Origin of the sequence: Bacillus sp. SN32 (assembly GCF_002837495.1) — a bacterium.
GTDB classification, from domain to species: Bacteria; Bacillota; Bacilli; order Bacillales; family Bacillaceae; genus Bacillus; species Bacillus subtilis.
Genome location: NZ_PJCT01000010.1, coordinates 1 through 55,364, shown reverse-complemented (window position 1 = coordinate 55,364; position 55,364 = coordinate 1). Strand labels below are relative to the sequence as shown.

The following is a 55,364-nucleotide window of genomic DNA, read 5'->3' as shown; positions in this document are numbered from 1 at the left end:
AGGGAGCAAGCTCCCATCTGTCCGCTCGACTTGCATGTATTAGGCACGCCGCCAGCGTTCGTCCTGAGCCAGGATCAAACTCTCCGATAAAGTAGTTTGACTGACTACGCACATCGCTGTGCGATTTTTAAAAACTGAATTAACAGGTACGTTTTGTCTTGTTTAGTTTTCAAAGATCATTTTGTTCACTTCGTTCAAGCGACTTTATTATTATAACTCGTTGACTCAGTGAAGTCAATAACTTTTTTTAAGTTATTTTTTCGTTATCGCCTTGTTTAGCGGCAACGAATAATAATATACCACCTAGTAAATAATAGTGCAATAGTTTTTTTGAAGAAATACTAAGGAATTTAAAAAGAGCGGCATCCTTTCCCTATGGAGGATACCGCTCTTCTTTATTAGCGTTGTCTCATTTGCGGGAATAACAGCACATCGCGAATAGAAGGGGCATTCGTCAGCAGCATAACCAGACGGTCGATACCGATGCCTAAACCTCCTGTTGGCGGCATACCGTATTCCAGAGCTTCAACAAAGTCTTCATCCATTAGATGAGCTTCATCATTACCGGCTTCACGCTCTTTTAATTGCGCTTCAAAGCGTTCTCTTTGATCAATAGGATCATTCAGCTCTGTAAACGCGTTGGCATGTTCACGGCCAACGATAAACAGCTCAAAACGGTCTGTAAAACGCGGGTCCTCAGGGTTTTTCTTAGCAAGAGGAGAAATTTCTACAGGATGCCCGTAAATAAACGTTGGCTGAATAAGCGTTTCTTCAATTTTTTGTTCGAAGAATTCGTTGATGATATGCCCTACTGTCATAGAATCTTTAATTTCTACACCATGTTCTTTTGCATATTCACGCGCCTGCTCAACAGTAACCTCTTCCCAGAAATCAACGCCGGTCGCTTCTTTGACTGCGTCAACCATATGGATTCTTTTCCACTCCGGTTTAAGGTCGATTTGCTCTTCCCCGTATTGAATCGTAGTTGTCCCAAGCACTTCTTGGGCGATATGAGCGACAAGGTTTTCAGTTAAGCTCATGATATCTTTATAGTCCGCATATGCTTCATATAACTCAATCATTGTAAATTCAGGGTTATGGCGTGTAGAGACTCCTTCGTTACGGAAAACACGGCCGATTTCATATACTTTTTCTAAACCGCCGACAATTAGACGTTTTAGGTGCAGTTCGATAGCAATACGCATATAGAGTGGAATGTCTAACGCGTTGTGGTGAGTGATAAACGGGCGTGCAGAAGCTCCCCCAGGAATGCTGTGCATTGTAGGTGTTTCTACTTCTAAGTATCCATGATCATCAAGGTATCTTCTCATAGCTTGAATGATCTTGCTTCGTGTAATGAACGTATGTTTGCTGTCTGGGTTTACGATAAGATCCAGGTAGCGCTGACGGTAGCGCTGCTCAACGTCTTTTAAACCATGGTATTTGTCAGGAAGCGGACGAAGCGCTTTTGTCAGCAATTCAAAGGAAGTTGCTTTAACAGACAATTCGCCTACATTTGTTTTGAAGACTTTTCCGGTTACGCCGATAAGATCACCGAGGTCAGAAGACTTGAAGATTTCATATTGGTCGTCACCGACACTGTCTTTTCTTACGTAGATTTGGATTTGGCCTTCTAAATCCTGAAGATGGGCAAAGCCGGCTTTTCCTTTGCCGCGTTTTGTCATCATGCGGCCTGCGATTGTAACTTCAATCGCTTTTTCTTCTAACTCTTCTTTGGTTAGATCTTGATATGCCGAAATAACTTCTTGAGACTGATGAGTTCTTTCAAAACGTGCGCCGAATGGATCGATGCCGTTATCTCTCAGCTGATTCATTTTATCGCGTCTGACTTGCAGCTGATCATTCAATTCTTCATGGTTATGCTCTTCTTGACTCATTGTTATCACTCCATTACAGATATTGTTTCATGAAAAAAGCAGAAAAACTGCCAGCGTAAAACTAGCAGTGAGCAGCAAATAGAGGTGAGTATTATCCTACTTTTGCATTTTGAAGCTCTTTTGCCTCAACTTCAACCGTAAACGCATCTAAAAGCTGTACAAACTCTTCTCTCGTCTCGCAATGATTGATTTCATTACGAACGTTCGCATTGCCTTTCACGCCTTTCAGATACCATGCAGCATGCTTTCTCATTTCTCTTACCGCTACGTTTTCACCTTTTAAGTCAATCAGGCGGTCAAGATGCAGTTTGCATACGGCCATTTTTTCGCGTACTTGCGGCTCTTCTTTTAATTCACCTGTTTCAAGATACTGAACCGTACGGTAAATCATCCACGGATTGCCCAATGCAGCGCGTCCGATCATGACCCCGTCTACTCCTGTCTCATCGAGCATACGCTTAGCATCCTGCGGTGTCTTAACATCGCCGTTTCCGATAACCGGAATCGATACTGATTGTTTTACTTCTTTGATGATATCCCAGTTTGCCGTTCCTTCGTACATCTGCACTCTCGTACGGCCGTGAAGTGCAACTGCTTTACCGCCCGCACGTTCTACAGCCTGTGCATTTTTCACTGCGAAAATGTGGTCTTCATCCCAGCCCATTCTCATTTTCACTGTAACTGGCTTATTAACAGCATCCACTACTGCAGAAACCATTTCGTAAATCTTATCAGGGTCGAGAAGCCATTTGGCTCCCGCATCGCATTTTGTAATCTTCGGCACGGGACATCCCATGTTAATATCAATGATATCAGCAGTTGTGTTTTGGTCTACAAACTTCGCCGCTTCCACAAGGGTTTCCTTTTTTCCTCCGAAAATTTGAAGGCTCAGTGGTTTCTCACGTTCATCAATATAAAGCATACCCATTGTTCTTGCATTGTTGTAAAGGATCGCTTTGTCACTGACCATTTCAGCGCATACCAATCCGGCTCCGAATTCCTTTACAGTCAATCTGAACGCAGAGTTGCAGACACCAGCCATAGGTGCGAGCACAACCCGGTTTTTCAATTGAATATCTCCGATTTTGAACAATTTTTCTCCTCCTTTCATTTGTTCTATTTTTCTGGCGGCGCCAATTCGTCCGCACTTATATTTAAAACATCTGCTGCATCTTGAATGATGGCAGCTGACGGCAATCGGTTTCCGCGTTCAATTTCGCCGAGAATAGAAACTGATATACCTAATGCTTTTGCAAATCCTTCTTGAGTATAACCTTTCAGCTTTCTGAATGCACGAATTCGTCTACCCCAGATTTCTGCTTCCATACTCTTACACCTTCTTGGTCTGTTTCGGCGCTTGTAGCCTCTTTTTCAACCTGCTGGCAAATTTCCGCAAGCGGCGCAAGGACAAACAAACGCTCATACATTCTCGGATGCGGAACAATTAGTTGCTCTGTTTCAATATTTTCACGATTAAATAACAAAATGTCAAGGTCTGCCGTCCGCGGCCCCCATCTTACTTCCCTTGTTCTGCCTAATTCATTTTCTATCTGCTGCGTCAGTTCAAGGAGTTCAAAAGGGTTCAGTGATGTCTTGATTTCAACAGCCATATTCAAAAATTCAGCTTGATCTTCGTATCCGACCGGTTCAGTTTCGTAAATAGACGACACTTTAGTGACTGTCACCGCAGCATGCTGATGCAGTAAAGCCACTGCTTGCCTTAAATACGTTTCTCTATCTCCAATATTAGATCCAAGTGCAATATAAGCTATGTTGTTCATGACTTTTTTCTCGTGATTTCAATTGCTACTGATTTATAGTGTCCGGGAATTGGCGGGTCTGGCTTAATCACTTTCACCGTACATTGCTGAACCGGCTGAAATTTTTCGAGAACAGTGTCAGCAATACGTTCTGCCAGCGTTTCCACCAATTTTACAGGCTCCCCTTCCACGATATCTTTACATACGTGATAGAGCTCAGCATAGTTGATTGTTTGTTCAAGGTCGTCTGTTTGTCCGGCCTTGCTTAAATCCAGCTCAGCGGTTAAATCGACTTTAAACCGCTGGCCAAGTTTGTTTTCTTCTTTGAACACACCGTGATATCCGTAAAACTCCATACCTTCTACATAAACTTTATCCATGGTGCACCCCTCCCTTATTCAGCATCGCGTCCATCATTTTCGCCATTCTGGCAATTTGTTTTACATCATGGACCCTGACAATGTCACAGCCTTTTTGAATGCCGAGACACACAGTCGCGCCTGTGCCCTCAGCCCGCTCCTCAGGCGGAAGATCCAGAACACGTCCGATGAATCTTTTTCGGGAGGTTGCCAGAAGAACCGGATATCCCAGCCCGCTGAAAATCTCTAGTTTGTTCATCACTGCCAAGTTATCGTGATAGGTTTTCGCGAAACCGATACCGGGATCAAGAATAATGTTCTTCTCGTCTACTCCGGCCTCAACAGCAATTTTTACACTCTCCATTAAGTCCGTCAGCATATCCGGCAATAAGTCATTGTAGTTTCTTTCAGGGCGGTTATGCATGAGAACAATTGGAACATTATGTTCAGCTGCAACGGAAGCCATCTTCGGATCATGTTTGGCTCCCCAAATATCATTGATAATGGATGCGCCGGCTTTCACTGCTTCATCTGCGACAGAAGCCTTGTACGTGTCTACAGAAATAGGAACACCAAGCTCTTTCGTAATCCGCTCAATCACCGGAATGACTCTGGACATCTCCTCATCCTCAGATACGCACTCAGCGCCAGGCCTTGTCGATTCCCCTCCGATATCAATGATATGGGCACCATCATCGATCATCTCTTTCGCGTGCAGCAGCGCCTTGTCCAAGCTGTCATATTTCCCACCGTCCGAGAAAGAGTCAGGCGTTACGTTTAAAATTCCCATCACCAGCGTCTTCTCTTTATATGATAAAGCGCTGGGCTTAGTGTGGATTACTTGTGTTTGATCTATTGTGTGCTGCGCCATGCTCTTCCTCCCTTTTCATACATCATGTTCTTTATTTCTTTTTTGTATAACAATTGAAGAGCGGAGGTTGCTTCTCCGCTTTGGCTTCCATAGTTTACTTCTTCTATTTTAGTAAACGGGATGATTTCAAGAACCGAGTTCGTCATCCACGCTTCGTCAGCTGTCAAGAGAGCTTCTAGCTCATATCGGCCCGTTTTGAGCTCCAGGCCGATATTCTTTGCATTTTCTATGATAAAACGTCTCGTGACGCCGTCCAGAATACCGGTATCAAGCGATGGCGTATAGATACAGCGAGCTTTTCTCCAGAAGACATTAGATATGATACCCTCTGCAACAGCTCCATCCTCCGTTAAGAAAATTCCCTCGACACGCGGATCATTTCCAATTTCCCGTTTCGCATACATATTATTTAGATAATGATGAGATTTTAACCGGAACGATCCCTCTGGAGTGTTTCTCCGTATCGATAAAACCTTTCCTTCTTTTTGCAAAGGAAGACTTTCTGGTTTCAGCTGATTCACAAAGCATAAAACGGTCGGCTTATCGTACGTCTGGGCGACAAAGCCTTTATCGCTGATTCCCGCTGATATGTTCAGTCTGACGCGGGCATTGCCATCCTTGATATCATTTAGCTTAAGCAGCTTGTCCAGCATCTCAAGGATCTCATGCTTTGAAACAGTATATTCGATTTGCAGATCCTTAAGCGCGCGTTCAAGCCTTTCTATATGCCAATCAAGCAAAAACGGGCAGCCTTCGTAGAGCCTGAAGGTTTCGAAAACACCGATCCCATATAAAAACCCATGGTCAAAAGGAGAAAGAACTGCATCTTTCTCCTCCATATACCGGCCGTTCACATATATCATCACGCAATAACTTCCTTGCGATATGTCTCAATAAAATTTCTGAGCATTTCTTTCCCAAAGGAGGTCATAATAGACTCTGGGTGAAATTGCACGCCCTCTATCGGGAGGTCATTGTGGCGAATAGCCATGATTTCTCCTTCTTTCGTTTGTGCTGTTACTGTAAAACAGTTTGGCAGCGTCTCAGGTTTTACGATCAGCGAGTGGTATCGCGTCGCAACAAGGGGGTTTTTCAACCCTTCAAAAATGGTTTTGCCGTCATGCTCGATATCCGAGGTTTTCCCGTGCATAAGCCGTTCTGCCCTAACAACATCACCACCGAACACTTGTGCGATGGACTGATGTCCGAGACATACACCGAAAATAGGAATTTTCCCTGCGAAATGTTTAATTGCTTCGAGGCTGATTCCCGCCTCATCAGGGCTGCACGGTCCGGGAGATATCATCAGAAAGTCCGGAGACAGTTCTTCAATTTCTTCGATTGTGATGCTATCATTGCGTTTCACAACCAGCTCTTCCCCAAGCTCGCCCAAATACTGTACCAAGTTGTACGTGAATGAATCGTAGTTATCAATCATTAAAATCATTTCTCCGCTCACCTCATCTAATTTTTGTCTCTTCTTTGCTCAGCTCTAATGCTCTTTGCATCGCAAAAGCTTTTTTGAATGATTCCTTGTATTCGTGCTTCGGAACAGAATCAATCACAACTCCTGCGCCGGACTGCATAAATGCCTGCCCTCCGGTTGCATAAATGGTTCGAATGACGATATTAAACTGCAGATCGTGATTATATCCAAACCATCCTATAGATCCAGTATAAAGCCCTCGGCGTGTCGGCTCAAGTTCTTCTATAATTTCCATCGTTCTTACTTTCGGTGCACCAGTAATGGTTCCTCCGGGAAACACAGCATGAATAATATCTACAGCATCATACCCATCCTGAAGTTCACCTTGGACATTAGACACAATGTGCATCACATGCGAGTATTTTTCAATTGCCATGAATTCATTTACGCGCACAGACCCGTAACGTGATACTCTTCCCAGATCATTTCGCTCAAGATCAACCAGCATGACATGTTCCGCGCGTTCTTTTTCATTGTGTATCAATTCGTTTGCAAGCGCCTCGTCTTCTTCATTTGTTTTCCCTCTGGAACGGGTGCCCGCAATCGGTCTTGTCTCTAATAGCTTGCCCTTTTTGCTGACAAGCAGTTCAGGCGATCCGCAAATGATTTGGAAATCAGGTGTTTCTAAATACGCCATATAAGGAGAAGGATTTACTTCTCTCAAGGTTTTGTAAATTTGATATGGGTGGGCAGACAGTGACTGTGACTGCCTTATTGATAGATTGACTTGAAACACATCTCCGCTGGCAATGTATTGTTTGATTTTCTCTACAGCTTGTGAGAACCCATCCTCGGTAAATGGCGCCGCGAAAGAACCATCTGTTTCAGGGTTCATCTCTCGCGAAGAGACAGCGGGAAGCTCAGTCAGCCACATCTGCTCTAACTCAGATAGCTTCACATCCGCTGTTTCCTGATCAGAACCATTAACATGAGTAATCAGCCATAGAGACTCTTCTTGATGGTCATAAACTGCTATATCATCAAAAACAAGAAAATAAATATCTGGTGTTTCTAGATCATCTAATGAGAGCATTTTAAAATTTTCAATGTACCGTGCGTAATCATAGCTGAGAAACCCGATTGCCCCGCCTTGAAAGTCAGGGAACTCATGATTCGTTTCTGTTTCCAGTGTTTTAAACCAGCTGTGGAAGGCCCGTAATGGATCACCTTCTTTAAACAGCATCTCATCACCATGCTTAATTGTAGTTATTCCGTCTTTTCCTTTCACAGTCGCAATTGGATCAAGACCGGCTATACTATATCTGCCGCCTCTTGCACTTTCGAGAAGTACATGATGTTTCCGGGATTGCGCAAGTTTCTCAAATTGTTGTAAGAATGAGTCTTTTTGATAAGGTATTTTTTTGCCTGCCGGTCTGCGTTGTGCCATTTGTATCATTCCTCTATTTTCTTTTTTACTTGTTTTTAATTGTAAAGCAATGTTGTTAGTGAAAAAAGTGAATTTCTCTTCCAAGAATAACATTCGTCGCAGACATGGCATATTTGATGCACGAAATATAAAAAAACTCCCGGCGAACCGGGAGTTTTGGCTTTTTTTAATCGAATTGGTACAGCGGCGTGCTTAGATAACGTTCGCCGTTACTTGGAATGATGGCCAATACTTTTTTGCCTTTTCCGAGTTTTTTTGCTACTTGAAGAGCAGCATAAATTGCCGCACCTGATGAGATGCCTCCGAGAATTCCTTCTTCACGTGCAGCTCTGCGGGCATATTCGAATGCTTCTTCATTCTTCACAGGGAAGATTTCATCATATACTTCAGTGTTTAAGATGTCCGGCACGAATCCCGCTCCGATTCCCTGAATTTTGTGGGGGCCTGGTTTTCCTCCTGAAAGCACTGGGGAATCTGACGGTTCAACAGCATAAATCTTGATGGAAGGGTATGCTTCCTTCAGCACTTCGCCCGCTCCCGTAATCGTTCCGCCCGTTCCGATTCCGGCTACAAATGCGTCAAGCTGATCATCACCGAATTGCTCAACGATTTCTTTACCCGTTGTTTGGCGGTGAATTTCTGGGTTAGAAGGGTTGTTAAACTGCTGCGGCACAAAGTATCCGTGCTTTTCAGCAAGCTCTTCAGCTTTCTTAATGGCACCTTTCATGCCTTCCGCACCAGGAGTCAGCACAAGCTCAGCACCGTATGCGCGAAGAAGGTTGCGGCGCTCCATGCTCATTGTATCAGGCATAACCAAAATGGCTTTTAATCCTTTAGCAGCAGCAACCATTGCAAGCCCGATTCCAGTATTTCCGCTTGTCGGTTCAATGATTGTATCACCGGCTTTTAATTTTCCTTCTTTTTCAGCCGCTTCAATCATGGCTAAACCGATACGGTCTTTTACACTGCTTCCAGGGTTCATGTATTCAAGTTTTAGATATACATCCGCACTGTTTTCATCTGCAAGGCGATTTAATTTAACGATTGGCGTATTCCCAATTAATTCAGTAATGGAGTTTGCTACACGTACCATTCTCGACACCTCAATTTCCGACTATTTGTATTGGTATTATGTATATAATCTATCAATTTCAAAATTTTTTGTCAATCACTTAGTACTTTTTTCCCCATAAAACCAAGATACATCGGCTTCTTTCCAAAGTGTCTTAACTGTCGCTTTATCGCCTAGCTGATCCATTGCGATTTGCCGTCTGATCTGGTCCTTTACTTCATCAAATGAGAACGTTCTTGCCTTTAGTTTTTCTTTCAGCTGGATAATGGCATATCCGTTGCTGACCTTTATTGGTTCCTGAGACCATTCATCCTCTTTGAGTGTTTTCGCCTCTTCAATGTATGCTGATGGAATGTTGTCTGATGCCTCTGTGACAAAACCTAAATCTCCGCCGTATGGTGATGTATATCTGTCTGTAGATCTTTCGGCAGCGACAGCTTCAAAGCTTGATCCGCCTTTCAGTTCTTTTAGGACTTCTCTCGCTTCTTCTTCATCTTTTACAACAATGTGCCGAATTCGATACGAATCATCAAACTGATATAGTTCCTTATTTTTATTATAGAATGATTCCAATTCTTTGTTTGAGATATCGATATCCCTTGTTAACAATTCCTCAAGGAGGATATTATAACGAATTTGGTCTTTCCACTCTTTCTCCGTCGTATGTTCATCTTCGTAAAAGGAATTATTGACCGCTTTAATCAGCAAAAACTCACGATCAACTTCGCTTTTGGATATTTTAAGGTTGTTCTTTTTAGCCAGCTGCTCAACAACTCGGACATTGATCATATCTTCAAGCGTTGACTTACCATACTGATCTTCCATTTCTTTCAGCCATTCTTCTCTTGTCACACTCTTGCCTCCGATAGTCGCAATAGACTCACCGGATGACGATGCGCCAGCTTGGGATTTCGTCAGCGTATATGCAACAGCAATACAGCAAACCAACAGCGCCCCTAAAATAATGGTCCAGATTGTTCTTGATTTCAAACCTGCTTTCAGCCCCTTTTCTCAAATTAAAAACCCGCTAAAGAGCTTAGCGGGTAGTTTGGTCACGAAGCCCTTCCAGCTCTTCTTTTGTAAATAAGTACTTTTCATTACAAAAATGGCATACTGCTTCGGCTTGTCCATCTTCTTCTATCATATCTTGAATTTCTTTTTTGCCTAGTCCTAAAATGGCTGTTTCGAACCGTTCTTTTGAACAAGGGCAATGGAATCTGACAGGCATCGTTTCCAAAATCTCAGGTTTCTCGCCTAGGACTTCTTCTAAAATTTCTTCTGGTGTCAGCCCTTTTTGGATGAGCTTAGAAATCGGCTCTACTTGAGATAGACGCTGTTCAATTTTTGTGATTGTTTCATCATCTGTTCCCGGCATCAGCTGAATAATAAAGCCCCCTGCCGCAAGAATGGTATTGTCAGGATTTACGAGCACACCTACGCCCACTGATGAAGGAACCTGCTCAGATGACACAAGATAGTAAGTGAAATCATCGCCTAATTCTCCTGAAACGATTTCTACTTGTCCTGTGAAGAACTCGCGCAAACCTAAATCTTTTACGACACTTAACGTTCCGTTTGTTCCAACCGCACGTCTGACATCAAGCTTGCCTTGTTCATTTAAATCAAAATGAACTTGCGGGTTAGAGACATAGGCTCTGACTTCTCCTTTGGCATTGGCATCAGCTACAATAGCTCCGATCGGACCTCCGCCCTCGATTTTCACGGTCAGCTTATCATCGCCCTTCAGCATAGCGCCGAGCATAAGTGAAGCTGTCATTGTGCGGCCCAATGCAGCGGATGCTGTCGGCCACGTACCATGGCGTCTCTGCCCCTCATTTACCATATCAGTCGTTCTCGCTGCATAAGCCCGAACTTTTCCGTCATACGCAAGTGCTTTTACTAAATAATCCATTACTAAACCTCCTATACACTTCCTACGCGGTTTCTTTCATAAATCAATTCCAGCCCTTTTAGGGTTAAGAATGGATCAACGATGTCTATACAATCTGATTCGTTCGCAATGAGCGGCGCCAGGCCTCCTGTCGCAATGACCTTTGGTTCCTGTTTTGCCTGCCATTTCATTCGCTTAACGATTCCTTCCACTTGGCCGACATAGCCAAATAAAATTCCAGATTGCATCGCGCTAACAGTGTTTTTTCCGATAATATTGTCGGGTCGGGTGATTTCGATACGCGGAAGCTTTGCTGCACGCGAGTAAAGCGCCTCTGTCGAAATTGTAATCCCAGGGGCAATCGCCCCGCCCATGTATTGTTTGTTTTCATCAATATAGCAGTACGTTGTGGCGGTTCCGAAATCGACAACAATTAATGGATTGCCGTATAAGTGTATCGCAGCGACAGCATTTACGATTCTGTCTGCCCCCACTTCTTTCGGATTGTCATATTTTATATTTAAACCGGTTTTCATACCCGGACCAACAATTTGCGGCTCGATATGAAAGTATTTTGTGCACATTCTTTCTAACGCAAACATGATTGGCGGCACTACTGATGAAATAATAATGCCATCTATCTGTTCAAACATAAGCCCGGAGTGATCAAATAAGGAGCGCAAAATCATCCCAAACTCATCTTCTGTTTTATGCCTGCTTGTTTCTATACGCCAGTGATATTCTAATTTTCCATCATGATATACACCAAGTACAGTATTGGTGTTCCCCACATCGATAACCAGTAACAACCTCTATCACCACTTTTGAATAGTTTCTCTACTTTACTTTTTACAAACATTCTACAATACCATACACGATCAGCGGCTCATTTGTAAACAAATCGATACCAGAATTGGATGATTGTAAAAGCCGCACCTGAGCCCATAATTTACATAAAAAAACTGCCAGCGTCAGCCGGCAGTTTTTTTAGAAAGAAAGCGAATTACTCTTTCGTATCGTCTTTCTTTTCTTCTGTTTTTGTCAGAATGTTTACTTTCACATCATCGTTCTTTTCATCATCTGAGAAATTACGCTCAGGTAATGTTCCATGATCGATAAGGTGTTTGATCTGTTCAGCGTCAAGCGTTTCAACTTTCAGAAGCGTTTGGGCAATCAATTCAAGCTTGTCACGATTTTCAGTCAGGATTTGTTTCGCACGCTCATAACATTCTTTGATGATGCGCTGAATTTCCTGATCAATTTCGTAAGCGATTTGATCACTGTAGTTCTGTTCGTTGTTGAAATCACGGCCTAAGAATACCTGACCGCCCTGAGACTGTCCAAATTGCAACGGTCCCAGTTTTTCTGACATACCGAATTCCGTAACCATTCGTCTTGCAATATTCGTCGCACGCTGGAAGTCATTGTGCGCCCCTGTGCTGACTTCACCGAAGATAATCTCTTCAGCAACACGTCCGCCCAAGAGGCCGACAATTTTATCAAGCAGCTCCGGCTTTGTTTGGAAATAACGGTCTTCTCTTGGCAGCATAACAGCATAACCGCCAGCCTGGCCCCGAGGAACAATCGTTACTTTATGAACCATATCTGCCTCATCTAAAACGAGTCCGATAACGGTGTGTCCGCCTTCGTGATAAGCCACGATATTGCGTTCTTTCTTGGAGATAACGCGGCTCTTCTTAGCAGGTCCGGCAATTACACGGTCCGTCGCTTCGTCAATATCACGCGCATCGATTTTTTTCTTGTTTTGACGAGCCGCCACAAGTGCAGCTTCATTCAAGAGATTTTCTAAGTCAGCGCCTGAGAAGCCTGGTGTTCTCATGGCAATTGATTTTAGGTTAACCGTTTCATCCAGCGGTTTGTTTCTCGCATGGACTTTCAATACAGCTTCACGGCCAATGACATCTGGGCGGTCCACTGTGATTTGACGGTCAAAACGTCCCGGACGAAGTAAGGCTGGGTCCAAGATGTCCGCACGGTTCGTCGCAGCAATGATGATAATTCCTTCATTAGCGCTGAATCCGTCCATTTCAACAAGCAATTGGTTTAGCGTCTGTTCACGTTCATCGTGTCCACCGCCGAGACCAGCGCCACGCTGGCGTCCGACTGCGTCAATTTCATCAATGAAGATCAAACAAGGCGCATTCTTTTTCGCATTTTCAAACAAGTCACGCACACGGGAAGCACCGACCCCTACAAACATTTCAACGAAATCAGATCCGCTGATGCTGAAGAAAGGTACGCCGGCTTCACCTGCACAAGCCTTGGCAAGCAATGTTTTACCGGTACCCGGAGGTCCGACTAAAAGCACGCCTTTCGGTATTCTGGCGCCAAGCTCGGCAAACTTGCGGGGATCTTTCAGAAACTCAACAACTTCAACAAGTTCTTGCTTTTCTTCGTCAGCCCCTGCAACGTCTTTAAATTTGACGCGTTTCTTTTCCTCTGTATACAGCTTCGCTTTACTCTTGCCAAAGTTCATCACACGGCTGCCGCCGCCTTGAGCCTGATTGAGCAGGAAGAAAAACAGAATAAAGATAATGACAAATGGGATAATGGTCGTCAGGAACGTCACCCATCCGCTTGTTTCTTGAGCGGGCTCAACCTTTACGTCTGTCTTTTTCAAAGCGTTAAATATCTGGTCTGCTCCCTTTCCTTCAGGAACATGAGTCAAAAAGTATTGATCTTTGTCGTAGTTTTTCAGCTGCCCTTTTACCTCATAAACACCTCTGACAGGCTGAACCGATACGCTATCAACTTTCCCGTCATCCAGGTTTTTGATGAACGTACTGTACGACATATTTTCTGTTTTCGGATTTGAGGTCTGGAAGTAGCTCACAACCCCGATTACTACTAATAAAATAAGTAAATAAAAAATGGTATTACGGAAGACCCGATTCATTCCTTACCTCCTCCCACAGTAAGCACAACTATGTTCAATAGTACCATAGAAAATCATTCCAATACAAACAATAACCATCTCGGAAGCAGGCTGCCGATCAGCTTTCATAAACTGCCGGTTTTAACACTCCGATATAAGGCAGATTGCGATAGCGCTCAGCATAATCAAGTCCGTAACCCACTACAAACGCGTCAGGAACTTCAAAACCGACAAAGTCTGCTTTGATGTCCGCTTTTCTTCCGCTCGGTTTATCCAAAAGGGTAACAATCTTAATTGATTTTGCTTTACGGTATCGGAAGAGCTCTACGAGATAACTTAAGGTTAACCCACTGTCGATGATATCTTCAATAATTAAGATGTCCCGGCCCTCTACAGATGTATCCAAATCTTTAATGATTTTTACTTCTCCAGAAGAAACCGTAGAATTTCCGTAGCTTGATACATCCATGAAATCCATTTCCAAATATGTATCAATATGCTTGATAAGATCCGCCATAAAAGGAAGTGCTCCTTTTAACACACCGATTGCCAACGGAAATGTATCTTGATACTCGCTCGTTAATTCTGCACCTAACTCTTTTACTTTCTTTTGTATCTCTTCCTCTGAGATCAGTACTTTCTCGATATCATGTTTCATCATGATTTTGCTTGCCCCCTACACTTTTCATGCTGTCTATATTGTAATACAATGCGGTCGCTGTTTGGAATCACAAGATCTTCAAAAATTGATTTTTTCAAGCCAGGTATCCAGATAATTTCACCGCTTGCGTCCGTCACAATCGGCCAGTTGTCTCTTTCTTGGAGAGGCAGTTTCTTATCAATAAATATATCCTTTACCTTTTTTGAGCCGTTCATCCCTTTTAGTTTGATCCGGTCTCCAGCTTTTCTCGTCCGGATTGTTAAGGGAAACCGCACCTTTTTTTCACTTGTGATAAAAACAGCATTCCCATGTTCTTCAGGCGAGTCCGCATAATGCTTTGCCTCTATCAGATATCCATTAGGGAGCACTGCCGTTTCATCAGCAGCTCCGCTAATTTGGTATTCAAAGGGAACATTTTTGCACTGCCATTGTTCAAATGTAAACAAACATGTCTGATATGATTTGACCACCTTCAGCCCTTTCGGAAAGTCCAGTACTCCTGAAGGACCGCCATTTTCCGCCCAATCGAGAAACTGCTGAATGTGATGGGCCGAAAAGGATGATGGAACGTTTTCATAAAGATAGTTTAATATTAGTTGAACTCCTCTTCTTTGTAAAGGCATCGGGAGGGCAAGCAATTGAGAGGAATTGATTTCAACTGATGTATTAGACTGGCTTGTGATTACTTTATTCATTTCATCTTTCGTTAATGACTGTAAGAATTGCTCATCTTCCGTCAGTGCTTCACTCACTTTCTGAAACCTTTTATGCACATCCGGAGATTCCTGCTTCAAAAACGGGAGCACTGTTTTTCTGAATCTGTTTCTTGTGTAGTCATCTTTGGCGTTGCTTTCATCCGTCCGGTAGCTCAAGCCGTTTTCACGGCAATAGTGAAGGATCTCTTCCTTTGTAATGGTTAAGAACGGCCTGATGATCCGCCCCGTGCCAAAACGTCTAACCGGCTGCATTCCCGCAAGTCCCGTTCCAAGCGTACCCTTAGCCAGTTTCATAAGCATTGTTTCAACCTGATCATCACCATGATGCGCAAGAGCCAGATAGTCCGCTTGGTGCTTCGACATGATTTCCTCAAAAAACTGGTAGCGGCAATCGCGTGCTGCAGCCTGCTTATTGAGTCCTTTTTCCTGTGCATATGCGGTTACATTGATTTGAGCCGTTTCGCACACGAGCTGTTCAGCTTTACAATAAGCTTGGACAAAACGCATGTCCTCCTCGGATTCCGCACCTCTGAACCGATGGTCAACGTGAGCTGCAATAACATTCGCTGAACGGCCGCATAACGTATGCAACGCGTGAAGAAGAGCCATTGAGTCCGGACCGCCGGAAACGCCTACAATGATTGTCGCCCCTTTTAACGTAAGATTGTGTTTGTTTAAAAAATCTTTGACACTTTTCACAATGTCCTCCTCACAATGAGCAGGTATTTTAAAGATATTCATATCCTAACACTTTCAACCCCTCCAAGCAAAGAAGAAGCATAGGCTCTGCAGTTTGCACCATTCAGATTAAGAAAAAGATAATATAGGCGAAATAAAGCGCTAAAACACTGATCACAATCAGCGTTGTTTCAAATAACCCCCCTGACTTAGCTGGTTTCTGTTTTGGGGTATATCGCGTCTTCGTTATTTTTCCTTGGCGCGGTTTTTGCTGTCTTTGTCGTGTGGCAGGCTGCGGTGATGCTTTTATAGGCTGTTTTCTTTGTGCTGCTTTTTGCCCCGCGTCTAGCATATCCTTTTTCATTTCATCTGCGGATTGATAATCTCCGTTCAAGGCTGAAAAAAGCACTTTTTTATACTTTTGAAGCAGCGGGTTTCCTTCGATGAGAGACCTAAGCTGTTCTTTGGGCTGGTTCGTTTTCTTAAATTCTTTTTTATGCACACTGTTGATCATAATCATGGCAACTGCGAACAGATCATAGGATGGCTCTGCCTTCCTTGTTCCATACCCCCAATAGCCTCTGTCATAAAACTCCGTATACTCTTTTATCGCCCGGCCTTCCTTTGTCGTGCCGCCCACATCAATGCAGCGGATCCTTGCGGGCGGACCAGTTACGATCAGATTATCAGGTTTAAGATCGCCGAATATCCATCCTTGCTGGTGAAGCACCGATAAGCTGGATAACAGCTGAATCATTAATACAGGTATCCACTCTGCTCCTTTATCACTGACATACTTCAAAAGCAGCGGCCCTTTTATGTATTCCATTGCATAAAATGAAACTTTCGTATTGGTACCGGGAATATAAGCATCATCCGTATCAAAAAAAGAAGGCCCCATCGTAACGGACTGGGCCTTTGAGAAAGATTTCAAGACATTCACTTCAGAAGTAATAGACAGGCTGTCATCACTCACCTTTAAGGCAACATGTCCATCTGATGCTTCTGCCAAATACACAATTCCATTGGCCCCTTTACCAAGCTGTTTACGCAATGTATAAGTGTTTCCATTCCACTTGCCTTTGATTGTCGTACCCGGCTTGAGGCTACATGCCAAACTCGTCAAAGCGTCGTTCATCATCTGCCAGCATGCCCCTTCTTGAGCGTATTTTTTCAAACTGCAGTGTCGCTTCACGAATTGCCGGACCTGTCGGCGTGATGCCGCCTGTCGAAAGCTTTGCAAAGAGTGTGGAAAGAGATTGCAGCTTCGGTGTCCAGTTCAGCACAAGCTCGACCTCTTGTTTTTTCCCGGGAAATATACACATCGCAAATTCGTTATTCCCGATTCGAGAATTGAGGCTTACAGACAAATCAATCAGTGCCTCTTTTACTGTTGGAAGCTTTGGCGCCATACTTGCACTTGTATCAACAAGAACCAAAACCTGAAGATGCACCGTTTCTCCAAGCTCGTCTACCACTTCCATGACTTCGCCGCGTTTTTCTGGAGAAAGCTCTTCCATTTCCACATTCTTTCCGAGAATCTGTTTCAGTTCTTGATTGACTACACCTTGTAAGGTTTGCGTCATCGCTTTTTTTGTTACCATTTGAACAGTTTGTGAAAGCTGAGATGCATAAACGACTTGGTGCACGCCTCCTCCGGCAAGTGCAATCCCTTCGACTTCCTTCATTGCCTCAGGGTCAATTTGATTTTCTTCCATTATACCAATGACATTTACCGTAATCCCCTGCTCTTTAGCAAAAGCAGCCATTGCAAGCGGGTCTTCCCCATGGTTTGAGCAGCCATCCGTTATCAGCAAAATTTGATTTAAATGTCCGTTGTTCACATTCATTCCTCCTGGAGAATACGAGGATTCTCAGATTCATATATTCCCATCTTCGCCAGAAGAAATTTGATTTATACGGAAGCGTTATGAAATTTCTTGTTTGTTTTGAAAGATTGCCGGAACAGGAATGGATGCCCACTTCGGTGTATTGTGATCAATCCGGACAACAACAACAGTCATATCGTCCTCAATTTGGCCGGATCTTGTGCGGATGACTTCTTCCATAAGCAAATCGGCAATCTCCTGCGGGTCATTTGTTTTCAACCCTTTCATTTTACGTTTCATCCATAAGTCGTGATTTTCCACATGCTTAGGCCCCTCAAAAATGCCATCACTCATCATAATTAAGAGGTCACCCGCTTTCAGCTGTTCACTCACAACCTCCACATCGAATTCATTAATAATACCGATTGGCAGATTGCTCGCTTGAACTTTCATGACCTGGTCACCCCGTTTGATAAAGCTAGGCGTCGATCCAACCTTCAAAAATTTACAGCTGGCATCTTGAAGATCGATAATAGACAGGTCAAGCGTGGAATATATTTCGTCAGTTGTCCTTAGAGACAGTATGCTGTTGATCGTTTTAATTGCTATTTTTTCATCAATTCCCGATTCAAGGATTTTTTCAAGAAGCTTGATCGTTTCATTGCTTTCAAAGTGCGCTCTTGCGCCATTGCCCATTCCGTCACTGATTGCTGCAGCATATTTTCTGGCTCCAAGCTCCATCATGCTGTAGCTGTCGCCGGAGACAAGGCCGCCGCCCTTCGCAGCGTGAGCAGCTCCCGTGGACACCCTGTATGATTTTGTTGATCCAAAGGCGACATGGCTGTATCCATTCGGATGCGGAGAGTGCTGTTCGGCTTTCACAAGAATTTGTTCTTCCAGAATGTCAGACAGCATAGGGGCAATGATTTTTTCACTTTCTCCATGTCCGCTGAACGGAATGGTCATTTCAATATCGATATTTCCTTGTTCAAGACTATAGATCTCGACATGCTGAATCTCAATTCCGAAATGCTGAAGCGCTTCTATGATTTGCTCTTCCTGCAAAAAGTGCTGTTCTCGCTCTCTTTTTATTTCCCGAGAAAAGTCGGCCATAACCTCAGAAACGCCTAAAAGCTGTTCAGCAACAAGGCGTCTGCTGTCCTGGACTTTTTTCTTGAGAGTCAAATGGGCATGGTGATGTGCGAGCTCATCCTCAATCAGCTCTTCAACCTGCTTGGATTTAGAACAATACTGTTGAAACTCTTTTTTCAGCCTTCGGTTTGATGCATATTCTTTTTCCTCTGTTTCAAGCATAACTTGTTTCATTAAATCATATGTTTTATCAAAGTTCTGTACCCAGCACCTGTTTTTCTTGTAGCACGTCTGACAGGAATGCTCCGTGATTTTGCTTAAGAACAGATCAACTTCGCTGTCATCTGTCTGTTCGTCTGACGCTTGGTAAAAGGTTGCAAAGCTTTCAGACAGCGCGTGAAATACATTGGAGAACTGGTCTACCTTCTGAGCAGTGACATCTCGGATTTTTCTAGCGTATTGCTGTTGCTCTTGAAGATGCTCGACAGTTCCCGGAATATATCTCGCCACTTTCCTTGTAATAGATTGAGGTGTGAGCAAAAACAGGCCGACTGCGATTAATGACTCATAGAGCGTTGTCATCAGACCGGCAGAGCCTTCACCATATAAAGATATAAGAAGTGATCCAACGATAAGACCGATTGCTGCACCCGCTTTTTTTCCTTCCTTCAGCAAACCGCCCAATAAACCGGAAAAAGCAAGCAGACTCATTTGATATAGGTTTCCGATATTCGCCAAGCCAAGAATCAGGCCGGTCACAACACCAACCGTACAGCCGATGCTTGCTCCGCCAATAAAGGAAAAACTCAATACAACATAACGAGCCAATATATGTTCTGCCTGCATCCCTTGGTAGGACAAGCCGGCCAGCCCCGTTAAAACAGAGGCAATAAGAATCATAAAGCAAATGATTTCCTCTATTTTTAATGATTGTTTCACTTTTTTCACAGTAAAAATCGGAAGGCTCTGAAGGAAAATCAGTGTTAAGATAAACGACAGTCCAGCCTCAACGATAGCCATTACATAATCATAGGTTGTAAATACGCCATTTTGGGCATAAACAAACCCGGCTCTTGCTGCAGCCATCGAGAAGAACACGACAATCGGGAGTGCTTTTACACGATCGTCGGTAATGAAGGCAGCCACTTTAGAAAATACAAAGAATGCCAGCAATGCCGCCAGTATGAGCAATGAGTGCTTTGGAGATATGGTCAGCGCACCTGCAAGCACAGCCAAAACCGCATAAAACGCTTTGTCTCTTCTGATGAGAAGCATCGCTCCAAAGAAAGGAAGTGCGAAAGGAAGCACCTCGGATAATATGAAAGCCCGTCCAAGCAAAAATCCGATAACAACATAAATGAATCCTTTATAGAAAAACAGTGAATGCAAATGATGAGTCACCAGCTTCGTGCCCCTGTTAAAAAACGATTGGAGTTTTTCCAAAGCTTGTCCCGCCATTGGCCCGTTCACTCTTCTTTCTGCTTTTTCCATTCCTCTCATCTCCCACCTGTTATATTCGTTGCCTGTCATTATAGCGAAAGCACAGATAGGATTTTGTCAAAAGAAGGTAACAATACCAAAGAAATCTTCGACGGTTTCTGCCTTGATATTCGTTTATGAAAAGAATTTCTGGAATGTTGTCTAAAAATGAAAAAAATCGGCTTCTGCAAGAGAAACCGATTTTTTAGGATGACCCGTACGGGATTCGAACCCGTGTTACCGCCGTGAAAGGGCGGTGTCTTAACCGCTTGACCAACGGGCCAAACAAATATGGTAGCGGCGGAGGGGATCGAACCCCCGACCTCACGGGTATGAACCGTACGCTCTAGCCAGCTGAGCTACACCGCCATATTGTTTTGTGCTTCTAAGCACAAGTTATATAATACAAAGGTTTGTCTCTTTCGTCAACAGAAACTTTAATGTTGTAATTTTCTGACTCTTAAAGAGAATGAGGATAATAAAAAAGCATCCGTCGGGATGAACGGATGCTTCATTTATTTTATAGAAAGCAGCAAGTTATCCTCTTCTTGCTCCGCGCCCTCCACGTTTTGATTCCGTATTGCGTTTTAAAGATGACAAGCGATCTTCGCTGTCTTTTAAAAACTTATTCATTTTCTGTTCAAAAGATTCTTTCGGACGGAAATCATTTCTAGGTCTGGCTTGCGGACGGTCTTTAGCTTTTTTAATAGATAAACCAATTTTCCCGTCTTTTTCAACGTTGATGACTTTCACTTCAACTTGGTCGCCGACTTTTAAGTGGTCGTTAATGTCTTTGACATAATTATCAGCTACCTCACTAATGTGAACGAGACCGGTTGAGCCTCCAGGCAATTCAACAAATGCTCCAAAATTTGTAATACCTGTAATTTTCCCTTGCAACTTGCTGCCAACTTCAATCGACATAAAAAAAGTGCTCCTCCTTAGGCTTATAAAAAGATCGTTTGCTTAATTATACCTAAATAAAAATTTAAGTGTCAACAAGGCTACTTACTCTTCTTCTCCACATTGAAGATAATTTCTCCGTCTCCAGACATGAATAAGTCCCTTCTGGCAAGCTCTGTGACGTAATCTTCATCCTTCAATTTGGATATTTCTTCTTTTAAATCCGTTTGTTTTGTCTTTAAACTTTTGAGTTCTTTTTCAAGCTGTTCTTTCTTTTCTTCTTTTGCACTAAGGGAAGATGTTTGGGACCATACAGAGCTTGCCAGCACAATTGCCGTCAGGAATACTAGGGCGCCGAATACAGTTAACCGTCTGTACAGCCCTTTGCGTCTTCGTTTCTTCAGCTGATTTTGCCGTTCTACTTGTTCTTTATAGTCGTTTTGTATTTCAGTTATCGTTCGTTCCCTGGAAAAATTCAAACCAGACGGTCCTCCTTTCATTTCTTCAAAAACCGTGTAATGGTCGTTCTTATGGTTATCAATAGTTTCTTCTTCTTTTTGAGAAATCCTGCACCTTTTTCAAAATAACGTCTAAAAGTTAGACGCATTTTCACAGGAAGAAGTTTCAAACATTGTTTCGCGATAAAACGGATCGGAAAACACAGAACCATGACTATTTTATATAGACACAGCAGGAGAAAACCTATCAGGCTGTATGTTTTCTTGAATAAAAATGCCGCCAGCCAGATGATCGCTCCGCATGTCCACACAATAGGACGAAATAACACGTGCTGAATGAGTTTTTTGAAGAATTGATAAACAGAAACAACAAGGTAAATGAAGAATTTCAGTATTTTTATATAGATTCGTTTGCAAAGGCTCTGATACGTCGCAACGCCCAGCAGAACCGCTAAAAAGATGTAAATCCTGAATTCTCCCTCATTTACATGAAGCAAGACATAAAAGAAAAGCAGCCCTTGCACAATCCAGAAAAGAATATCATGAATAAATAATAGCCATCTGGCTGTTTTGGCACGAATGACAAAGAGCCGGTATGTATCAAGCGAAGCACCAAGCCAGAGACCCATACCGGACATCGCCAGCATTGTATAGAATTGTGTCGTCAGCGTCATTTAAACAACTTGCTAAAAAACCCTTTAGCTTTATCCCCTTGTTGTTCATCTAAGTACACTAAATCAAATACCCTGCCTTTAATCGAAACAATCCCTTTTTCCACATCAAGATTTTTCATCTGCAGGTTTTGGCCTCTGACGGAGAGCATTCCCATCACCGTTTCCAGCAGGAATTCTTCGTTATCAAAACTCTCCACATGCTTAACCCCAGAAATATCTAAATGCTTCCGGCCTTTCATTGTCACATCATGCTGTTCCGGAACAGACGAAGAACCTTTTTGATCATAATATGAATTCATCTATTCAGCCCCCATATCCTCGATACTTTTAGCATTATTACTGCATTGTATGAGGAGGGGGATTTTTTTAGAACAAGCCTATTCGCCGAGTTTTTCTTCTTTTAGAATCGTGTACATGTTTGCAGCTTCTTCTTTTTTCGTCGTGTCTTTCAATTCATTAACTTGAACCGTTACAAGCTTTTGGCCGAAGCGGACCGTTAGTTCATCTCCCGGTTTTACGTCAGAGCTAGCTTTAGCTTGGTTTCCGTTAATAGAGATTCGTCCTTGGTCAGCTACTTCCTTCGCTAGTGTACGCCGTTTGATCAGCCGTGATACTTTCAAAAATTTATCTAATCTCATATCTATGATCTCCTCTCAGTTTCTTTTGCTTCATTCCACAGTTTGTCCATGTCCTCAAGGGACATATCAGCCAGCTCGACTCCCTCTTCCTTCGCTGTTTCCTCAATGTATGAGAACCGTCTCCGGAATTTGTCATTAGTCATGGCCAGCGCTTCCTCTGGCTCTATTTTGTAGAAGCGGGCTACATTCACCAGCGCGAATAAAATGTCGCCAAACTCAGCTTTAAGATTGTGTTCGTGAGGAGCTTCAGAAACCTCAGAAGAAAATTCCTTCATTTCCTCACTTACCTTTTCCCAAATATCGCTGACGTCTTCCCAGTCAAAACCGACCTTCGCTGCTTTTTTCTGCAATTTAGCAGCTTTCGAAAGAGCTGGAAGGGTTTTCGGTACGCTGTCTAGTAACGATGATTCAGATGTATTTTTTTCGGCCTTTTTTATATCTTCCCAATTGGCCAAAACATCGTTTTCATCCCGAACCTTAACATCTTTAAACACATGGGGATGTCTTCTGACCATTTTTTCACTGATTCCTTTTATGACATCATCAATTGTGAAATAACCTTCATCTTCACCAATTTGCGCGTGAAGCAAGACCTGAAGCAAAACGTCGCCAAGCTCTTCGATCATATGGTCTGTGTCTTCTTCGTCAATAGCTTCGAGAAGCTCATAACATTCTTCAATCATGTACTGCTTTAATGACTGATGCGTCTGCTTTTTATCCCACGGACATCCATTAGGTCCGCGAAGCTCTCTGATGATGCTTCGGAACGTGGAGAATTCGTGATAAAGCAGCTTCTCTTCTTTAATCGGCGGAATATACACACTTGTTAAGTTGTTCAAGGCGACATTGCGGTCCAGCTCAAATAATGGCACTGTCCTGATCTCCTCGCCACGGCTGCCTGCTGCAGTCACAATGACGACCTCATAATCATCAGGCAGCTTCTCCATCAATGTCAGCTTGACTTCAGAAGCCGTCATTTGGTCGTAAACCTGACATATGATCAGATGATGTCTGAGCTCAAGCTCATCCGCGGACAATGTGCCGGCATCCACAAATTGAAAACCTTCAATCGGGTCAATTTGCAAGGCATTGAATGTGGCATCAAGGAAACTTTGTCCCCCCGTGACTTTCACTTGAACGTTTTCCTTTTCCTGCCGCTCCGTCAGCAGCTGAACTGTTTTTTCTGCGACAAACGGATGTCCCGGCACAGCATAAACCACGTCCTCACGCCGCGCCGCTTCAAAGAGGGTATCTGCAATTTCTTCATATACCGCCTTGAACTGATCATGTTTCTCATATATATCATCAAAGAAACGGATGTTCTTCGTTTCTTTTTCAAGCTCCTCAATTAAAGGATGATCCTTGGTTCTGACATACAGCGTATCTGCCTTCGTCAGCAGCTTGTGTATACCAATTGTCAACTGGTCCATGTCTCCGGCACCAAGTCCCACGACTGTAATTTTACCCGCCATTTTGTTCTCTCCTTCTCATGAATTTGCTTAACTTGCTGCCGAATGGCACACTGTTCAGCTCTTCATCTGTAAATATTCCCAATCTCATCATACAATAAATAAACACCGCGCCACCAATGGCAACAGCAGAAAGACTCTCAATCACAGCCGCTCCTCTTCCTGTTGCAGGAAACAAGAAAGTCCAGAGACGCGTATACGCAAGCAAAACAGCTGACATCAAAAGAGCAGATCCAATAATCGGAATCAAAACGCCTCTAAGCTTATCGAGCCATTCCTTTTGCCGAAGCTGATACAAGTTAAGGCCGGCGACAGCCGCAAAGGAAGCAGCTGTCGCAAACGATGCGCCTTCAATCCCATAGCGCGGAACCAAAAGTGTGTTTAACACCCATTTCACCGCAACACCCGCGCCCACCGCTATCGCTGGAAAAACTGTGTACCCCGCTCCCTGTAAGACTGCCGCTGCCGTTACCGCCATAGATGCAAACAAAATGGAGCAGCTAAATACTTGTAACGCACCTGTCCCTTCTCCATTTTGAAACAGCATGATATTTACCGGCTTTAGAATGCAAATCAACCCAACCGATGCGCCTGTACCGAGCACAAGGCATAGTTTCAAAGATGACGTGATTTTTTCTTTCATGATCTTCAGCTCATTGTTTTTTACGGCCATAGAAATATACGGAACGAGTGACGTCGCAATGCTTACCGCGAAAATTGAACCGAGCTGCAGCAAGGGTTGTCCCCGATCATAGATCCCCTTTAGGCGTTTTGCTTCTTCGCTTGCCTCACCACCCGAAAGCAATGCATATAAATTCAAAGCATCAACAAGCTGGATAAACAAAAGCAGCAAACTGCTTACACAAATTGTAACCGAATATAAAAGCAGTTTTTTCGTCAATTCTTTTGTTGTGATGACATTTTCATTTTGCCTATCCGTTTGGTTGTCTCTATTCGTTTTAAACCAAAAAAATCCCAGTATCATCAATGCAACCAAACTTCCGGCAAGAGAGCCTGAAGCGGCTGCCGCTCCCGCGGTATAAAGCGAGGCTCCCTTTTTCACGAGCCAAAATGATAAACCCAAGAGCACTGCAACACGCAGAAACTGCTCTGTCATCTGTGATAAGGCTGAAGGGAGCATTTCGTGCCGCCCCTGAAAACCGCCTCTAAGCAACGCGACAAATGGGAAAAGCAGAAACGCATATGCGGCCACTTGAATTAACACGGCTAGATGCGAATCTCCCATAAAGAGTGCAATAGGAACAGCACCCAGATATAAACAAAGAAATAATAAAATACCGATTAAAGACAAAAACAACGCAGATATTTTTAATATGGTGTGATGATTTTTTTCACTATAATCATTCATCAGCTTTGAAATAATGACTGGAAATCCTGATGTGGACAGCATGACCGCAATACCAAGAAAGGGATATACCTGCTGATATATATAAAATCCAACATCGCCGACAATGTTTTGAAATGGGACTCTGTAAACAGCGCTTAAAATTTTTGTGATGACGCCTGCCAGAATTAAAACAAAAGCCCCCTGCCAAATCCAATGCCGTTTAACGCCTATTGAATCGTCCATCCAAAAGCTCCTTCCCAACGTCAGGGGCAATACAGTTCACGTATTACCGCGGCACAAATAAAAACGAGGTTATTATACCATATCCCAACCCTTGGATTCCTTTTTCGGCACGCATGAAAAAGAACAGCGTCCCAAGGAGAGCTGTTCTTTACATACCTATTTTCGAAGAAAGGAATAAGACCTACTGTTCCATTTGACGAGCCAAAAATCCAGCTGCTGTTTCAACGGCTTTATGCTCTACTTCACCCATTGTCTGATCTTTTGAAAAGATCACCACAGCACCTATCGGATCACCGTTCGCCACAATTGGGCCGACAGTATAAGAATTCATGTCCTCATCAATTCCATTCACAAGCTGTACTGATTTCGCATCACTCTCAAGCACGGAGCTGCGCTGATCCATTGTTCTTTCCAGCATTTCGCTGATTGACTTGTTTAAGTAATCTTTTTTGGAGCTGCCGGACACGGCAATATATACATCACGATCACAAATCAGCACTGAATGGCCGAGGCTGTCGTAAAGCGCGTCTGCATACTCCTTTGCAAAGTCTCCAAGCTCACTGATCGGAGAGTACTTTTTCAAAATCACTTCTCCATCACGATCTACAAAAATCTCAAGCGGATCGCCTTCCCTGATTCTCAGAGTTCTTCGAATTTCTTTAGGAATCACGACCCGACCTAAGTCATCAATACGACGTACGATACCGGTTGCTTTCATCTCTGGTGCCTCTCTTTCATTTGATGGTATATACATGTGGGAAAGACCTAAAGCAGTTACTTTATGTACCTTCCGCCTCGCTTGAAATTAGTATCCGTCACATCAAATGTAATATACACCAGAGAGTAACAAAATTTACGTTGATGAAATGGTTTGCTTTTTCACATCTTTTAAGCCCTTCAGCATGCCCAGCACGGTGTCGAGCCATTCATCGGCACTACGGCCTTTCGTCTGTATGGAGATTTTGAGTTTTTTCCCTTCCATTCCCAGTCCGATTTGTCTGCCATATTGATTGCCAAGCTCAAACAGCTTCTGTCCGTCAATTTCAGCACTTGCTTCTTCAGAAATCGTCAATCTGACAGCATCTTTATCCTGCTTAATCAGCTCGACACGTTCCTGTCTCGCATAGACCTTCATTTCTGCAACAGTAAACAAGTATTCGACTTCTTTTGGATAGTTTCCAAAGCGGTCGATCATTTCATCTTGAAGCTCATTCTTCTCTTCGATTGTCGCCACAGACCTGAAGCGTTTATACATATCAATTTTCTGTTTGCCGTCTTGAATATAAGTTTCCGGAATATACGCATCAAGCTCGACATCAATTTCTGTTTCAAACTGCTCTGTCTTCGCTGTGTCTCCTTTACGCTCCTCAATGGCCTCCTTCAGCATTTGTGAATAGAGGTCAAATCCGACCGAATCGATGAAGCCATGCTGCTGGGCACCAAGAAGATTCCCGGCTCCGCGAATCGTTAAGTCACGCATTGCGATTTTAAAACCGGAACCTAGCTCTGTGAATTCTTTAATAGCCTGCAGCCTTTTTTCAGCCACTTCTGTCAGCACTTTATCCCGGCGATACGTGAAGTACGCATACGCCACACGGTTAGAACGACCGACACGCCCCCGCAGCTGGTAAAGCTGAGAAAGTCCCATCTTGTCGGCGTCAAATACGATCAACGTATTGACGTTCGGGATGTCCACGCCAGTTTCGATAATGGTTGTGCTGACGAGAACGTCTGATTCTCCTTCAAGGAAACTTAGCATAACGGTTTCTAATTCATTTTCTGTCATTTTCCCATGCGCATATGCTACCTTCGCGTCAGGGACTAGCATTGAAATTTCATCCGCTTTCCGCTCAATGTCTTCTACCCGGTTGTACAAGAAATAGACCTGGCCTCCGCGTGCAAGCTCACGTTCAATCGCCTCTCTGACAAGAGCGCCGTTATATTCCACAACATACGTCTGTACGGGGAAGCGATTTTCCGGCGGAGTCTCGATGACTGAAAGATCCCTTACGCCAAGCATAGACATATGCAGCGTACGCGGAATCGGCGTTGCTGTTAACGTTAATACATCAACATTGGCTTTTATTTGCTTGATCTTTTCTTTATGGGTTACACCGAAACGCTGCTCTTCATCAATGATGAGGAGCCCTAAGTCTTTATACACGACATCCTTTGATAGCAGCCGATGCGTCCCGATGACGATATCAACCGTTCCGTTTTTCAGCCCTTTGATTGTTTCGTTTGCTTCTTTTCTCGTTCTGAACCTGCTGAGAAGGCCGATATTAATCGGATAGTCCTGGAAGCGCTCTTTTATGGTTTCATAGTGCTGCTGTGCCAAAATTGTTGTCGGAACGAGCAGAGCTACCTGCTTTCCGTCACCGATCGCCTTAAACGCGGCACGTATGGCAACCTCTGTTTTACCGTAGCCCACATCTCCGCACAGCAAGCGGTCCATCGGACGTTCTCTTTCCATGTCTTTTTTGATTTCGTGAATAGAACGGAGCTGATCCTCAGTCTCTTGATAAGGGAAAGCCGATTCGAATTCCCGCTGCATCTCATGGTCAGGAGAAAACGCATAGCCCTTGCTCGCTTCTCTTTCGGCATACAGCTTAATTAAGTCATCAGCAATATCCTGAACGGATGTTTCTACTTTTTTCTTGACCCGCTTCCATTCACTTCCGCCTAATTTATACAGCTTTGGCTCTTTTCCTTCGGAGCCGACATATTTTTGAACCTGATCAATTTGTTCTACAGGGACGTAAAGCTTGTCACTTCCCTGATAATGTATATTTAAATAGTCTTTATGAATGCCGTTGATTTCAAGAGTTTCGATCCCCAGGTATTTTCCGATCCCGTGATTAATATGAACGACATAATCTCCAATTTGAAGCTCAGAATAGCTTTTGATGCGCTCTGCATTGGTAAGCTTCTGTTTTCGCGGCTTCTTCTTTACACGGTTTTTGAACAGTTCTTCTTCCGTAATAACGGCAAGCTTCATTAACGGCAGCTCAAATCCCGATTGGAGCTCGCCTTCCATGATATAGACCTGTCCCTGAACAAGCGCTTTTTTGCTGTCTGTCACGGCGGCCTCGATATCATAATCAGCCAAAACAGATGACAATTTCTGTGTACGTTCCTTGTTTGCTCCTAAGAACACAACAGTGAAATTTGATTTTTTAAAACGCTCCATTTCGCCCGCAAGCACGTTCATTTGGCCATGGAAACTCTGCATTTGCCGACCTGACACATTGACGATATTTTGCGGGCTCGTATGGTGTACATGCCGTAAAAATAAAGAGTAGTACAGCAGAGGCCGTTTTTGCTCAGCCACTATTTTTTGGAAGCTGAATGACAAACGAATGTCATGCAAAATCTTCCCTTCCTCAAGAAGATTTGTTATAAACTCCGCTTCTTCTTTTTGAAGCTGTTCTTCCATCTCATGAATCCGACTGACTTCATCCAAAATCAGAAGTGTATTATCAGGTGTATAATCTAGTAAACTAGCAGGCTTTTCATAGAAATATGAGAGATACTTCACGAGCTCCTGGCCTGTCTGGCCTTCAGACAAGCGTTCTTTATCGTGAGAAATATTCGCATGAAGTATTTCTTTTTGTTTGTCAGCCTTTAATTTTTTCAAGCTCCCGGCAAGACCACTATCGATTTTCTCCATCGCCCGCGCTTTTTCTTCCGGTCTGATAATTAATTCCTTCGCGGGACCGATATTGATCGAGGTAAGGGTCTCAATTGACCGCTGATCATCTGAATTAAAGCTGCGGATTGAATCCACCTCGGTGTCAAAAAGTTCAATTCTCACCGGATTCTCTGAAGTCAACGGATAAATGTCAATGATTCCACCGCGAATACTGAATTCCCCGGGCGCAGAAACCATATCAGACCGCTCATACCCTACCTCTACCAGCCGTGAGGCAAGCTGGTCAGGTTCGATATCATGGCCTACTTGAATGAGCATCTGGCTGCTTTTCCACACCTCTACAGGCGGCAGCATTCTTCTGATTGCAGCTACCGGAGCAACGACAATTGGCGCTTCTCCATTCGTTAGTCTATTAATGACATCTAATCGCTGCGCCCGCAATTCAGGGCTTGCAACTGCGATTTCTGATGAAATGAGTTCATTGACGGGGTACAAAAGGACAGACCGATCCTCTAGAAGTGAAGTCAGATCATCTGTTACTTTCTGGGCTTGATATAAGTTATGGGTGATTAGAAAGATAGGCTTATTCGTTTCATTAGCCAGAGCAGAAGTAAAAACAGAACGCGCGGAACCCGACAGACCCGCGAGCAGCTGTTCCTTCAGGCCCTCGTGTAAACCGTTGATGATGGATTTAAAGTCATCGCTTTCTTTTATAAAGGTTTGAATGTTGTCCATATGGCCCCTCCTCTCTGTTTCCTGTGAGAACAGAAAAACGCTTTGGTCTAGTGACTACACCAAAGCTTTTTATTGAATAAATGTGTGATATTCGTGGTAATGCGGATTTCGGTCAAGCGCCTCTTGGCAGTCTTCACATATCGTCAAAACATGGACGTCTCCATTTTCTTTATAAGAAATCATATCGTTTCTTTCCTCATTTGTTAAGTGCTGAAATCCAAGTGAGTCTGTCGATACCATTGAAGATTCGAGACTGCCTACTTTCACTCCGCAATGACGACAATAATAATGCAAAGCCATACAAGGGACCTCCTGATGAAAAAGTCATTTTGGTGTAGTATGGACTTTGTTGTTACATTTTATACCTTTGCGTTAAATTCGTTCATGACTTCTAAAAACGGTTTACTCAAAGAAGCCTCACAAGCCTTCACAGATTTATCAACCGCTTCTTCGATCTCAGGTGCCTCCTCCTTGGTAAAGGAGCCTAACACATAATCAACGACCTTCATGCCGTTTACAGGCCGGCCGATTCCGATGCGGATACGGTCAAACTCGGATGTTCCAAGATGCTGGATCAGTGATTTAATGCCATTGTGCCCTCCGGCGCTTCCTTTCGTTCTTAAACGGATCTTGCCAGTCGGAAGGTCAAGGTCGTCGTAAATGACTGTCAAATCTTCATTATCGACATCATAGTAGTCCATTAAAGGCCGCAAACATTCTCCTGATAAATTCATATATGTAAGCGGTTTAACAAGTAGAACCTTTTTGCCGGAAACAAATCCGATTCCGTATAATCCGTTAAATTTATTTTGATTCAGCTCTATATTCCATTCCTTTGCAAGCTGATCTATCACCATAAATCCGACATTATGCCGTGTATTTTCATAGTTCTTTCCCGGGTTTCCGAGACCGGCAATCACAAGCATGGCGAATCCTCCCTTAGTCACATAACTCCCGTCTTCATAAACGGGCTATAATTCTTCTCATTCTAGCACAAAAGACGTAACCGCGGGAGGGTTACGCCTTAAGCTATTATTGTTCGTTTTCACCTTCTGGCTGAGCATCGGCAGATTCCTCTTCATCGACCTCAGCTGCTTCCTGCTGCTGCGGAGGAAGGATTGAAGCCACAACCTCATCTGACTCATGATTAAAGGAGTAGTCACCGCCAGCAGGCAAATCCGCAATCGTCAGTACTTCATTTACATCGAGGCTTGAAATATCGGCCTCGATCGTTTGCGGAATGGCTTTTGGCTTGGCCTTTACAGTAAGTGCATATAACGGCTGCTGCAGTACGCCTCCGTTTTTCACTCCAATGGCTTCTCCGGTCAGATGAATCGGAACTTCCACTTCAATGTCCTCACTCATATTAACTACTTGAAAATCAGCATGAGTGATTTCATTTTTCAACGGGTCCGTCTGCAGGTCTGTTACCATGACTGAGTGTTTTTCTCCGCTGACCTCAAGCGTAATGACTGCATTTTTGCCTTCGTCCCTCAGCGTTTTGATGAGCTCCACACTGTCTAATGACACAGGTTTGTTGCCCGTATCCTTCCCATATATGATACCTGGAACATGTCCTGAAGTACGGATATTCCGAAGAGACGAACGAGTAAAGTCCGTTCTTTCTTTTGCCGTTAAAGTTGCCATATTCAGCACCATCCTATTGTCGTTTTAGTTGTCCTATTACAAACAATACCCATAACGATAAGGATTTAAACCTCGAAAAATGGTTTAGCTGAACAGATAGCTGACTGATTGCTGCTCATGAACGCGAATAATCGCTTCGGCCAGAAGCGGTCCGACTGAAAGCTGCTTAAAGCGTTCAATTTTCTTTTCTTCAGGAAGCTTGATGCTGTTTGTCACAACAAGCTCTTTAATTGTTGAATTATTAATCCGTTCAACCGCAGGGCCTGATAGTACAGGGTGTGTACAGCATGCATATACTTCTTTCGCTCCGTTTTCAACGAGCGCATTAGCAGCAAGTGTAATCGTACCTGCAGTATCAATAATGTCATCGATGAGGATAGCAGTCTTCCCTTCAATGTTACCTACAATATTCATGACTTCCGCCACGTTTGGACGCGGACGGCGTTTATCGATAATCGCAATTGGCGCTTTTAGTCGGTCAGCCAGTTTGCGGGCACGTGTCACACCGCCATGGTCTGGTGAAACAATGACGATATCTTCAAGATTTTTGCCTTCAAAATATTCTCCTAAAATCGGAACACCCATTAAGTGGTCAATCGGTATATCAAAGAATCCTTGAATTTGCGGCGCATGCAGGTCAAGTGCAATCACACGAGTCGCACCGGCTGTTTCAAGCAGGTTAGCGAAAAGTTTAGCTGTGATTGGCTCACGGGATCTTGCTTTTCTGTCTTGACGCGCATAACCGTAATAAGGAATAACAATGTTAATCGTTTTTGCAGAAGCGCGTTTTAACGCATCTACCATAATCAGCAGTTCCATAATATGCTCGTTAACGGGGTCACTTGTAGACTGGATGATGTAACAATCACATCCGCGAATACTTTCTTCGATATTAATTTGGACTTCCCCGTCACTAAATCTTGTGACAGAACATTTCCCTAATTGAACTCCAACTATATCTGCGATTTCTTTTGCAAGCTCTGGATTCGAATTCAAAGAAAAAATCTTTAAATTCTTATCTCCGTATTGATTAGACATGGATAAACCTCCGAATTTAGGATTATTTTTTATGAATATTTTTCACATAATCGTCTTTATTTACTTGTCTCGCTCTGGCAATAGCAAGTGCTTTTCCAGGTACATCTTCCGTAACAGTTGAACCTGCCGCCACATAAGCGCCTTCTCCGACTGTGACAGGGGCAACCAAGTTGGAATTGCAGCCGATAAACGCGCCATCTTCAATTTTTGTCAAATACTTATTCTTTCCATCATAATTGACAGTAATTGAACCGCAGCCCAGGTTTACATCAGTGCCTACCTCAGCATCGCCGACATAGCTTAGATGAGATGCCTTGCTTCGGTCTCCGAATTGAGTCTTTTTAATTTCTACAAAATTCCCGATCTTCACTTCATTCCCGATGACAGAATCAGGTCTGATGTGAGCAAAAGGTCCTATGTTTACATCATTCCCCACTTTACTGTGATTGACTACCGATTGTTTAATAACCGTACGGCTGCCAATGGCACTATTCATAATCTCCGTATGAGGGCCAATAATCGTATCTTCTCCGATTTGCACCTCACCTTTAATTACAGTTCCAGGGTAAATCACAGTATCGCTTCCGATAACAGCGTCAGGAGAAATATACGTATTCATCGGGTCGATCAACGTCACGCCATTTTGCATATGCCGTTTATTAATGCGCTCTTTCATAAATTGTTCTGCCTGAGAAAGAGCAACTCTATCATTAACTCCGAGCGTTTCTTGGAAATTACCAGTCTGGTAAGCGGCAACAGTTTCGCCTTCATTTTTAAGAATCTCTATGACATCCGGCAAATAATACTCGCCTTGGGCATTATCATTAGACACCTGATCAATAGCCCGAAATAGCGCTTCATTGTCAAAACAATACGTACCGGTGTTGATCTCAGTTACAAGACGTTCTTCTTCAGAGGCGTCCTTATGCTCAACGATTTTTTGAACCGCTCCGTTTTCGCTGCGAATAATGCGGCCGTATCCGGTTGGATCTTCTGCAACCGCAGTTAAAATCGTAGCTTTCGCTTCTCTTTGTGTATGTTCTTTCAGCATCTGTTCCATCGTCTCTGCTGTCAAAAGCGGCGTATCTCCGCAAATGACAATTGTGACGCCTTTTTCGTCAGCAAGAAATGGCTGTGCCTGTTTTACAGCATGAGCAGTGCCAAGCTGTTCTGCTTGAAGCGCGTACTCGCTTTTATCACCAAGCTGCTTTTTCACTTCTTCCGCACCATGTCCGACAATCGTGACAAGCTTCGATAAAGATAATTTTAAGGCTTCGTCCACGACGTGCTCTACCATAGGCTTACCGCAAACTGGATGAAGGACTTTATAAAGCTTCGATTTCATTCTCGTTCCTTGTCCAGCCGCTAAAACAACTGCAAACCGCTTATCCATTTATTGGCCTCCAATATCCCTTTTATCCATAGAAAAATATATCCTAAATATCTTCTGATTTCAAGGAGACTTCATGAAGTGCAAGAATTTTCTATTGAGTGCAACTAAGTTTGAAAAATCAGAATTAAAAAAGGACCGCCGGCAAAAGGCTTATGTCAGCCCTTTCAGCAGTCCTTGCTTTTTGGTTATTTTTTAAGAAGCTCCAGCTTCTTCGAATTCTAATGCTTCAGTGTCACCCAGACGATGATACTCATTTAACACGGCATCTTGAATCTTTCCTCGCGTGCTTGAATTAATAGGATGAGCAATATCGCGGAACTCTCCATCAGGGGTGCGTTTACTCGGCATCGCAACGAAAAGACCATTGTTTCCATCAATCACACGAATATCATGTACAACAAATTCGTGATCCAGCGTGATGGATGCAATCGCTCTCATGCGACCATCGGTATTCACGCGGCGTAATCTTACGTCAGTAACTTCCACAGTAGTTCACCACCTTTTCCCTATATAAAAGCATTAGTGTATCAATTCCACGATTTTTTCTGAAATCCTGCTCGTTTTTAAAATATTTTTTGAAAAAATAGGATATAGTTACACAATTAGGTCATAAAGCTTTCATTTCGGGCATAAGGTAAATAAAAAAGTGATCCCGGGCTCTCCCAGAATCACTTTTCTTATTATTTCACCAGTGCAATAACTTCAATCTCGACTAACGCATCCTTCGGTAGTCTCGCGACTTCAACACAAGATCTCGCTGGTTTGTGAGTGTCAAAGTATTGTCCGTACACTTCGTTTACTTCCGCAAACTGTTCCATATCCGCGATAAATACAGTTGCTTTGACAACTGTTTCAAAAGAAGCACCCGCTTCTTCCAGAACCGCCTTTAAATTGCTGAATACTTGATGAGTCTGCTCCTTAATATCGCCGTTCACCATTTCGCCTGAAGGAGTCAAAGGGATTTGGCCTGAGCTGTAAAACATATTGTTGACGATAATCCCTTGTGAATAAGGCCCGATTGCCGCTGGGGCATGTTTTGTGTGGACTGCTTTTGTCATGATTCTGTCTCTCCATTCTTTAAAAGATTGTCTTTAAAAAAACGCAGAAAATTGCCATTCTGAATTTCAATGGACTTCTCTTTCATGTTGATGGTTGAAAGAGTAAGAAGTGACATATATTCATCAACAAGACGTTCATCTACTCCTTCGGCTTCAACTAAGACGCCGATTCCCGCCACATTTGCGTTAAACTCATCCAACAGGTTAATCATACCATTAATTGTGCCGCCTGCTTTCATAAAGTCATCAATAATGAGTACGTTTGAACCCGTTTTCATGCTTCTTTTCGCAAGTGACATTGTTTGAATGCGGTTTGAGGAGCCTGAAACGTAATTAATGCTGACTGTGGAGCCCTCTGTTACCTTATTGTCTTTACGAACGATCACAACAGGCACATTCAAATAGCTTGCAGCTGCGTACGCAAGAGGGATGCCTTTCGTGGCAACGGTCATGACAACATCAATTTCGCGCTCTGCAAACACGGAAGCAAACAGCTTCCCTACCTTGGAGAGTACAGATGGCTTTCCTAAGATATCCGTTAAATATACATAACCGCCCGGAAGGATACGCTCAGGATTTGCCAGCGACTGTCCAAGTGTCTGCACAAACTCTTCAGCTTCAGCCTGCTTCATTTTCGGAATATATTTAACGCCTCCGGCAGCTCCAGGAACAGTAAGCAAAGTACCAATCCCCTGCTGTTCAAAGGTTTGTTTAATAATTGTTAAATCTTCACTGATCGATGATTTTGCAGATTCATACCGCTCAGAGAAAAAGGTTAGCGGTATTAACTCGTGCGGATGGGTTAACAAATAATTTGTTAAGTCCACCAATCTGCCGCTGCGACGAAACTTCATGAACTTACCCCCAAAATCCGAATATTTTAAGATCAATATAACTTAACATACGGATTTAATCAAGAGCGTTCTGTTCGCCGATCATTCTCACCGCATAAACTTGATCGCAGAAGCCTCTTAACCCGTTATAAATTCTCTGCACCTTCGACTCATACTGAACCAGTCCAAACACTGTCGGGCCGCTCCCGCTCATTAACACGGCATCTGCACCAAAGCGTTTCATCTGGTTTTTGATCATCGCAACTTCAGGATGCATATCGAGTGTAACAGATTCAAGCACATTGCCTAAACGGCTGCACATCTTCTGAAAACTCTTTTCTTCTATCGCCTCGATCATGCCTTGTACATCAGGATGCTCTATACCATCCAGTTTCAGCGCTCTGTACACTTCAGCAGTTGAAACACCGATTGTCGGCTTCGCTAAAATGACCCAGCAGTGCGGAGGCGTGCTGATATGTTTAATTTTCTCGCCGCGCCCTGTTGCTAGTGCAGTTCCGCCATAGACACAAAATGAAACGTCAGAGCCAATTTCCGCTCCAAGCTCAGCAAGCGTTTCCGCAGACAGATTTAAATTCCACAGTCTGTTCAGCCCTCTGAGCGTCGCCGCCGCATCACTGCTTCCGCCGGCAAGACCGGCAGCCACCGGAATTACCTTCGTAATCATGATGGAAACTCCCTTTTTTACGTTGTATCTGTCCTTGATCAGCTTGGCAGCCTGATAAGCTAAGTTTCTTTGGTCATCAGGCACAAATCGGTTGTGGGAGGAAACCCTCACTTCATCCTCTGCAAGCTCCGTCAATTCAATTCGATCAGCTAAATCAATTGTCGTCATGATCATTTCGACTTCATGATAGCCATCCGGGCGTTTTCGGGTGACGTCAAGTGACAGATTGATCTTAGCTGGCGCTTTTTCTAAAATACGCATAGCTTTCACCTACTTCTCCATCTAAACATAAGTATGAACATTGTATCACATTTGAAGTACAGGATGAACATATCCATATTCAGCCCATTATGTATTTATATCCAAAATAAAAAAACCAGGGAACAGCACGTCCCCCGGGTCACATCCTTATCGGTTATTCTGATTCTGAGCCATTTGCTGTTCGGCGATTTCAATAGCACGCTTCACCATGTTACCGGCATCGCGAGCCCGAATTTCGCCCCAGCCGCCATTTTTTACTGTGTCATAAAAACCAAGGTCTTTAGCCAGCTCATATTTAAACTCATCTGACATAACTCCACGACGTCTGCCCAAACGAAACAACCCCTTTTTTAGAAGTGATAGCCATTCGTGCACGTCACGATAATATGTGACTGTTTTATCTTTTGTTAAATCAGATGGAACTTTCGTTAAAATTATTGGAAACCAAAAAAGGGCAAAACAAAAAGCAGTAAACAAAAGGTTCACTGCCCGTTAAAATGCCACTGAGCTTGCGGCGTCATCATTAAATGTCAGCTCAACAGTCTCAGTCAAAATATCAGCATAACTGTATGAAACTCTTTCAAACGAGTTCTCGTCTTGATCTAGTTGTATCACAAAAACAGAAGGGTACGTCTCAGCTAAAATGCCCGAACGCTCAATCGTTTTTCGGCGGCCACCGTTTGCTTTTAACGTCAGCCTTTTACCTAAATTCCCATCAAGCGATCTTTTAATATCGGACAACGTCTTCGCCATTGCATCCACCTCACTACATTTATTGTACAACACGAGCCCATTTTTGTCAAATAAAATTTAAATTATATCAACGTTAATAAGACGTTGTCAATAAAATTATTTTGACAAAATTCTATGATTCCTCAATTATGTTCCGCAAGTTTCGGTAAATTATGTATCATTATGCAAAATAAAAAACCCGCATAGATCTACTATGCAGGTTTTCAACTGTTAATTGGACTTATAAGGCATGCCAATTCTCAGTACTCCTCTTGTTTCAATACCTCCAAGCCCTTTCTCTCGTGTCAGCGTATTACGGAGCACTTCCCATACATTGATCCGTTCCATAAACGGCGTAAAGCTGATCTTCGCGACGATATATACCGGATCAAGCGCATGAATATTGACTCTTGACGGCGAACTCGCAAAATTCGCACCCGCTCTGATGAGTGATTCAAAATGGGATTGGCAAGCCCCCGCAAAAATAACAAGCTGATCTAAGTGAGGGATCTTTTTTCGGGCTGTTTGAACTGTTTCAACAAAGTGCTTAGAATGTCTGTACGCATTCAAATCATCAATACCGCCCTTTTGCTTTGAGTAAGCATCATGCCCTGTGATCACCAGGATGTCAGGTCGATATTTGTCGAGCAATTCTTCAATAGAAGCAGACATTTTCTTTTCATGGCAATGGATGCCATAGACCGGCACTCCAATTTTTTTATAGACATTCAGGCATTTTTTCAGATATGCTTCGTCACCATCCAGATGAAGCACTTTGCCCGGCATATGGAAATAATGCTCCTGATGCTGATATTGGCTTGTCGCATAGTACTCCTGCTTTTCTCTGAGCAGCTTATAATCCTGGCGGAGCAATTCGAGCGACTCATTCATTCTGCTCTCATCTTTCTTTTTCCGCGTCATCTGCTCATCTTTTTTCACTGCTACCAGATCAGAAAAATCCGAATCAGCAATCAGCCTGACTTCATCTCCATGCAAAATGGCAATTGAATTTCCTTTGCTTGTTTGCTCTATTCCTATAATTCGAAACAAAACATCCATCTGATAGGATTTTCTGGCTACCATATCCCCTATTTGAAATTGCACATTCCTCACTCCACACATAGACTAAGCCTCATCATGAAAGAAAGAGCCTTGAGAAAGCGCCTTTTTTCGCTGAGTCCAAGTTTTTCTTATCATTGAATGAAAGGTCCTTCTCTAGCCTATGTAGCGGCAGTCCATGTGGTGCGCAAAACAAAAAGCCCTTTTAGAAAAGGGCTTTATACAATCCGTTAGACAGCGCTGCGAACTCCTCAATAGACAGGGATTCACCTCGGCGCTTACCGTCAATATTTGTTTCTTCGAGCACTTGTTCAATCGTTGATTTTTGTGCTTTTCCTCCAGGCAGATTGTTAACTAAGTTATTGAGCAGCGTTTTACGGCGCTGTGCAAAGCTTGCCTTGATGAGCTGAAAGAAAAAGGATTCGTTTTCCACGTCCACTGCCGGGCCGTCTCGGAGAACCAGACGGATAACTGCGGAATCGACATTAGGCTGAGGAACAAATACGGTTTTCGGAACGATCATCACCGTTTTGGCTTCTGTATAAAACTGCACCGCGATTGAAAGCGAGCCGTACTCCTTAGATGAAGGATCAGCCGCCATGCGCTCAGCCACTTCTTTTTGCAACATGACCACAATTCCTTTCAGCGGAAGATGTTCTTCAAGCAGTTTCATGATAATCGGTGTTGTTACGTAATAAGGAAGGTTGGCAACTACCATGATCTCATCACAATCTTGAAATTGTTCTTCAATGACCGATTTGACATCAGCCTTTAACACGTCCTGATGAATGACAGTGACATTGTCGTAAGGTGACAGTGTATCCTTCAGAATCGGCAATAATCGCTGGTCAATCTCAAATGCCACGACCTTTTTCGCCCGCTTGGCAAGCTGTTCGGTTAAAGCCCCGATTCCCGGGCCGATTTCAATGACACCTGTTTTCTCCGTCACTTCCGCGTGATCGACAATTCTGTTTAAAATGTTCGTATCAATTAAGAAATTCTGTCCTAAGCTCTTTTTAAAAGAAAAACCGTATTTCTTCAGTATCTCTTTCGTTCTAATCGGTGTCGCAATATCTTTATTCATTCTGTTCCTCCCGCATAACGGTATCGAGCGCACTCATAAAATCACTTTTTTTAATTTGAAACATTTGCAGCCGTTTTTGAAGCTGTTTGCCATTTGTATAGCCGATTTTCAACAGATCACCCAGTCGTTCCCGGCGGCGTTTGGCCGCAGGTCCGCCTATTAGTCCGGCATGAATCAAATCCTCAGCTGAAATGTCACTCGGCTGCGCTTCCATCTCCTCATGCACATTTTCTAAACATGCCCTAATGCTTTCAACCGATGCATGCTCCACACCAATTCCCCGCTTGTTTTTAGGTTTGGCAAGATGTTTTGGCAAAAATGCATGCTTACAGCCGGGTACAGCCTCTGAGATGGTTTTGCGAATCTTCTCTCCCGGAAAGTCCGGATCCGTTAAAATAATGACGCCTCTGGTCTTCTGGGCCAAACGGATTTGGTCAATCACATGATCATCGATGGCTGAACCATTTGTTTCAATTGTGTCTGCATCAACAGCCAATTTGATGCGGGCCGTATCGTCACGCCCCTCGACCACAATGATCTCTTTAATTTTCATTATTTCCTCCAAGACAAAATAAAAACTTTTGTATATTCATGAAACTTTTTCTTATGTCGAGCGTCTAATAAGCAGAAAATGCACTTTGTCTATTATAACGAAAAAAACAGAGGGCGCAAAACCCTCTGAATACATAAGTACATATTAATTTAAGATTTTAATTTTGACTGTTTTATTTCCCCATCGGTACGCCGATGATTTCTCTGGGAAAAAGACGTCTATCTTGTTCCCTTTAATCGCTGAACCGGTATCTGCAGCAATGGCATATCCATAGCCTTCCACGTGGACTTTGGAGCCTAGCGGAATGACATTTGGATCCACAGCGATGACTTTGGCATTCGGATTATTTTTTAAATTGACGCCTGTCGCTGTATGTCCTGAACAACCGCTGCAGCTTGCCGTATAAGCCGTAGATGATACAGTCATGACTTTGCCTGTTGATTCATTGCTGCGGGACACAACTGTTTTTGAATCACCTGAAGCACTGACCGTTTCAACTTTTGGACTGCTTTGCTTTGTGCCGACAGCAATCACTTTATCTTTGCTTTGTTCAGCTGTTTCTTCTTTTACAAGCTCTCTGGACACTTCTTTACCGTTTTCTTTAACGACTTCGAAATGTTTTTTTAGCTTGCCTTCTTTTCCTTTTTGGACGACCTTTTCTTTCCCTTTTTCAAGAGAAGCGTCTTCTTGCTTTTTCACATCGAACGCAATCTTCTCTTCAACTACATCGGTGACCTTTTCGATACGAGTAATTGTAATATCAGCCTTTCCTTTCGTCAGCTTTGCATCTAACGCAGGCTTGATTTTATCTTCGTCTTTTATGTTCATCTTTTGCTGTTTTAAAAAGTCAGCGACCGTAGTCGAAGTCGTCCAGATCTTCTTTTGTTTCCCTGCATCATTCACAGTAACCTGAAATGCGGGCTCTATGTTAATCTTCATGTCTTTCGAAATATCTGTATCTATTGCAGGATCAATTTGATCTTGTTCTTTCACATCAACATCTTGTTCGTCCAGTAATGCACCGACCGTTTTTGCTGTTGACCATAATGTCTTTTCTTCCCCGTTTATTGTAAGCTTCACAGGTTTTGCAGCCTCATACACAACGTCCATGTCTGCTGTTATCTTTGTCTGTTTAGCAGGTGTGATCTTGTCTTCGTCTCTTGTCTTTATATCAAGCGTCTCCAAAAGATCACCGACTGTATTTGCATGTGTGCGTATATGTTTCTTTTTGCCATTGATAGAAACTGAGACTGATTGTTTCGTCAGCTCATGAGCCGCGTACGCAGTCCCGCTTCCTGCCAAAAGCAAACAAGCAGCAACCAGAATGACTTTGCTTTTGCTAAGCTTTACGGAAAACAGCTTTTTCATTTTTTGTGTGATGAAAAACGCCTCCTTCTCCTCGGAGAGATTATATAGAGTATCTAAAAGGCTGTCAACCCTCCCTTCTCTTTCTCCCAAAAGCTCAGTGTCTTCTTCATTATCCTGAAATACACTGAGAAACGGAAGAAAGACTTGTCGACAAACCTATCCTATGAGGAGAAGAAAGCATGTAGAACTTTTATAGAAAAACGCTGTAAGGGACAAGCTCTTACAAAACCCGCTAGCATTTTTTGTCAGTTTATACGGAAAAGTCTTTTCGCATTTTCAGTCGTGATTGACGCAATCTCTTCAAAGGTCATTTCTTTTAATTCGGCGATTTGTTCTGCCACATATTTCACATAGCTTGGCTCATTTCTTTTCCCGCGGAAAGGGTGCGGTGTGAGAAACGGGCAGTCAGTTTCAATCAGCAACCGGTCATTGGGAATTTCCTTCACTACTTCCTTCGGTTTCTTCGCATTTTTAAATGTCACCGGTCCTCCAAATGATAAATAAAAATTCATTTTCATGCATTCTCTTGCCACTTCCGCACTTCCTGTAAAGCAGTGCATGATTCCGCCCACAGCTTCTGCGCCTTCCTCTTTCAAAATGGTCACGACATCCTCCGTTGCATCACGGTTATGAATGATAATAGGCAAATTGACCTCTTTCGCTAAGGCGATTTGTTTTCTAAACACCTCTTTTTGAATATCTTTAGGTGATTTATCCCAATGATAATCCAGTCCCATTTCCCCTATCGCTACCACTTTCTCATGAGCAGAAAGCTCTTTAATCCACGCTAAGTCTTCCTCTGTCATGTCAATAGCGTCAACAGGGTGCCAGCCAATGGCTGCATAAATAAAATCATATTCCTCAATCATTTCCATCGCACGGGTAATCGTCGGACGGTCAAAACCAACTACGACAATTCGTTCAACTTTTTCAGCTTTTGCCCGTTCAATAACCTCATCCAGATCAGTATCATATTGTTCTGCATTTAAATGCGCGTGAGTGTCAAACAACATAAGTGAAAAAACTCCTTTCTTGTCGAAACACAAAAGGTGTTCGACGAATTGTTACACGTGAAACACCTTTTGTTTATCATTATTTAATTCTTGTGCCTTTTGGTAACGACTGATCGATAGATACGACCTTTAAAACGCCGTCTGCTTCTCCTGCAAGGATCATACCTTGAGAAAGCTCTCCTCTGAGTTTAACCGGTTTTAGATTTGTTACACAAACGAGTTTTTTTCCAACAAGCTCTTCAGGCGTATAATGCTTCGCAATGCCGGATACCACTTGGCGCTTTTCAAAACCAAGATCAAGCTGCAGCTTCAATAAACGGTCTGCTTTTTTCACTGGTTCTGCCTCAATGACCTCAGCTACGCGAAGCTCTACATCCATAAATTGATCAATCGTAATTTCAGGTAAACGATCGACCTCTTGCGGCTCTTCTTCTTTTGTTTCTTCTTTCGCTGGTGCCGAACCTTGCATTTTCCCTTTGATGTAAGCAATTTCTTCTTCTGCCTCTAAACGAGGGAACAATGGCTCGCCTTTTTGTACTTTTGTATCTTTCAGCTGGCCGAAAGTTGTAATGCTGTCCCAAGCTTTTAGAGATTCATCGGTAATGCCCAGCTGCTCGAACATTTTTTCCGGTGTTTTTGTTAAGAATGGCTGAAGCAGTACCGCTGAAATACGCAATGATTCAGCGAGATGATACATAACTGATCGCAATTCTTCTTCTTTTGCCGGATCTTTCGCAAGCACCCATGGAGCTGTCTCATCAATGTATTTGTTTGTGCGGCTGATGAGCTGCCATAAAGTCGAAAGTGCTACCGAGAACTCCATATTTTCCATTGCTTTCTCATAAGCTTTCACTGTTTCTTCAGCAACCGAAGTGAGCGTTTGGTCAAATTCCGTAACAGCACCTTTGTAAGAACCGATTTGTCCGTCAAAATACTTATTAATCATCGCAACAGTACGATTCAATAGATTTCCTAAATCATTCGCTAAATCATAGTTAATCCGCTCAACAAATCCTTCCGGCGTGAATACACCGTCAGATCCGAACGGCACTTCGCGAAGCAGGTAATAGCGAAGCTCGTCTAAACCATAGCGCTCAATTAATGTAACCGGATCTACAACGTTTCCTTTTGATTTCGACATTTTTCCGTCTTTCATCAAAAGCCAGCCATGCGCGAATACTTGCTTCGGCAGCGGAAGATCCAGCGCCATCAGCATAATTGGCCAGTAAATAGTATGGAACCGTACAATCTCCTTACCGACTAAATGAACATCGGCAGGCCAATATTTTTGATAAAGCTCATCATTTTCTGTATCATAACCGAGTGCCGTTAAATAGTTAAATAGTGCGTCAATCCAAACATATACAACATGCTTTGGATTTTCCGGCACCTTCACGCCCCAATCAAAAGTGGTACGTGATACTGCTAAATCCTCAAGTCCAGGTTTGATAAAGTTATTAATCATTTCGTTTTTGCGTGATTCTGGCTGAATGAATGTCGGGTTTTCTTCATAGTATTTCAGAAGGCGATCCGCGTATTTTCCCATGCGGAAGAAATAAGATTCCTCTTTGATCAATTCAACTGGGTGACCGCTGTCAGGGCTTTTTCCGCCGATGACCTCTCCCTTTTCATTCCGCTCAATATCAACGAGCTGAGTTTCCGTGTAGAACGTTTCATCAGGGATGCTGTACCAGCCTTCATACTCATCAAGATAGATGTCCCCGTTATCAAGAAGCTTTTGAAACACCTTTTCAATGACAACTTTATGCCGTTTTTCTGTCGTGCGGATAAAGTCGTCGTTTGAGATTTCAAGCTGCTTCCACAGTTTTTGAATATCTGCCGCTGCGCGATCCACATACTCCTGAGGTGTAATGTTTTCCTGTTCAGCTTTTTGCTGGATCTTTTGTCCATGCTCGTCCGTTCCCGTTAAATAGCGAACATCGAACCCTTTTAATCTTTTGTAACGTGCCATTGCATCTCCTGCGACTGTCGTATATGCATGGCCGATATGTAATTTTCCGCTCGGATAATAAATCGGTGTTGTAATGTAAAATGTATTGTTTTCTTGCGGCATCTTGAAACCTCCTAATCAGAATGTCAAAAAGCTCCCGCCCAAAGGACGAGAGCGGCGATAAGTGCAAATCATATATGAATATTATTTATATTTATCCTTTATCTATGATACCATCTTAGCCTTTAAGATCAAGAATATATACATACACCCTGAAAAAGAATAATTAAAATTAAAAATCTTTAATGAAAATAAAAAAAGTCTGTTCGTGTCGAATTTTGTCGTATATAATCAAATGAAATAAAAAACTTTAGTTCGAAAGTCTTGATTTAAAAGGATTTTTAGTAGGATAATAGCTTTATTAAATATTTATAAAATGCTGTTATTTCGGTAGTTTCCAAGACATTACTGACTATAAGAACTAATTCTTACAATCAATAGTAAACAAAATGATTGACGATTATTGGAAACCTTGTTATGCTATGAAGGTAAGGATTTTGTCGAATAATGACGAAGAAAAATATAATTTAAACAAATAAGTATCTCTTGGGAGGAGAATGTTTATGAAATCTACTGGTATTGTACGTAAAGTTGATGAATTAGGACGTGTAGTTATTCCTATCGAACTGCGTCGTACTCTTGGAATCGCAGAAAAAGATGCTCTTGAAATCTATGTTGATGATGAAAAAATCATCCTTAAAAAATATAAACCAAACATGACTTGCCAAGTAACTGGTGAAGTTTCTGATGATAACCTTAAACTTGCAGGCGGTAAATTGGTTCTTAGTAAAGAAGGCGCTGAGCAAATCATCAGCGAAATCCAAAACCAGCTTCAAAACCTTAAATAATCATTTCTTGTACAAAAAACGTTCTTGTTATGACACAAGAACGTTTTTTTATTGCTTAATATGGTAAGCATCGTACACTTCACGCTTTGGTACATTGCGATCGACTGCTGCTTTTTTAATAGCTTCTTTAGACGTAGCGCCTTTCGAAATGTAATGCTCGACATGTTCTTTCGCAGTGAGGGTTTCCCACCATTGTTCTTCCTCATCTACCTCTTCATTATTACTTCCTTCTACGACAAGACAAAACTCGCCGCGTATCTGATCCTCGTTTGCCCATCCAATGACCTCAGATATGGTTCCTCGGATAAACTCTTCATATTTCTTAGTGAGTTCACGCGTTACAGCAATTTCCCGATCTCCTAATATCTCTGCCATCGCTGACAAGGTTTCCTTCAATCTGTGAGGCGCTTCATAAAAAATGATTGTTTCCTGCCGTTTTTTAAGGGCTTCAAGCTCCTTCTTCTTTTCTTTTTTCTGTCTGTTGAGAAAACCGTAAAAGAAAAAAGGCTGCGGTACAATACCTGAAGCAATAAGAGCTGTTAATGCGGCATTTGCTCCCGGCAACGGAACAACATAACCGCCTATATCCGTAAAATCCTTTACAATTTCCGCTCCGGGATCAGAAATCGTCGGCAGACCGGCATCACTGACAAGAGCAATGTTTTTTCCCGACTTCAGCCATTCAATAATTTTGTGCCCACTGCTTTCTTTATTGTGTTCGTGATAGCTGACGAGCGGTGTTTCAATTTCATATACATGACAAAGCTTTTTCGTTTGCCTCGTATCTTCCGCAGCAATCGCATCCACTGATTTCAGCGTGTCGATCGCCCGGAATGTCATATCCTCTAGATTTCCGATTGGGGTTGGGACCAAGTAAAGAATCCCCATGTCCGACTTTCCATTAAAGCTCATTTGGCGCCTTAACATATACAGCCTCCTTGCTGTTCCGCTTTTCTTCTATATAAAGCTCTTTTTTCTTCCGAGTTAGTTTTTTGAAATAATATTCCGCCTGCATAGCTTCCCGCTTTGTTGAAAAGCTCTCGGCAAAAATTAATTCAACCGGACGTCTTACTTTTGTGTACTTTGCGCCCTTTCCATCATTGTGCGTTTTCACTCGTTTATGCAGATCGTTGGTATATCCGGCATACCAGCTATTGTCCTTACATTTCACGACGTAGAAGAAATGGTTATTTGTCTCCATATAAAATGGTCCTGATTTCTTTTGTATATTCATTTTGTTCATCATAAACGAATAAGGGAGGAAGAATTTTCAAATCTGGGCGCCCGCCTTTGATACCTTCAACCAGAATGGTATTGGCTTCTTTCCCTTGCTTCGGATAGACAAATTGTACACGTTTCGGCTCGATTTGATAAGCCTTCATCAGTTCAAAAATCTCCAGAAGCCTTCCCGGCCGGTGAACAAGAGCTGCTTTTCCCCCTTGCTTGAGCAGTTTGCTGCTGACTGAAATGACATCCTCCAGCGTGCAGTGGATTTCATGTCTTGCGATTCGGAGATGCTCGTTCATGTTTTGTTCAGTTTGTTTCGGCGTTTTAAAATACGGCGGATTGCAGGTGACAACATCATATCGATTATGTCCAAGTTTCTCCGGCATGTTTTTCAGGTCATCATGTATGATCTGGATCTGATCGTCCAACTTATTATACTCCACGCTGCGAACAGCCATATCATGCAGCCTTTCTTGAATTTCGACTCCCAGAATGTCTGCTTTTGATCTTGTACTGAGCAGCAGCGGCACAATACCATTGCCGGTGCATAAATCAACAATTTTCCCTTTTTGAATCGGAACGTACGCAAATTTGGACAGAAGCACAGCGTCCAACGAAAAAGCAAACACTGTTGGGCTTTGTATGATTTTCATGTCCTCTGCCAGCAAATAATCTAATCTTTCATCATCATGTAATGAAACCATCTTCTTATCCTTTCAGTACCTTTGAAAAAGGCTCCCGTCTTATGCGGAAGCCTTTTCCCTATTTTTTATTTAAGAATGACAGACAGAAAAGACAATCCTCTTTTCGAACACTTCCATAGTGGACATTGCATATATGAAATCCTTCTTGATACAGACGTGCCAGATTATCATATCCTTCCCCTATATCAGTTTGCTCTGTCTTCTGTGTTTTTGATTCTTTTTTATCAGCTTTGAACTTTTCAATCTGCTGCGTCGTATCGTCCAGCCGTTTGCGCAAATGCTTGTTTTCAAGCTGTAAATGATGATTTTCCTCAATCATCTCACCGATATGCTGCTTCAAATCTCCCAGCTGCCGGTACAGTGAGCCAATTTGTTCTTCTAAGTTAATGACTGTATCAAATAACTCTTTTTTATCCAAGGTTCCACACCTCGTTAATCTGTGGTTTGTGCGGATACGACGCCCTCTTCCAAGAGCTCTTCCCAAGTATATTCTATCACTTTTTCACGGTTTATCAGTTCCACCTGAAGCACCCGTTCCAGAATATTTAGTCCGACGACCTTCGCGGGACCGTTTGCTGTCGTAATCATTTCTCCTATATCCGGAAGCTGTTCTTTTGCCGTCTCATACTCATCGTTCTCATATTTTAGACAGCACATCAATCGTCCGCAAAGACCTGAAATCTTCGTAGGATTTAAAGACAAGTTCTGATCCTTGGCCATTTTAATGGAAACGGGTTCAAAATCTCCAAGGAACGTTGAACAGCAAAGCATTCTTCCGCAAGGACCGATTCCTCCGAGCATTTTTGCCTCATCCCTTACTCCGATTTGGCGCAGCTCAATTCTTGTCTTAAAGATAGAAGCCAAATCCTTTACAAGCTCTCTAAAGTCGACTCGGCCGTCAGCAGTGAAGTAAAAAATGACTTTATTGCGATCAAACGTGAATTCAACATCGACCAGCTTCATATCCAAGCCATGCTCAATCACTTTCTTTTGGCAGATATCAAATGCTGATAGTGCTTCCTGTTTATTTTCTTCTACAATGAGAAGATCGCGCTCGTCAGCCACACGTATCACTTTTCGAAGGGGAAGCACCACATCATGCTCATCCACCTGTTTATTTGCAATTACGACCTGGCCGTACTCAACGCCTCTGACAGTTTCTACAATTACGCAGCTGTCATGTTCTATATGAAATCCATTCGGATCAAAATAATATATTTTACCCGCTTTCTTAAAGCGGACACCAATTACATTGTACAAGCTTATCCCTCCTGCAACATTAACACCAAGTGCTCCATTAATCCTTGTACATTCACATTGGAATGAAGCCGTTTCTTTGCTTCTAAAACAGCAAGTATCTGATTCGTAACGCTTTGTTGTGTTGATTGTAGCGCATGCTGTTTTATTGATTGGAATAAGTCTTGATAAATCAATTTATCTTCATTTCCTATTTGGATGGACAACACATCACGATATATCAATAAGAGCATATCAAGACCCATTTCTTGATGGGTTTTTTCTTTGAAAAAGGGCATCCATTGATCTTGAATAAAGAAAAAAGCATGTCCTTTCCGCTGGTGTAGGACTTCATACAATTTTATCACTTTCGCTCTAGACTCTGCAAACTCATCATTTCGACTTAATTCGACTGCTTCTGCTACATTATTAGTCATGTTGGCCAGAAGCCTTGCCATATGAGGCGAGACGTCCTGTTCGATCAGTCTGTCTTCAATTGCTTTCGGCTGCAAAGGCTGAAAAGGAAGGGTTTGGCATCTTGAAATGATGGTATCCAATAACCTTTGGGGCTGCTCAGTGATGAGGACGGCCATTGTGTCTTTGTTCGGTTCTTCTAAAAATTTCAGCAGGCTGTTCGCCGCATTTGCTGTCATTTGATCTGCGTGCGAAATAATATACAGCTTTTTATGCGATTCAAGTCCTGTCTTAGAAAACTCTTCTTGGAGCGCTTGAATTTGCGCCTTTTTGATTGATAAGCCATCAGGCTGAACAAGATGGAGATCAGGATGGTTCCCTGACTCTATCCGTTTACAGTTTCGGCAGCTCTCACAAGGCTCCGCGCCATCCTCCAGACAAAAGAAGCTTTTTGCAAGAAGCAGCGCGGCATCAAGCTTGCCTGTTCCTTTTTTCCCCTCAAACAAATAAGCGTGTGATAGTCTGTCCTTCTCAATACTATTATATAAAAGCTTCATCACTCTGGGCTGAAGCTCGTTCATTTCCTTCCAGGATATTGCCATTGTATCACTCTCTATGTGTAAAGGTTAATTAATAAACCTTTTATTTCGCCAATACGCTCCAGCAAATCAATTGCCGGTTTTTCCTGATCCATCATCTCTTCCGTAAGCTGTATCAATTTGTCATCTATTTCTTTCACAAGTCCCAGCGTTCTGCTGTTCCCGTAAAGGTCAAAGCTTTTCGATGTTTCATGTGAAAGACCGCTGTCCACAGCTTCTTTGACAAAACGTTTCACAAGTCCTTTAAATCTCGCTAAGTCTTTAAAATTCCGAGATTTCGTTAGCCTTTTTCCAAATGCTTCTATATCAGATAACAGCCTGGTAAGCTGATCAAGCTTCATTTTGCTGCTTTGGTTTTCCATTGATGTTTTAAACGATGCTGTGATCTCTGATGTTTTCACAGAGGGAATCTGCTTATTATCTATAAATGTACGTATATCTTTATTAATTTTCACAGTTTCAGATCCTTAAAATTGATGAAATTCATCGACTGGAAGGACAAATACTGTCGCTCCGCCAACTTCAACTTCGACTGGATAAGGGACATAGGAATCAGCATTTCCGCCCATTGGAGATACAGGGGCAATCATCTGATCACGTTTCTGCCCGTTTTCTTTAATGAGACTCAACGCTTTATTGACGCGTATATCCTCGACACCGATCATAAACGTTGTATTGCCTGATTTAAGAAATCCTCCTGTCGTTGCAAGCTTTGTGACTCTGAAGTTGTGATCCGTTAAGGTTTTCAAAAGTCTGTTGCTGTCCTGATCTTGTACAACTGCCACTATCAATTTCATCTGTGAAGGCCTCCTTTAGATTGGAAACAACGTGATCTCGTTTACATTATTATATCAACTATTGGGAAACAGGTCACAATTGAATTTTTTTCAACGCTTCATCGATCACCTTTAGAACATCCTGAACGACGAGGTCTTTGGATTGCCCGGCATCAACTGAATGAAATCTTTCCGGAAATCGCTTCATCAGCTCTTGATAACCTTCTTGTACTTTTGTATGAAAGTCCAGTTTTTCTAAATCGAGCCTGTTTTTCTCCCGTGAGCCGTTTGCGTAAATACGCTTCAGTCCTTCTTCCGGATCAATTGAAAAATAAACCGTTACATGGGGCATCATATCTCCAATGGCAAATTCATTAATGGACAGAACCTCATCAATTCCAAGCCCTCTTGCATATCCTTGATACGCAAGAGAACTGTCTATGAATCTGTCGCAAAGAACGATAAACCCCTGTTCTAAAGCAGGTTTTACTTTTTCAACTAAATGCTGGCGTCTTGCAGCCGCATATAAGAGAGCTTCTGTTTTTGGGTCCATTAATATATTGTTCTCATTCAGAATAACCTCTCGAATTTGTTCTGCAATATCTATTCCGCCTGGCTCTCGAGTTGCCATAACCTGAAGGCCTTCTGCTGTCAGTATGTTTTTGATCTCCTGCAGAACAGTCGTTTTCCCTGCACCTTCAGGACCTTCGAATGTAATAAATAAACCGCTCATGATTTCTCCTCTTCTATATAAACAAGTAGTTGTTTCTCTTTGATTTTCATATTCCCTTGAACATGCGTTTTCATGCTGATCAAGCGGCTGAGCTTTTGCACACTTTCTTTTGTTATTCTTTCTCCCGCCATAATCATCGGGATACCCGGAGGATAAGGGATGATATCTTCTGCATTCAGCCGGCCAGCTGCTTCCTCAAAGTCCACATATTCTTTCTTAAACGAATGTAAGACCTTTTTTGGATAAGGCAAGACAGTAACAGGCTGCACACCCCATTCTGCAGAAACAAACGTCTGATCCGGAGGCGTTTTCTCAATCTCTTCATCGATGCTTCTAATGGTTTCAGCGTTTATTCTCCGTTTTCCTCCCAATGGGAGAACGAGCAGAACTTGATTTTCATCAGCAAGCTCAGTGAATATGTTGGCACGCTCTAATATGCTTTGCAGCGTATAGCCAGAATGCCCGCGTTTTGAACGAATTGTGAGCTTCAGCGGGTCCGTGATGATCAGTGGATTAGCAGGGTTAACAGCTTCAGCATTTGTAAGTGAATCAAACGTTTGTTTAAGTGTTTGTATCCGCTGCAGAATGTCAGAAAGCTTTTGTTCTTCTATAATATGCTGTACATAAGCGCGGGCAATATCTAACGAAGCCATAATCGGATAAGACGGGCTGCTGCTTTGTAATCGGTTTAAATACTCTGCCACCCGATCCCTGTTAATCCTGCAGCTGCTGTTGAGATGCAAATAAGAACCCATCGTCATGGCAGGCAACGTTTTGTGGGCCGACTGAACAACAATATCTGCCCCCATTTTTAAAGCTGAGACCGGAAAAGGCTCACCTAAAATAAAATGTGCGCCATGCGCTTCATCGACCAAAACAGGAATCCCGTAATGATGGGCTTCAGTAATGATCTCAGTCAAATCAGCACTATGTCCGTAATATGTCGGATTGGTCAGTACCAAGCCTTTCGCATCTGGATATGCTTCCAGGGCCTCTTTAATTGTTCCAAGCGGAACATGCGTAGGCACATGCATCGCTGAATCAACGTCAGGTGCAAGATAAACCGGCTCAGCACCGGCCAAATCAACAGCATGAAATACAGATTTATGACAGTTTCTTTGAACCAGAATTGTATCACCAGGTTCACAAACAGATAAAATCATCGCTAAGTTTCCGACAGTCGTACCATTTACCAGAAAAAAACTTTCCGCCGATCCATATAATTGACTGGCAAGCTCCTGAGCTTCCTTAATCACCCCGGAAGGATGATGGAGATCATCCAGTCCTGCCAGTTCAGTTACATCAATGGTGAGAAGCGGATCGAATATTGACTTAGCGTCATCAAAAAAGACATCTCCATTGTGATGTCCCGGAACATGAAATGAATGAGAATTTCTTCTCGCATGTTGAATTAATGCTTTATATAAAGGTGTGTTCATGAAAACAATCCTTTGAATGTGTCTTCTTACACCTTATTATATCGTGCCTCTGAGAGAACTTAAAGCCAGACTTACTGGTAACTATCTTTCCTTTATTGTAAGCAGCTTTTGCTTCAGGTCGCCTTCCATCATCATAAGCTCTTCTTCTGCCTGACGGCGTTTGATTCGTCCTTCTTCTTGTATAGTCAGTGTTTCTTCAAGCGTGCTTATTAAGCTTTCCTGCACCTTCTTCAAGGTATCTATATCAACCAGGCCCCGTTCATTTGCCCGTGCAGTTTCAATTGTATTGGTTTTTAAAAGCTCCGCATTTTTCAACAAAAGTTCATTGGTTGTATCAGATACTTTCTGTTGTGCATCCACTGCATTGCGCTGCCTTAAAAGCGTCAGTGCAATGGCAACTTGATTTTTCCATAGAGGAATCGCTGTCACAATGGATGACTGAATCTTTTCAGCTAACGCTTGGTTTGTATTTTGAATCAGTCTGATTTGCGGTGCACTTTGGATTGTAATTTGCCTGCTCAGCAGCAAATCATGCACCCTTTTATCTAACCGGTCAGCAAATTGAATTAAATCATTCACCTCTTGAACTGCCATTTGGTTATGATCACTCGATTCAGCCTGTTGCTTCAGTTTAGGAATTGTTTTTGTTTTTAATTCCTCCAGCTTCAGTTCTCCTGCAGCGATATAAACATTCAGCGCGGCAAAATATTCTTTATTTTTTTCATATAACTGCTCTAACAGCTTGTTGTCACTGATTAAAGCATTTTTAGAGTGCTCCAGCTTCAAGCTGATTCTGTCTATCTGCACACTGGTCTTTTGGTATTTAGACAGCACCTCTTGAAGAGAACTTGATACTCTTCCAAACATGCGTGCCAAAAAACCCTTTTTCTTAGATTGGAGATCATCAGGATTTACTTGCTCCAGCTTTTTCATCAGCTCTCCAAGTATTTCGCCAATCTCCCCGACATCCTTCTTTTGAACATGATTAATCATATCATGAGAAAAGTTCAGCAGTTTAGATTGAGCTTGTGAACCGTATAAGACAATGCTTTGCATATTTTTATGATCAATCTGTCCGGCAAGCTGAATTGCTTTTTCCTTGTTTTCCTCAGGAAGAACATCAACAAGCCGTACTTGCTCTTTCTCTGCTTTTACAGCCTCCGAACCTGGTATCTCTATGTTACCACCAAAAGGATCTGCCAATAATTCATCTATATGAAGGTCGCTTTGGTCTCGGTTCATCGCTCTTACCCTCTTCCCTTATTTCTTTAATGAATGTTTTGCTGCGTCTAATTCAAACTGCAACTCGTCAATTTCATCACCCATTACTTGAGTTAAATCTTCCTCTAAACGCTTGGTCAATTCAGTAAGAGTGATGCGTGTCTCACTTAACGACATCGACAGTTCTTTGCTTTTTTTTGGGTGAGATGATAGAAAAGCATACTTCTCTGTCAATTCAACAACCGAATCGAGAGTTTGATAAAAAAATCGTTCTGCCTGATAAAACCGTTTTGGCTCTTTTTTGGTGAGGAGATAAATCCTTCTCACAATCCTTAGCATTTCTGCATTTTGCTTAAACATTTGAATGCTTTTAGCCTGAAACAAGGCTTTCCTAAGACGGATCATTTTCTGCCTTGCTTCCTCTAAGTTTTTCTTAATGTAAGCATACTCTCTTCCTGTCAATTCATGCTTTTTAAGAAATAACCGTCTTGCATTCCAGATGCCAGCTATATATACGGCTGCTCCAGAAGCAAGCCCATAAACAAAAGATAAAAAAAGCGACTGGTTTAAACCGAAAAAGCTCAATATTCCTATGAAAACAAAAGTCGCACTGCTAGTTAAACTCCACATCAAAAAGTGAAAAAATCTCTGCATGAGATAATCGACTCCTGTGTCTATACTCAGTTTTAATATTATTATCTACTACGTTCAATCCTTAAACAAGTTTCATCTTCTTTTTATTATTAAGAGTACAAAAAAAGACCTTTTCAGGTCTATGAATATAATGGCGGTGTATGAATGCTCTTTAATTTTTTTACGTAAAAGGCATAGTCAGGATCAGAAGTTGATGTAGAAATTACTTTTCTCTCACAATCTAAGCATATGAATTTCGTATAAAGATGAATGCCTCTATTCTTCTCTTGATCACAAATCACACATGTATGATTAAGTTTAACTGTTTCGTCCATCTTCTCCACCTCCGTACAATTAGCCTCCCCTTAAAACGGATATTGTATACACTATTTAGATCTTTTTGAAACTTTAAATCAGTATATGGGCTATATAAGCCCTCGGTGTTTGTATTTGTTTGATTTTCTCGATCTTGAGTAAACAAAAAACCCAGCTCAATGAGCTGGGTTTAAGCTTGCTTGGCGGCGTCCTACTCTCACAGGGGGAAACCCCCGACTACCATCGGCGCTGAAGAGCTTAACTTCCGTGTTCGGTATGGGAACGGGTG

59 protein-coding genes, 2 tRNA genes and 2 rRNA genes are annotated in these 55,364 nt (G+C 42.7%); 1 reads left to right on the top strand and 62 read right to left on the bottom strand.

Annotated elements, in window-relative coordinates:
* The 48 genes from CW370_RS20700 to metG form a co-directional block, all read right to left on the bottom strand.
* A 16S ribosomal RNA gene (locus CW370_RS20700) occupies positions 1 to 90 on the bottom strand; the annotation flags it as partial.
* A 308-nt stretch (positions 91 to 398) separates the two neighbouring features.
* Positions 399 to 1,898, bottom strand: coding sequence for a lysine--tRNA ligase (lysS, locus tag CW370_RS20695; protein ID WP_003226674.1), 1,500 nt, complete (start codon positions 1,896 to 1,898; stop codon positions 399 to 401).
* A 91-nt stretch (positions 1,899 to 1,989) separates the two neighbouring features.
* Positions 1,990 to 2,991 carry a tRNA dihydrouridine synthase DusB gene (gene dusB / locus CW370_RS20690; protein WP_014475588.1) on the bottom strand — a complete coding sequence of 334 codons (1,002 nt, stop codon included), beginning with the start codon at positions 2,989 to 2,991 and terminating at the stop codon, positions 1,990 to 1,992.
* Positions 2,992 to 3,014: 23 nt separating this feature from the next.
* Positions 3,015 to 3,224, bottom strand: coding sequence for a helix-turn-helix domain-containing protein (locus CW370_RS20685; RefSeq protein WP_003226678.1), 210 nt, complete (start codon positions 3,222 to 3,224; stop codon positions 3,015 to 3,017).
* Positions 3,176 to 3,679: a 2-amino-4-hydroxy-6-hydroxymethyldihydropteridine diphosphokinase gene (gene folK / locus CW370_RS20680; protein ID WP_024571693.1), complete on the bottom strand. Its 504-nt coding sequence runs from the start codon at positions 3,677 to 3,679 to the stop codon at positions 3,176 to 3,178. The genes CW370_RS20685 and folK overlap by 49 nt, the downstream gene beginning before the upstream one ends.
* A complete protein-coding gene (gene folB / locus CW370_RS20675; RefSeq protein WP_024571694.1) occupies positions 3,676 to 4,038 on the bottom strand; it encodes a dihydroneopterin aldolase in 363 nt (120 codons plus the stop codon). Before folB ends, folK begins: the two co-directional genes overlap by 4 nt.
* Positions 4,031 to 4,888, bottom strand: coding sequence for a dihydropteroate synthase (gene folP, locus CW370_RS20670; RefSeq protein ID WP_024571695.1), 858 nt, complete (start codon positions 4,886 to 4,888; stop codon positions 4,031 to 4,033). Before folP ends, folB begins: the two co-directional genes overlap by 8 nt.
* Positions 4,870 to 5,751 carry an aminodeoxychorismate lyase gene (pabC, locus tag CW370_RS20665; protein WP_024571696.1) on the bottom strand — a complete coding sequence of 294 codons (882 nt, stop codon included), beginning with the start codon at positions 5,749 to 5,751 and terminating at the stop codon, positions 4,870 to 4,872. The genes folP and pabC overlap by 19 nt, the downstream gene beginning before the upstream one ends.
* Positions 5,751 to 6,335, bottom strand: coding sequence for an aminodeoxychorismate/anthranilate synthase component II (gene pabA, locus CW370_RS20660; RefSeq protein WP_015715111.1), 585 nt, complete (start codon positions 6,333 to 6,335; stop codon positions 5,751 to 5,753). The genes pabC and pabA overlap by 1 nt, the downstream gene beginning before the upstream one ends.
* A 13-nt stretch (positions 6,336 to 6,348) precedes the next feature.
* Positions 6,349 to 7,761: an anthranilate synthase component I family protein gene (locus CW370_RS20655; RefSeq protein ID WP_024571697.1), complete on the bottom strand. Its 1,413-nt coding sequence runs from the start codon at positions 7,759 to 7,761 to the stop codon at positions 6,349 to 6,351.
* Between the two features lie 166 nt (positions 7,762 to 7,927).
* Positions 7,928 to 8,854 carry a cysteine synthase A gene (cysK, locus tag CW370_RS20650; RefSeq protein ID WP_003218399.1) on the bottom strand — a complete coding sequence of 309 codons (927 nt, stop codon included), beginning with the start codon at positions 8,852 to 8,854 and terminating at the stop codon, positions 7,928 to 7,930.
* A 75-nt stretch (positions 8,855 to 8,929) separates the two neighbouring features.
* The gene (locus tag CW370_RS20645; protein WP_024571698.1) at positions 8,930 to 9,823 is read right to left on the bottom strand and encodes a peptidyl-prolyl cis-trans isomerase; all 894 of its coding nucleotides are present in this window, start codon (positions 9,821 to 9,823) and stop codon (positions 8,930 to 8,932) included.
* Positions 9,824 to 9,869: 46 nt separating this feature from the next.
* On the bottom strand, positions 9,870 to 10,745 hold the full coding sequence (gene hslO, locus CW370_RS20640) for a redox-regulated molecular chaperone HslO (RefSeq protein ID WP_003226695.1): 876 nt from the start codon (positions 10,743 to 10,745) through the stop codon (positions 9,870 to 9,872).
* Between the two features lie 11 nt (positions 10,746 to 10,756).
* Positions 10,757 to 11,533, bottom strand: coding sequence for a type III pantothenate kinase (locus CW370_RS20635; RefSeq protein WP_010886388.1), 777 nt, complete (start codon positions 11,531 to 11,533; stop codon positions 10,757 to 10,759).
* Positions 11,534 to 11,727: 194 nt separating this feature from the next.
* Entirely contained in the window at positions 11,728 to 13,641 is a 1,914-nt protein-coding gene (gene ftsH, locus CW370_RS20630) for an ATP-dependent zinc metalloprotease FtsH (RefSeq protein ID WP_003243881.1), read from the bottom strand.
* A 97-nt stretch (positions 13,642 to 13,738) separates the two neighbouring features.
* Positions 13,739 to 14,281 (bottom strand): hypoxanthine phosphoribosyltransferase, encoded by a 543-nt coding sequence (gene hpt, locus CW370_RS20625; RefSeq protein ID WP_003226700.1) that lies wholly within the window; start codon positions 14,279 to 14,281, stop codon positions 13,739 to 13,741.
* Complete coding sequence (gene tilS / locus CW370_RS20620; RefSeq protein WP_041351235.1) at positions 14,278 to 15,696, bottom strand: tRNA lysidine(34) synthetase TilS; 1,419 nt, start codon at positions 15,694 to 15,696, stop codon at positions 14,278 to 14,280. Before tilS ends, hpt begins: the two co-directional genes overlap by 4 nt.
* A 103-nt stretch (positions 15,697 to 15,799) precedes the next feature.
* Entirely contained in the window at positions 15,800 to 16,816 is a 1,017-nt protein-coding gene (gene prkT / locus CW370_RS20615) for a serine/threonine protein kinase PrkT (protein WP_015253001.1), read from the bottom strand.
* Positions 16,782 to 17,519, bottom strand: coding sequence for a VWA domain-containing protein (locus tag CW370_RS20610; protein ID WP_003243782.1), 738 nt, complete (start codon positions 17,517 to 17,519; stop codon positions 16,782 to 16,784). Before CW370_RS20610 ends, prkT begins: the two co-directional genes overlap by 35 nt.
* Positions 17,520 to 17,603: 84 nt before the next feature.
* Positions 17,604 to 20,087, bottom strand: coding sequence for a stage II sporulation protein E (spoIIE, locus tag CW370_RS20605; RefSeq protein WP_015253002.1), 2,484 nt, complete (start codon positions 20,085 to 20,087; stop codon positions 17,604 to 17,606).
* A 199-nt stretch (positions 20,088 to 20,286) separates the two neighbouring features.
* A tRNA-Glu gene (locus CW370_RS20600) sits at positions 20,287 to 20,358 on the bottom strand.
* A gap of 9 nt (positions 20,359 to 20,367) precedes the next feature.
* Positions 20,368 to 20,444: transfer RNA gene (locus CW370_RS20595), tRNA-Met, on the bottom strand.
* Between the two features lie 168 nt (positions 20,445 to 20,612).
* Positions 20,613 to 20,999 (bottom strand): S1 domain-containing RNA-binding protein, encoded by a 387-nt coding sequence (locus CW370_RS20590; protein WP_003218379.1) that lies wholly within the window; start codon positions 20,997 to 20,999, stop codon positions 20,613 to 20,615.
* 80 nt (positions 21,000 to 21,079) lie between these two features.
* The gene (gene divIC, locus CW370_RS20585; RefSeq protein WP_003243211.1) at positions 21,080 to 21,457 is read right to left on the bottom strand and encodes a cell division protein DivIC; all 378 of its coding nucleotides are present in this window, start codon (positions 21,455 to 21,457) and stop codon (positions 21,080 to 21,082) included.
* 17 nt (positions 21,458 to 21,474) lie between these two features.
* Positions 21,475 to 22,110, bottom strand: coding sequence for a spore cortex biosynthesis protein YabQ (gene yabQ, locus CW370_RS20580; RefSeq protein WP_021479720.1), 636 nt, complete (start codon positions 22,108 to 22,110; stop codon positions 21,475 to 21,477).
* Entirely contained in the window at positions 22,107 to 22,409 is a 303-nt protein-coding gene (gene yabP, locus CW370_RS20575) for a sporulation protein YabP (protein ID WP_003226714.1), read from the bottom strand. Before yabP ends, yabQ begins: the two co-directional genes overlap by 4 nt.
* A 78-nt stretch (positions 22,410 to 22,487) precedes the next feature.
* The gene (locus tag CW370_RS20570) at positions 22,488 to 22,748 is read right to left on the bottom strand and encodes an RNA-binding S4 domain-containing protein (RefSeq protein WP_003226716.1); all 261 of its coding nucleotides are present in this window, start codon (positions 22,746 to 22,748) and stop codon (positions 22,488 to 22,490) included.
* A 2-nt stretch (positions 22,749 to 22,750) separates the two neighbouring features.
* Positions 22,751 to 24,220, bottom strand: a complete 1,470-nt coding sequence (gene mazG / locus CW370_RS20565) for a nucleoside triphosphate pyrophosphohydrolase (RefSeq protein ID WP_024571357.1) — start codon at positions 24,218 to 24,220, stop codon at positions 22,751 to 22,753.
* Complete coding sequence (locus CW370_RS20560) at positions 24,210 to 25,808, bottom strand: putative polysaccharide biosynthesis protein (protein ID WP_024571358.1); 1,599 nt, start codon at positions 25,806 to 25,808, stop codon at positions 24,210 to 24,212. The genes mazG and CW370_RS20560 overlap by 11 nt, the downstream gene beginning before the upstream one ends.
* A 181-nt stretch (positions 25,809 to 25,989) precedes the next feature.
* Positions 25,990 to 26,526 carry a stage V sporulation protein T gene (gene spoVT, locus CW370_RS20555; protein WP_003218365.1) on the bottom strand — a complete coding sequence of 179 codons (537 nt, stop codon included), beginning with the start codon at positions 26,524 to 26,526 and terminating at the stop codon, positions 25,990 to 25,992.
* A 135-nt stretch (positions 26,527 to 26,661) separates the two neighbouring features.
* The gene (mfd, locus tag CW370_RS20550) at positions 26,662 to 30,195 is read right to left on the bottom strand and encodes a transcription-repair coupling factor (protein ID WP_024571359.1); all 3,534 of its coding nucleotides are present in this window, start codon (positions 30,193 to 30,195) and stop codon (positions 26,662 to 26,664) included.
* Between the two features lie 69 nt (positions 30,196 to 30,264).
* A complete protein-coding gene (gene fin, locus CW370_RS20545; protein WP_003243417.1) occupies positions 30,265 to 30,495 on the bottom strand; it encodes an anti-sigma-F factor Fin in 231 nt (76 codons plus the stop codon).
* Positions 30,496 to 30,554: 59 nt separating this feature from the next.
* On the bottom strand, positions 30,555 to 31,121 hold the full coding sequence (pth, locus tag CW370_RS20540; RefSeq protein WP_024571360.1) for an aminoacyl-tRNA hydrolase: 567 nt from the start codon (positions 31,119 to 31,121) through the stop codon (positions 30,555 to 30,557).
* A gap of 106 nt (positions 31,122 to 31,227) precedes the next feature.
* Positions 31,228 to 31,842 carry a 50S ribosomal protein L25/general stress protein Ctc gene (locus CW370_RS20535; protein ID WP_003243443.1) on the bottom strand — a complete coding sequence of 205 codons (615 nt, stop codon included), beginning with the start codon at positions 31,840 to 31,842 and terminating at the stop codon, positions 31,228 to 31,230.
* An 84-nt stretch (positions 31,843 to 31,926) separates the two neighbouring features.
* A complete protein-coding gene (locus CW370_RS20530) occupies positions 31,927 to 32,880 on the bottom strand; it encodes a ribose-phosphate diphosphokinase (protein ID WP_003218353.1) in 954 nt (317 codons plus the stop codon).
* Between the two features lie 22 nt (positions 32,881 to 32,902).
* A complete protein-coding gene (glmU, locus tag CW370_RS20525) occupies positions 32,903 to 34,273 on the bottom strand; it encodes a bifunctional UDP-N-acetylglucosamine diphosphorylase/glucosamine-1-phosphate N-acetyltransferase GlmU (protein WP_015382564.1) in 1,371 nt (456 codons plus the stop codon).
* Positions 34,274 to 34,465: 192 nt separating this feature from the next.
* Positions 34,466 to 34,759 carry a septation regulator SpoVG gene (spoVG, locus tag CW370_RS20520; RefSeq protein WP_003218346.1) on the bottom strand — a complete coding sequence of 98 codons (294 nt, stop codon included), beginning with the start codon at positions 34,757 to 34,759 and terminating at the stop codon, positions 34,466 to 34,468.
* A 194-nt stretch (positions 34,760 to 34,953) separates the two neighbouring features.
* On the bottom strand, positions 34,954 to 35,331 hold the full coding sequence (gene ridA / locus CW370_RS20515; protein WP_003226738.1) for a 2-iminobutanoate/2-iminopropanoate deaminase: 378 nt from the start codon (positions 35,329 to 35,331) through the stop codon (positions 34,954 to 34,956).
* Positions 35,328 to 36,185, bottom strand: coding sequence for a pur operon repressor (gene purR, locus CW370_RS20510; protein WP_003218342.1), 858 nt, complete (start codon positions 36,183 to 36,185; stop codon positions 35,328 to 35,330). The genes ridA and purR overlap by 4 nt, the downstream gene beginning before the upstream one ends.
* A gap of 55 nt (positions 36,186 to 36,240) precedes the next feature.
* Positions 36,241 to 37,110, bottom strand: coding sequence for a 4-(cytidine 5'-diphospho)-2-C-methyl-D-erythritol kinase (ispE, locus tag CW370_RS20505; RefSeq protein ID WP_003226742.1), 870 nt, complete (start codon positions 37,108 to 37,110; stop codon positions 36,241 to 36,243).
* 147 nt (positions 37,111 to 37,257) lie between these two features.
* Positions 37,258 to 37,443, bottom strand: coding sequence for a small, acid-soluble spore protein, alpha/beta type (locus CW370_RS20500; RefSeq protein ID WP_003218333.1), 186 nt, complete (start codon positions 37,441 to 37,443; stop codon positions 37,258 to 37,260).
* Between the two features lie 159 nt (positions 37,444 to 37,602).
* Complete coding sequence (veg, locus tag CW370_RS20495; RefSeq protein WP_003218330.1) at positions 37,603 to 37,863, bottom strand: biofilm formation stimulator Veg; 261 nt, start codon at positions 37,861 to 37,863, stop codon at positions 37,603 to 37,605.
* Between the two features lie 210 nt (positions 37,864 to 38,073).
* Positions 38,074 to 38,946: a sporulation-specific protease PrtG gene (gene prtG, locus CW370_RS20490; RefSeq protein ID WP_024571361.1), complete on the bottom strand. Its 873-nt coding sequence runs from the start codon at positions 38,944 to 38,946 to the stop codon at positions 38,074 to 38,076.
* 160 nt (positions 38,947 to 39,106) lie between these two features.
* Positions 39,107 to 39,985: a 16S rRNA (adenine(1518)-N(6)/adenine(1519)-N(6))-dimethyltransferase RsmA gene (gene rsmA, locus CW370_RS20485; RefSeq protein WP_024571362.1), complete on the bottom strand. Its 879-nt coding sequence runs from the start codon at positions 39,983 to 39,985 to the stop codon at positions 39,107 to 39,109.
* On the bottom strand, positions 39,978 to 40,538 hold the full coding sequence (rnmV, locus tag CW370_RS20480; RefSeq protein WP_015253010.1) for a ribonuclease M5: 561 nt from the start codon (positions 40,536 to 40,538) through the stop codon (positions 39,978 to 39,980). The genes rsmA and rnmV overlap by 8 nt, the downstream gene beginning before the upstream one ends.
* Before the next feature lie 144 nt (positions 40,539 to 40,682).
* A complete protein-coding gene (locus tag CW370_RS20475) occupies positions 40,683 to 41,996 on the bottom strand; it encodes a ubiquitin-like domain-containing protein (RefSeq protein ID WP_015715099.1) in 1,314 nt (437 codons plus the stop codon).
* Between the two features lie 155 nt (positions 41,997 to 42,151).
* Complete coding sequence (locus tag CW370_RS20470; RefSeq protein WP_014478595.1) at positions 42,152 to 42,919, bottom strand: TatD family hydrolase; 768 nt, start codon at positions 42,917 to 42,919, stop codon at positions 42,152 to 42,154.
* Positions 42,920 to 42,998: 79 nt separating this feature from the next.
* Positions 42,999 to 44,993, bottom strand: coding sequence for a methionine--tRNA ligase (metG, locus tag CW370_RS20465; RefSeq protein ID WP_015382561.1), 1,995 nt, complete (start codon positions 44,991 to 44,993; stop codon positions 42,999 to 43,001).
* A 494-nt stretch (positions 44,994 to 45,487) separates the two neighbouring features.
* Here metG and abrB point away from each other — a divergent pair, with 494 nt between their 5' ends.
* Positions 45,488 to 45,778, top strand: a complete 291-nt coding sequence (abrB, locus tag CW370_RS20460) for a transition state genes transcriptional regulator AbrB (RefSeq protein WP_003226760.1) — start codon at positions 45,488 to 45,490, stop codon at positions 45,776 to 45,778.
* 48 nt (positions 45,779 to 45,826) lie between these two features.
* On the opposite strand, the gene rsmI is transcribed toward abrB, so the two are convergent.
* From rsmI to rrf, 14 genes are all read right to left on the bottom strand, one after another.
* Positions 45,827 to 46,705: a 16S rRNA (cytidine(1402)-2'-O)-methyltransferase gene (gene rsmI / locus CW370_RS20455; RefSeq protein ID WP_003243457.1), complete on the bottom strand. Its 879-nt coding sequence runs from the start codon at positions 46,703 to 46,705 to the stop codon at positions 45,827 to 45,829.
* On the bottom strand, positions 46,680 to 46,979 hold the full coding sequence (locus CW370_RS20450) for a GIY-YIG nuclease family protein (protein ID WP_003242983.1): 300 nt from the start codon (positions 46,977 to 46,979) through the stop codon (positions 46,680 to 46,682). Before CW370_RS20450 ends, rsmI begins: the two co-directional genes overlap by 26 nt.
* Positions 46,966 to 47,709: a tRNA1(Val) (adenine(37)-N6)-methyltransferase gene (locus CW370_RS20445; protein WP_003244526.1), complete on the bottom strand. Its 744-nt coding sequence runs from the start codon at positions 47,707 to 47,709 to the stop codon at positions 46,966 to 46,968. Before CW370_RS20445 ends, CW370_RS20450 begins: the two co-directional genes overlap by 14 nt.
* 58 nt (positions 47,710 to 47,767) lie before the next feature.
* Complete coding sequence (gene yabA, locus CW370_RS20440; protein ID WP_003218308.1) at positions 47,768 to 48,127, bottom strand: replication initiation-control protein YabA; 360 nt, start codon at positions 48,125 to 48,127, stop codon at positions 47,768 to 47,770.
* 14 nt (positions 48,128 to 48,141) lie between these two features.
* A complete protein-coding gene (ricT, locus tag CW370_RS20435; protein ID WP_003226767.1) occupies positions 48,142 to 48,969 on the bottom strand; it encodes a competence/sporulation regulator complex protein RicT in 828 nt (275 codons plus the stop codon).
* A gap of 2 nt (positions 48,970 to 48,971) precedes the next feature.
* Positions 48,972 to 49,961: a DNA polymerase III subunit delta' gene (holB, locus tag CW370_RS20430; protein ID WP_003226770.1), complete on the bottom strand. Its 990-nt coding sequence runs from the start codon at positions 49,959 to 49,961 to the stop codon at positions 48,972 to 48,974.
* A gap of 11 nt (positions 49,962 to 49,972) precedes the next feature.
* A complete protein-coding gene (locus tag CW370_RS20425) occupies positions 49,973 to 50,413 on the bottom strand; it encodes a YaaR family protein (protein WP_009966249.1) in 441 nt (146 codons plus the stop codon).
* 12 nt (positions 50,414 to 50,425) lie between these two features.
* Positions 50,426 to 50,755 (bottom strand): cyclic di-AMP receptor DarA, encoded by a 330-nt coding sequence (gene darA, locus CW370_RS20420; protein WP_003242755.1) that lies wholly within the window; start codon positions 50,753 to 50,755, stop codon positions 50,426 to 50,428.
* A gap of 73 nt (positions 50,756 to 50,828) precedes the next feature.
* Positions 50,829 to 51,467 (bottom strand): dTMP kinase, encoded by a 639-nt coding sequence (gene tmk, locus CW370_RS20415; protein WP_003243137.1) that lies wholly within the window; start codon positions 51,465 to 51,467, stop codon positions 50,829 to 50,831.
* Positions 51,464 to 52,906: an aminotransferase class I/II-fold pyridoxal phosphate-dependent enzyme gene (locus CW370_RS20410; protein WP_024571365.1), complete on the bottom strand. Its 1,443-nt coding sequence runs from the start codon at positions 52,904 to 52,906 to the stop codon at positions 51,464 to 51,466. The genes tmk and CW370_RS20410 overlap by 4 nt, the downstream gene beginning before the upstream one ends.
* Positions 52,907 to 52,987: 81 nt before the next feature.
* Positions 52,988 to 54,148, bottom strand: a complete 1,161-nt coding sequence (locus CW370_RS20405) for a toxic anion resistance protein (RefSeq protein ID WP_024571366.1) — start codon at positions 54,146 to 54,148, stop codon at positions 52,988 to 52,990.
* A gap of 18 nt (positions 54,149 to 54,166) precedes the next feature.
* Complete coding sequence (locus CW370_RS20400; RefSeq protein ID WP_017696386.1) at positions 54,167 to 54,781, bottom strand: 5-bromo-4-chloroindolyl phosphate hydrolysis family protein; 615 nt, start codon at positions 54,779 to 54,781, stop codon at positions 54,167 to 54,169.
* Positions 54,782 to 54,900: 119 nt separating this feature from the next.
* The gene (gene csfB / locus CW370_RS20395; RefSeq protein ID WP_003243294.1) at positions 54,901 to 55,095 is read right to left on the bottom strand and encodes an anti-sigma-G factor; all 195 of its coding nucleotides are present in this window, start codon (positions 55,093 to 55,095) and stop codon (positions 54,901 to 54,903) included.
* Positions 55,096 to 55,273: 178 nt separating this feature from the next.
* Positions 55,274 to 55,364, bottom strand: a 5S ribosomal RNA gene (rrf, locus tag CW370_RS20390); the annotation flags it as partial.

Excerpts from the sequence above, each read along its gene's own strand:
- folB (WP_024571694.1), bottom strand. The coding sequence starts at position 4,038 with ATGGATAAAGTTTATGTAGAAGGTATGGAGTTTTACGGATATCACGGT.
- pabC (WP_024571696.1), bottom strand. The coding sequence starts at position 5,751 with ATGATATATGTGAACGGCCGGTATATGGAGGAGAAAGATGCAGTTCTT.
- CW370_RS20560 (WP_024571358.1), bottom strand. The coding sequence starts at position 25,808 with ATGGACGATTCAATAGGCGTTAAACGGCATTGGATTTGGCAGGGGGCT.
- pabA (WP_015715111.1), bottom strand. The coding sequence starts at position 6,335 with ATGATTTTAATGATTGATAACTACGATTCATTCACGTACAACTTGGTA.
- rsmA (WP_024571362.1), bottom strand. The coding sequence starts at position 39,985 with ATGAATAAAGATATTGCGACACCGATTAGAACGAAAGAGATACTGAAG.
- CW370_RS20530 (WP_003218353.1), bottom strand. The coding sequence starts at position 32,880 with ATGTCTAATCAATACGGAGATAAGAATTTAAAGATTTTTTCTTTGAAT.
- pth (WP_024571360.1), bottom strand. The coding sequence starts at position 31,121 with ATGCTTGTGATTGCCGGTCTCGGAAACCCGGGAAAGAACTATGAAAAT.
- yabQ (WP_021479720.1), bottom strand. The coding sequence starts at position 22,110 with ATGACGCTGACGACACAATTCTATACAATGCTGGCGATGTCCGGTATG.
- CW370_RS20590 (WP_003218379.1), bottom strand. The coding sequence starts at position 20,999 with ATGTCGATTGAAGTTGGCAGCAAGTTGCAAGGGAAAATTACAGGTATT.
- spoVT (WP_003218365.1), bottom strand. The coding sequence starts at position 26,526 with ATGAAAGCAACCGGTATCGTACGTCGTATTGATGACTTAGGTCGGGTC.
- purR (WP_003218342.1), bottom strand. The coding sequence starts at position 36,185 with ATGAAGTTTCGTCGCAGCGGCAGATTGGTGGACTTAACAAATTATTTG.
- CW370_RS20405 (WP_024571366.1), bottom strand. The coding sequence starts at position 54,148 with ATGAACCGAGACCAAAGCGACCTTCATATAGATGAATTATTGGCAGAT.
- CW370_RS20470 (WP_014478595.1), bottom strand. The coding sequence starts at position 42,919 with ATGTTGTTTGACACTCACGCGCATTTAAATGCAGAACAATATGATACT.
- CW370_RS20685 (WP_003226678.1), bottom strand. The coding sequence starts at position 3,224 with ATGGAAGCAGAAATCTGGGGTAGACGAATTCGTGCATTCAGAAAGCTG.
- abrB (WP_003226760.1), top strand. The coding sequence starts at position 45,488 with ATGTTTATGAAATCTACTGGTATTGTACGTAAAGTTGATGAATTAGGA.
- mazG (WP_024571357.1), bottom strand. The coding sequence starts at position 24,220 with ATGGCGGGTAAAATTACAGTCGTGGGACTTGGTGCCGGAGACATGGAC.
- ispE (WP_003226742.1), bottom strand. The coding sequence starts at position 37,110 with ATGCGTATTTTAGAAAAAGCGCCAGCTAAGATCAATCTGTCACTTGAC.
- CW370_RS20400 (WP_017696386.1), bottom strand. The coding sequence starts at position 54,781 with ATGCAGAGATTTTTTCACTTTTTGATGTGGAGTTTAACTAGCAGTGCG.
- glmU (WP_015382564.1), bottom strand. The coding sequence starts at position 34,273 with ATGGATAAGCGGTTTGCAGTTGTTTTAGCGGCTGGACAAGGAACGAGA.
- CW370_RS20655 (WP_024571697.1), bottom strand. The coding sequence starts at position 7,761 with ATGGCACAACGCAGACCGGCAGGCAAAAAAATACCTTATCAAAAAGAC.
- csfB (WP_003243294.1), bottom strand. The coding sequence starts at position 55,095 with ATGGACGAAACAGTTAAACTTAATCATACATGTGTGATTTGTGATCAA.
- rnmV (WP_015253010.1), bottom strand. The coding sequence starts at position 40,538 with ATGAAAATTAAAGAGATCATTGTGGTCGAGGGGCGTGACGATACGGCC.
- holB (WP_003226770.1), bottom strand. The coding sequence starts at position 49,961 with ATGGCAATATCCTGGAAGGAAATGAACGAGCTTCAGCCCAGAGTGATG.
- prkT (WP_015253001.1), bottom strand. The coding sequence starts at position 16,816 with ATGATGAACGACGCTTTGACGAGTTTGGCATGTAGCCTCAAGCCGGGT.
- hslO (WP_003226695.1), bottom strand. The coding sequence starts at position 10,745 with ATGGATTATTTAGTAAAAGCACTTGCGTATGACGGAAAAGTTCGGGCT.
- cysK (WP_003218399.1), bottom strand. The coding sequence starts at position 8,854 with ATGGTACGTGTAGCAAACTCCATTACTGAATTAATTGGGAATACGCCA.
- mfd (WP_024571359.1), bottom strand. The coding sequence starts at position 30,195 with ATGGACAACATTCAAACCTTTATAAAAGAAAGCGATGACTTTAAATCC.
- CW370_RS20410 (WP_024571365.1), bottom strand. The coding sequence starts at position 52,906 with ATGAACACACCTTTATATAAAGCATTAATTCAACATGCGAGAAGAAAT.
- spoIIE (WP_015253002.1), bottom strand. The coding sequence starts at position 20,087 with ATGGAAAAAGCAGAAAGAAGAGTGAACGGGCCAATGGCGGGACAAGCT.
- veg (WP_003218330.1), bottom strand. The coding sequence starts at position 37,863 with ATGGCGAAGACGTTGTCCGATATTAAAAGATCGCTTGATGGGAATTTA.
- hpt (WP_003226700.1), bottom strand. The coding sequence starts at position 14,281 with ATGATGAAACATGATATCGAGAAAGTACTGATCTCAGAGGAAGAGATA.
- yabP (WP_003226714.1), bottom strand. The coding sequence starts at position 22,409 with ATGAATTCATATTATGATCAAAAAGGTTCTTCGTCTGTTCCGGAACAG.
- ridA (WP_003226738.1), bottom strand. The coding sequence starts at position 35,331 with ATGACAAAAGCAGTCCACACAAAACATGCCCCAGCGGCAATCGGGCCT.
- CW370_RS20535 (WP_003243443.1), bottom strand. The coding sequence starts at position 31,842 with ATGGCAACTTTAACGGCAAAAGAAAGAACGGACTTTACTCGTTCGTCT.
- ftsH (WP_003243881.1), bottom strand. The coding sequence starts at position 13,641 with ATGAATCGGGTCTTCCGTAATACCATTTTTTATTTACTTATTTTATTA.
- CW370_RS20570 (WP_003226716.1), bottom strand. The coding sequence starts at position 22,748 with ATGAGATTAGATAAATTTTTGAAAGTATCACGGCTGATCAAACGGCGT.
- folP (WP_024571695.1), bottom strand. The coding sequence starts at position 4,888 with ATGGCGCAGCACACAATAGATCAAACACAAGTAATCCACACTAAGCCC.
- lysS (WP_003226674.1), bottom strand. The coding sequence starts at position 1,898 with ATGAGTCAAGAAGAGCATAACCATGAAGAATTGAATGATCAGCTGCAA.
- CW370_RS20445 (WP_003244526.1), bottom strand. The coding sequence starts at position 47,709 with ATGGTTTCATTACATGATGATGAAAGATTAGATTATTTGCTGGCAGAG.
- CW370_RS20450 (WP_003242983.1), bottom strand. The coding sequence starts at position 46,979 with ATGGAGACAAATAACCATTTCTTCTACGTCGTGAAATGTAAGGACAAT.
- folK (WP_024571693.1), bottom strand. The coding sequence starts at position 3,679 with ATGAACAACATAGCTTATATTGCACTTGGATCTAATATTGGAGATAGA.
- rsmI (WP_003243457.1), bottom strand. The coding sequence starts at position 46,705 with ATGTTAAGGCGCCAAATGAGCTTTAATGGAAAGTCGGACATGGGGATT.
- tmk (WP_003243137.1), bottom strand. The coding sequence starts at position 51,467 with ATGAGCGGTTTATTTATTACATTCGAAGGTCCTGAAGGTGCAGGGAAA.
- fin (WP_003243417.1), bottom strand. The coding sequence starts at position 30,495 with ATGGCTTTGCATTATTATTGTCGTCATTGCGGAGTGAAAGTAGGCAGT.
- metG (WP_015382561.1), bottom strand. The coding sequence starts at position 44,993 with ATGCCGCAAGAAAACAATACATTTTACATTACAACACCGATTTATTAT.
- darA (WP_003242755.1), bottom strand. The coding sequence starts at position 50,755 with ATGAAATTGATAGTGGCAGTTGTACAAGATCAGGACAGCAACAGACTT.